Origin of the sequence: Desertimonas flava, assembly GCF_003426815.1 — a bacterium.
Classification (GTDB): domain Bacteria; phylum Actinomycetota; class Acidimicrobiia; order Acidimicrobiales; family Ilumatobacteraceae; genus Desertimonas; species Desertimonas flava.
Map to the genome: position 1 here is coordinate 229,302 of NZ_QKYK01000004.1, position 45,782 is coordinate 275,083.

Below are 45,782 nucleotides of genomic sequence, written 5' to 3' on the forward strand. Positions count from 1 at the left end.
CAGGACGAAGATGACGATGAACCCTTCGCGGGCGAGGAACTCGACAATGCGGTCACGGACGCTGGCGACACCGTCGAGTGCGCCGGTCGGACCGACGGGTGGCAGCGCCGTGTCCGTCACGACGCCACCACCTCGACCGTGCCGCCGGCCTCCGACACGCTGGCGACCACGCATCGCTCCGCCGGGACGTCGAAGCGAAGGGTGATCTCGTCGATGCGCACGGCTGCGGACCGTGGGGTCCGCGAGTCGCCGAGCCAGCCGGTCTCCAGGTTGCCGAGCAGCAGCGTGCGGCCGCCCGCCGATTCCCACCACTGCACGGTCAGCGGCTCGTGGATCGCCCGATCCTCCACGGCGACCGGCGCCGGTTGCCGCGACCACCACCGGGCGACGGCCCGTGCGGCGGCGACGCTCCCGTACTGCGAGCGAGGCAGCAGCGGGTTGGACGGATCGGCGAGCTCGGGCGGTTGCCACCACGCCGTCGCCGACGGCGTCGAGCCCTCGCCGTCGCGATCGCTGGCGACCAGTGTCGGCCACTCGTCGGCCTCCGCCAGGACCTCGACGTCATCGCCGGAGATCTCCACGCACGCATCTCCGGCCAGGTGGATCCATCCGTTCGACGCCTCGCCGTCGAACGCGATCCGCTCACGGTGGTAGCCGGACCGCCGGGTCTCGCCGCTGCACGTGGCGCCGGCCGCGGCGAGCAGCTCGGGCGACACGGCATCGGCCCGGCCGACCACGACGAGTGGCGCCGCGGGCCGGCCGGTGACGGTCGTGCCGAGCTGCACCACCGCCCCGCCGTCGGTCCGGACGCGATCGAGCCACTCGCCAGCCGTCGCCGCCAGCACGGGGAGCCCCCACTTCATGGCGAGGGCCACGGCGTCTTCGATGTGCTCACCGCTGTTGCGTCGCGGCGTCCACGCGTGCACCGCAGCCACCGCGTCGTGATCGAACACCAGCAGTGGTCCACCGACGGCGTGCATGCCGGCGGCATCGTCCTCCGCGGCGTCGAGCTCTCGCGACACGAACGAGACCGCGTCGGCGTCGAGCAGATGGTGCTGTCGGTCGTTCATCCACGACACATAGGTCCCGTCGGGAACCTCGAGCCCCTCGGGCGTCACGACCGCGGCGTGCGACCATGCCCACATCGCCCAGCGCAGCTTGCCCGGCACGTCGTGGACCGTGTCGAAGGGCTCCCAACCGTCCCATGTTTCGATCAGCTTGTAGTGCCGGACCGGCCGGCCGCTGCGGCGCACGGCGACGCCGTGGGAGAGCAGGTTGGTGTGCTGGTTCGTCCAGCCCTTCCACCAGTCGTCCCACCAGTCCTGCCAGGCACCGCCCCACGTCTGGTCGATGAGGACGTCGACACCGCCGCCCCGCAGGACCTCGGCGGTGTCGATGCATCCCGAGCGCCACTCCGCCGTCGCGCCGATTCCCGACGTGTAGGCCATCACCATGGCCGTCGGCCGCGCCCGCTTGACGGCGGCGAAGAGATCGCGCACGGCGATCGTCCACGACTCGTTCTCGGCGGGGTCCGTCGATGGCGTCACGCCGTAGGGGCCGCGCCGCGTGTAGAGCATCGGTCCCCAGAAGCCGTCGCGGAGATGGATGACGTCGAGGCCGCATGCCTCGGCGACCGCGGCCCACTGCGCCGCGAGGACGTCGGCGAAGCGGGTGCCCTCGTCGATCCCCTCCGGGAAGGCGGCGTAGCGGTGGCCGTCGGCGCGCAGCGGAACGCGCGGGTCCAGGTCCGGTCCCGGCAGCGGCGACAGGTCGAAGGGATAGAGCTCGGGATGTCGATCGCACCAGTCGCTCTCCAGGTCGTAGATGTCCGATCCGGTGATCACCCGGCCGACGCCGGCGACGAACAAGCCGACCCGCAGGCCGGGCACGCCCGCTCGCGTGGCCTCGGCACGGAGGTCCGCGGCCAGCCGTCCGAGGTCTGCGTAGGTCGCATCACGCCAGCGCACGTATCGGGCCGTGCGCATCGGGAGCCGCTGGTCGAGCTCACCGCCGAACTCGGTCACGACGTCGACGAGGAACGCCGGATTGAGGATCACGCCGCACTCGCCGCGCCGGCCTCGCCACAGGGGCGCGGTGCGTTCGACGAACTCCGCCACCGTGGCCTGTTGCGCCGACCCGTGCGGCTCGAACCAGTCCAGGTCGATCTCGACGTAGCGGTCGGGCCGCAGCCCGTCGGTCCTCGGTACCCGCATCGCGGACGGTGTCGGCGCGCCCTCTCGGTCGCTCAGCCCTCGGTGCCCTCGGGAGCAGCGGTGCCGGCCTCGGTCCCAGCGGACGCCTCGGTTCCAGCTGACGCCTCAGTAGCACTGGCCGCCTCGGTGCCCGCTCCGTCGGGACCGCTGCCCGGGCCGGTGTAGACGAACACAGGGACCTCGATGATGCCCGGAACCGTGCCGCCGCTGAGCCACGAGGCGAACGCGTCGAGGGCCAGCTGGCCGGTACCGACGGGGTTGGTGTTCACGCAACCCTTGTACATCGTGCCCTCGTCGATCAGCTCGACGGCCTGCGGTTCGCAGTCGATGCCGAAGATGAAGACGTCGTCGGCGGTCTTCCCGGCGTTCACCAGCGCCTGGTAGGCGCCGAGGTTGCCGGCGTCGTTGATGCCGAGCACGCCCGTGATGTCGGGGTTGGCCTGCAGCGCGGTCTCCATCGACGTCACGCCGTTCTCCGCCGTGCCGCCAAGGATCCTCGCCAGGAAGTTGCCGTTCGGGTACTCGGCGAGGAACGACGCCTCGATCATGTCGGCCCGGGCGACGAGCGACTCGATCGACGGGTAGTCGGTGATGACCATGTCGATCTCCTCGTCGCCGTAGACCTCGGCGGCGTACAGCCCGGCGGCCGTTCCGGCGGCCGTGGCGATGTCCTCCTCCTCGACGCTCACGGTCACGGCACCGACCTCGTTGAGGTCGCGGCCGGCGACCTGCACGACGAAGATGCCGGCGTCGGCCGCCTCCTGGGCCGCCGGGCCGATCGACTCACCGCCGAGTCCGGTGACGATGATGGCGGCCGCTCCCTTGGACACGAAGCCTTCGATCCCCTGGAGCTGTTGGCTCGGGTCCTCACGCGAGTCGAAGATCTCGGCGTCGAAGCCGAGCTCCTCGGCCCGAGCCTGGATCGACTCGTTCAACGACTTGTGGTAGTCGGTGGCCATCGTGGCCGCGACGATGCCGACGAGCTGGCCCGGCGCGAGGTCGGCCAGCGCAGCGAGTTGATCGTCGCTGAGCTCGATGGCGTCAGCCCGCTCGTCGGCGGCGATCGTGCCGGTGTCCCCGCTGACGGGCGCGGAGCCGGCATCGGCACCGGATGCGATGCCGACAAGGCTGCTGGCGAACGCGGCGCCGACCGCGACAACAGAACGAAGTCTCACAGTTCCCCCCGGATGTGTTCCCCCAAGCGTGACCGTACGCACGGTCACACGCCCTTTCGTTTCGCATCTAAATGGTTTCGTTTGGTTTCGTCAAGCTCGCTCCCGCTCGCGGGCTCGAGGGGTTGGGGAGTCCGTCGCTGGGGTAGTTGGGCGGGACCGACGGCCACCGGTGACCGGACGTCGACGTCGGTGAGCTCGCAAAGAGGAGAGACGAATGACGACTGTGGTGACCAAGGTCCTGGGTGGAACCGCCAAGCCCGTTGGGATTCTGTACATCGAGCCCGACCTACAGGTCGAGGACGCCGGAACCGGGACGGGTCTCGACGGCGGGCTGAATGCGCCGTTCGTCGCCGACCTGCTCAGCGCGTGCCTCGCCCACGAACGCTGCGGCGTTCATCTGTATCGGTCCATCGCCGGGCGTTCGACGATGCCCGACCTGCGCGAACGGTACGAGGCACTCCGCACCGAGACGGAGACGCACGTCGCTCTCCTCGAAGCGCTCATCTCCGACACCGGCGGCAACCCGATGTACGTCAGCCCGGCCGCTCGGGCGACGGAAGGAGCGGCTGCCAGGCTCGTCGAGACCACCTGGGTGCTCGACGGCTCACTCGACACCGTGACCGCCGAGCTGGCGATGCTCGAAGCCGTGCTGCTGGCCGAGACGAAGAACCACGACAACTGGGAGCTGCTCGGCGAACTGGCCGACGCCATGACTGCCGGCAGCTGGCGTGACTCGCTGCAGGCGGCCGTCGACCAGGTCCTGAATCAGGAGGACGATCCGTTGGGGTGGGCCCGCGAGACCCGACGACGGATGCTGTACGTGGCCGCGACCGGAAGCGAGCCGCCGGCGGCAACGCCGGCCCACCGGGACGAGGCGGCCGACGACGCTGCGGTCACCCCCGACAGCGCCACGGTCACCAAAGAGGAGCTCTACCACGAGGCCAAGGACCTCGACGTCCCTGGCCGGGGCGCGATGACCAAGGACGAACTGGCCGCAGCGGTCGCCGCGGCCAAGGAAGGAGACCAGTCGTGAATCCGCTGGAACAGCCGGGCATCCCGGTCGAGGAGCAGCTGCGCAGCTGGTCCGAATTGAACGTCGAACCGTTCGACAAGCTCGACGTCGACCCCTACACCCGCACCCGCGTCATCCTGATGAACGGGAGCGAAGTCGAGTCGATCCTCTTCTCGCACCAGTTCGCGCGGAACACCGACAACCTCGAGATCCGCCAGGCTCTCGCGCTGTCACGCCGTGTCGAGGCGCAACAGCAGAAGGCCGTCAACGGCCTCAACCCCGGCGATCAGACGCCGCTGGAGACCACCATCGGCTACGAGCAGGTCGCCGTCGACCTGACCGCGTGGCTGGCCCGGCACGAGCCCGACCCCATGCTCAAGCAAGCGCTCGACTTCGCCCTGCTCGAGGACTTCGACCATCTCTACCGCTACGCCAACCTCTACGAGCTCATCGATGGCAAGGACGCCACTGCGCTCACCGACCACCTCACCGAGATCACGCCAGGCCGCCCGACCGCTGTCGAACATCGTCATCCCCATGACGACGTCCGCGGCCACTTCGAGACCCACACCGTCGACCCCTTGTCCCGCCTGCACGTCATGACGATCGTCGGCGCCGAGCAACAGACGATGAACTTCTACATGAACCACGGCACCGACTGGATCGAGCCGATCGCTCGCGGCCTGTACTCGGAGATCGCCCTCATCGAGGAACAGCACGTCACGCACTACGAATCGCTCCTCGATCCACTCGACTCGTGGCTCAAGCAGCTCGTGTTCCACGAGTACAACGAGGTGTACCTCTACTGGTCGATGCTGCAGAACGAGAGCGACCGCCGCATCGCCGCACTCTGGGAGCTCCACCTCGACATGGAGCTCGGCCAGCTCGCTGCGGCGGGCGAGCTCCTCCGCAAGTTCGAGGGCATCGATCCCGCCGAACTGCTCCCGCCGGAGCTGCCCGACACGCCACTCACGTTCGAACCGAACAAGGACTACGTGCGAGCCGTCCTGGCCGAGCAGATCGATCTCCGGACCGACGGCCTCGACTACGTCGACGTCTCGGAACTGACGGCAGATCACCGGTCGATCGAGTACCGCGAACGCGTCAACGCCGGCGGTGTCCCGAGCGAGATGGTCATCGACATGAACCGGGAGCACTCCGGTCGCGAGTACCGCGACGAGACCGAGGGCGACCATCCCGTCGCCGACCTCGTCGCCACCGACGCCGGGAGTGGTTCCTCATGACGACCGAGAGCCGCTCGATCGTCGAGATGATCACCGAGCAGCACGCGACCATCCGCCAGCTCTTCGCCGACCTCGAGGCGGCGGCACCGGACGAGCGAGGCGAGGCGTTCGAGCCGCTGGTGCGACTCCTCGCCGTGCATGAGACCGCCGAGGAAGAGATCGTCTACCCGATCGTGAACCAGCTCGGTGACGACGCCAAGGCGATCGTCGACGCTCGCAAACATGAAGAGGACGCCGCCAAGAAGGCGTTGGCCGACCTCGAGGACATGGACACCGCCAGTGCGGAGTTCGCGGCGGCGTTGGCGCTGTTCCGCGGCGACGTGCAGGCCCACGCAAGCAGCGAGGAAGCCGAGATCCTGCCGCTGCTCGCGACGATGGATGCGGAGCGACTCGAGATCATCGGCAAGTGGTTCGCGGCCGCCGAGGCGATGGCTCCCACGCATGCTCACCGCATGGCGCCCGAGAGCGCCATCGGCAACCTGATCGTCGGGCCGTTCGTCTCCATGGTCGACCGGGTCCGCGACGCCATACGCGACGCAGGACGACGGTAAGGGCCGCTGGGGTCGACGGGGCACCTCGGGCCTCGTCGACCCCCTCAGTCAGCGGCCGCTTCGCCGAACAGAGCGTGCACGACGTCGATCGCGGCCGGCGGTGCGATGACCTCGAGGGCGACCCCTCGGGCGTCGACGGTGATCGCGAACGACAGGAACTGGCAACAGGCCTGCTCCGCTGCGGTGAGTCGCATCACCTCGTCGAGCGGCACGGTCGAGCCGAACACGGCTCGGACCCCGCGGTCGAGGGGCTGCCGCGCGACCACGTGCGTGAGCAGGGCCTGCCAGTCGTCGACGCGGCCACGCAGCGAGCTGCCGGCGAGCGTGCAGGCGATCGGGTGATCGCCTGGCTCGCTCGCCCGCCTCGCACCGCGGGCGACCGCCCGCTCGAGAACGGCCATCCCGGCGGTACTGGTGTCGGACACACAGCCGCAGGTGTCGTCGCACGGCCCGTCGGGTCGGGGCCGCTCCAACGCAGTCGCCGCCCGGCGCAGGTCCTCTGCGAGCACCGTCAATTCGACGATCCGGCGCTGCGCGTCCGTGAGCTTCTCGGCGACCTTCGCGCGGAGCCGGTCCTGGACCGGACCGCACCGTCCACTGTCCCATGCCGCAGCGAGATCGTTGATCTCACCCAGCGCACAGCCGAGCTGCTTGGCGCGACCGATGAACGCCAACCGTTCCAACGTCGAGTCGTCGTACAGCCGGTAGCCGGCCGCCGAACGCTCGGCAGCGGGAAGCAGGCCGATGTCCTCGTAGTAGCGCAACGTCGCCGTGCTGAATCCGCTGCGGTCGGCCACGTCCTTGATCTTGTACATCGTCGACCTCACAGCATCGACGATAAACGTTCATGTCGACTTGAAGGTCAAGAGAGATCGGTGGACGACGGCCAGTCGGTCCGGCTGCCCAGCGCCGTTGCTGGGCAGCCGGGCCGAGATCTCGCTCAGCCGGCGGGCAGCGTCACCGGAAGATCGGGGACGGTCGCGTCGGGCAGCTGGTCGACGACGGAGTCGACCGGAACCTGCTCGGTGATCGAGTCGACGGGCAGTTGATCGACGACGGAGTCGGTCGGCAGCTCGGGCAATGCGCCTTCGGGGGTGATCGCGTCGGCCGCCGCCGCGGCATCGCAGGGCGACGCGCCGTCGGCCAGCCGGGACACGAGGACGGCGACGGTCACGTCGCACACGTTGGCGGCGATGGCGATCGGCGCCTGGACGACCACGTCGGTGACATTGACGTTCACGAGGCCTTCTTGAGCGACCGGGCCGCCGTCCTGCGTGGCCACGACCGCCTCGGAGTTCGAGCTGGCGTCGCACGGCGCGGACCCGTCGTCGAGCTCGTTCACCAACACGTCCACCGTGACATCGCACAGGTCGGCGGCGAGGGCGATCGGCAACTGCACCGTCACGCCGGTCAGATTGAGATTGACGAGGCCCTCCTGCTCGACTGGTGTCTCCCCGGGCGCACCGGATTCGGTCGCTGTGATCGCCTCCGCTGTGCCGGTGGCATCGCAGGGCGACGCGCCGTCGGCGAGACGCGACACGAGGACGGCGACGGTGACGTCGCACACGTTCGCCACCACGGAGATCGGCGCCCGGACCGCGACGTCGGTGACGTTGACGTTGACGAGGCCGGCCTGCGACACGGGCCCACCATCCTCGGTGGCGACCACGGCGTCGGCGTTGGAGCTCGCGGTGCACGGCGCCGAGCCGTCGTCGAGCTCACTCACCAGCGCTCCCACCGTGACGTCGCACAGATTGGCCGCGAGGTCGATGGGCAGCTGCGCGGTGACACCGGTGAGGTTCAGGTTGACGAGACCCTCCTGGACCACTCCCGGTGGAGTGCTGGCGTGGACGCCGGCTCCGGTCGTCGCTACCACTCCCGCCACGGCGGCGAGACCGCCGATGACGGCCTTCATGATCGGCTTCATGTGCATCTCCTGATTGATCGTTGAGTCCACCGGTGCCACGCCGTACCCGCCGCGACCGCACCCACAAACACCGAATCGAGGAAGATTCTGGAGCTACACTCGCACCTCGCGACCCGCCGGCTCGAACGGTGCATCTCCGACGAGACACGGCTCACGGCTGCGTGCCTGACGGCGGCGGGAGGCTCGTGGTCTGGCCTGCGGCGGTCGTTCCCGGCGGCGCAGTGGTGGCGGTGGTCGAACTGGCCGACGTCGGCGGCGACGACGTCGGGGCCGCCGTCGTCGAGGGTGTCGGGACCGCCACGGTCGTCGATGTCGGGCTCGACGTGGTGGGGACCGCCGGGGAGGTCGTGGACGCAGCGGCGCTCGACGTGGCGGCGATCGGCGCCGTCGGCGGCGTCGGCGATGGGGCCACCGGCCTCGCCGTCGAAGTCAGGGACACGAGCGGCTCGGCCGTCGGCGTCGACGGCGGGGACGTGGTCGACGTGGCCGTCGCTGCGGCCTCCGGTGTCGACGACGTCGACGTCGTCGACGTGGAACTGGACGATGGCGTCGAGGTCGTCCGGGGCGCCGTCCAGACACCCGGCGCGTCCGGCCTCCACTCGGGCGCCAGCACGGTCGGCGGCGCGCCGGACCAGACGACAGACACCGGAGTGATGGTCGATGTGGTCGCCCGTGCCGTTGGCGGCGTCGTCATCCTCGGTGCGGTGGTGGACGCCGACACCCCGTCAGCGTCCGGCGTCCGGCTGCGGCCCGCACTGCGTCCGGCGAACACGCTGAAGATGACGGCGACACAGACGAGCGCGACGAGTAGACCCGTCGCGACGCTCACGATCCTCGCGGGCTGCAGCCACCCCCTCTCGGGGAGTTCTTCGTACTCGAGGGGAACGGTGGCGTCCCAGTCCTCGTCGGGGGGAATGAAGTCGTCCGGCAGCGGTGCAGACGATGGCTCAGGCGGGGGCCACATTCGGGCTCGGCCCGATCAGACATCTGTCCACGTCAGCCTCCGTACCCACCGGTGCGATGTTCAGACGGAAGTCGATCGACAGGCTCATCTCGACAGGTGATGCTGCGCACATGCGCGACATCATCAACACGCCAGACGCTCCTCGGTCTGCCCTGTACAGCCAGGGAGTGAAGGCTGGTGGCCACATCTACATCTCGGGCCTCGTCGGAGTCGATGTCGCCACCGGACAGGTGGAAGGCCCGACCATTCAGCTGCAGACCCGCCGCGCGCTCGCCAACTGCGAGGCCGTCCTGAAGGCCGCCGGTGCGTCCCTCGCGGACGTCGTCGAGGTCGGGGTCCTGCTCCATGACCCGGACGACTTCGCGGGAATGAACGAGGAGTGGGCGGCGTGGTTCCCGGAGAACCCGCCGGCGCGCTATGCGGCAAAGCTGGGTGCCACGATTCCCGGCATCCTCGTGTCGATCCGGATGACGGCGTTCCACCCGTAGGTCGCCGGACTTGCCCGGACCTCCACTCACCCGGTCGTCGTCGAGGACTGCGCCTCGTGCACCCGATCCTCGGACTGCAGAGAAGTCTCCGGCAACTTCCACTCCTCTCCCGGCTCGTCCGGGGCGTCGTCGGGCAGGATGCCGAGGTGCTCCTCGATGCGCCGCAGCGAGGCCTCGAGCTTCTCGGTCCCGTCCTTGGACTCCGCGCTGCCCTTGTGGATGTACAACGCCGACAGGCTGATGAACGCGAACAGCTGCAGGAACTCTGACTGCCAGTTCTCCAGCGTCGCCTGCCCGAACTGCGCCACGAAGTCACCCAGCTTGGTGGAGGCCCCTTGCGCCGACTGCTCGTCGGTGTACTCCTGCCACTGGGTGATGAGGTGGCCGATCCACGAGGCGAAGAAGAGCGTGATGAGCGCGAAGCTCAGCCCGAACTCCCGGAACGCGCTGCGACCGGCGGTTCGTTCGTTACGGATGCTGCGGACGGTTGCCGACAACAACCACCCCAGCGAGGCCACCACGATCAGCCACGACACCACCATCATCACTGCGCCCATCACAACCTCCTGGCGGACACCCCTCCGTACCCGCATAGAAGCTGCGCGAGTCAGCCCCGAACGTGGGAGATCGCCTGCCACGTCGACCACGCGGACGGCCAGACCCACGTCGGACACACCCCGATCCGGATCGCCGGCGGGGCGAACTCGGGTTCGGATGACAGGGCCCGGCGAGCGCAGTACCTTGGGGATCGCTCGGGCTCGCGGCGGGAACATCACCCACAGGAGGAACCGATGCATCAGGACTGGGGGAGGCCGGTCGTCGATTGGACGGCGCGGTTGAACGACTGCCTGGAACTGCGCTGCGTCCGGTTCGCCCACAACGCACCAGGCACGCTGCTGCTGACCGGCGAACTCGACACCTCTGCCGAATCCCTGCTCGAATCGCTGCTCTTGACGCTGGCCCGGTGCCGGCCCGTGCTGTGTCTCGACCTGAGTGAGGTGACCTTCGTCGACATGGGAGGTCTGCGGGCGCTCCGACGCGTCGCGGCCGCTCTACGGCATCGGGGAGGCCGGCTGGTGATCGAGCATCCGAGCGACGCCGTCTGCCAACTCACCCGGCTCGTCGGCGCGCTCGAACATCGCCACGATCCTGCGATGGCGGCCGGCGCTCATTCCGTCGAGCGCATCGTCGCCACGGCCTGACCCCTGACGAGCGCACAACAAACGGTGGACGCGACATTGGCCGGGTCCGACGTCCCCTGAGATCAGCAGTGATTGGAGAGGCGCGTCCGAGGGTAGGCAATGCGACCACTCAGGAGGTCAGTCATGGAAACTCGCCGCGCACGACCAGTCCAGGATTCCCCAGGTGATCGGGAGCGCATGCTGTCGCTCGCCGGAGGCGTACTCGGCCTCGTGATGTTCCTGCTCGGGTTCCTCCGTTGGCTCAACGTCGGCGACGGATCGGACCAGCTCGAGTACTCGGGCTACGCGTTCCAGATGCCCACGACGGCCGTCATCGGGTTCTCGATCGCGGCAGGCCTCGCCGCCGTGCTCGGCGCCACGGAACGCCGGCCCGGCCGCGGCGTTGCGAGCGCCGTCCCTGCGGCGCTGGCCGGTACGAGCCTGCTCCTCGCTCTCGGCATCCTGCTCGGCAAGGGCTCGATCGCACCCGACATCGGCTCTGACGTCGGCGTGGAGATCGGCCTCGTCCTCGGCCTGCTCACTGCGCTCCTGCAGACGGCGGTACTGGGCATGGTCCTCGCCAGCCGCAACGTCGATCTCGACCGAGAGCGCGACGACGAACTGCGCTGAGTCGCGCGCCGTCTCGCGAGGACCCCACGTCGCTCCTCCACGGGATGCGCGCGCTGGCGTGGCGATACCGACCCGATGAGAATGATCGTCACCGACCATCTCTGCCCGGTCCGGACCATCACGCCACCCTGGGGATCAACCACGCATGAGACCGCTTCGGTACTCGATCAACATCACACTCGATGGCTGCTGCCATCACGAAGCGGGGATCCCGCCCGACGAGGAGTCGATGCGCTACTGGGCCGCCGAGATGGAGCGAGCCGATGCGCTGCTCCTCGGCCGCGTGACCTACGAGATGATGGAGTCGGCGTGGCGGCGGCCCGGCGACGGCACGTGGCCCGGCTGGATGGGCGAGTGGGAGATCCCGTTTGCCGAGGCCATCGACGGGGCGAAGAAGTACGTCGTGTCGAGCACGCTGAGCGACCCCGATTGGAATGCCGAGCTGGTGCGTGGCGACCTGGGGCAGGCCGTGCTGCAGCTCAAGCAGATGCCCGGCGGGACCCTCTGGGTGGGCGGCGTGACGCTGCCGTCGGCCCTGGCCGATCTGGGCCTGATCGACGAGTACGAGTTCGTGGTCCAGCCGGTACTCGCCGGATACGGGCCGACGTTGCTGGCCGGCCTGCATGAGCGGATTCAGCTCGAGCTCGTCGATCGCCACGAGTTCCGATCGGGGGCGGTGGCCGTTCGCTACCGACCCACATACTCAACGGCGTGAGCGGGAGCGAACTTGGACCGGGAGCGACCAGGTCGTCGGCTGGGAGCACACGCTCGACGCTCTCGCGACCGAGGCTCTCTTCACGAGGGCGCACTACCTCGACAGCTCGTCGCATCCCGCGACGAAGAGGCACCCATGCCCAAGTCCACAACTACTTCCCCGCGATGCACGAGTACTAAGAAAGGCTCAGCCCGGTTCCCGAGCCCTGACACACGGCATCCACGTCGTCGCCACGCGGAGCGGCTGACGAGCGATGCTCCTCACGGGGAGGTGCGTCGAACGATCAGGGCGACATCGATCGGTTCGGCCGATCGGGGCGCCCGCTCCGAGGGCGCCCGATCCTCAACGGTCCCATCGGCAGCATGCAGAACGTGGTCCGCCGCAGCCTGTCGCGCCCGCTCCCGTCCGGCGCGAACGGCCTCGTCACGGGTGGAATGCGGGTCGCGAGCACGGGGCCACGTGTCGCACTCGTTCGTCCACCCGTCGGGGCGGCGAACCGTGTGGATCGGACTCACGCGCACCACTCAGCGCCTCAGCAGCATCAGGATGACGATGACCACCAAGATGAGGAGAAGGACACCGCCGCCGATGTAGATGCCGTCGGCGATGATCGCTGCGAGGGTAGGGCTCATACGCCGGTCTCTACCCGTCCTCTCGGCCTCAGATACCTCGGTCGAGTAGCGACCCTACCGACCAGCGCGAACGCCAGATCGATACCGGCCGACACACGCACAGCCGTCTGCCACGGAGTGGGCCTGAGGCCCCCGGCCTGAGCTGTTGTGAGGGCTCGTAGACTGCGGTGTCGCGGGGGCGTCATCTCACCAGCGATCGGAGCAGCATGACTGACGAGCCCGAACCAACGGTCGACCCGAGGTACAGCGTGCACGAAGCGCCGCCCGTCTCGTGGAGCGACGCGGAGCAGACGCTCGGCTCGGCGGGGACGTACTGGATCTCGACGGTACGCAGCGACGGACGTCCTCACGTCACTCCGCTGATCGCCATGTGGCAGAACGGCGCGTTGTACTTCAGCACAGGGCGCTCCGAGCAGAAGTACAAGAACCTCGACACGAATCCGCAGTGCGTGCTCACGACGGGAAGCAATCAGCTGGACCAAGGTCTCGACGTCGTCGTCGAAGGTGAGGCGGTTCGGATCACCGACCCCGCCAGGCTGCAGCAGCTTGCGCAGGCGTGGCGTCGCAAGTACGGCGATGACTGGCCCCTCGGAGGCGGCGCTGACAGTGACGACGTCGTCTTCGAAGTCACACCGACGAAAGTGTTCGGATTCCGGAAGGAGTTCGGTGACGGGGGGCGGGGCAGCCAGACGCGTTGGCGCTGGGTCCCCTCCTGACCGCGACTCCATCCGAGCGCAACACCGGTTCGCCTCCTCGCTCGACGGCAGGAGGCGCGCATCCCATTCAATACCTGTAGAAGACAACACTTGTAGTGTGCACAGGTGTGACGCCACGTGACGAGGAACTGGAGCAGGTCACCGACGCGGTGCTGATGGCGTCTCGCGTGCTCGTCGCCGTCGCGTCTCGTTCGATCGCCGCGGTCGATGACTCCGTCACGCTCCCCCAGTTCCGGGCGCTCGTCGTTCTCGAGCAGGCGCCGCGGACCGCGGGCGACCTGGCCCATGAGTTGCGTGTCCAGCCCTCCACGGCGACACGGCTCTGTGACCGGCTGGTGAGCAAGCGCCTCGTCGTCCGGACGACCGACCCGTCGAATCGCCGCGAAGTGACGGTTCGCCTCTCCGCTTCCGGGAGACGGCTGGTGAACGCCGCCACCGCCCGGCGCCGCACAGAGATCGCCCGCATCATGGAGCGGGTCCCGGCACGGCACCGCGCCGCCATCGTCAAGGCCCTCGACGCCTTCCGAGCCGCGGCCGGCGAAGAGCCGGCCGCGTCACCGGTGCCGTGGTGATCGGGCGACGGCCGCGGCTCGTCTACGTCGACTCGATCGAGGCCCGTCGCCGAGCCGGCGCGCTGGCCCGTCGCTTCCACATCACGCTGCTACTCGCTGCGGTCATCGGGGTGCTCACGGGTCTCGCCGTCGCCGGCTTCGACGTCGCCGTCTCGGAAACCCTCGAGTTCGTGCTCGACCAACCGCTGATCGTGGTCGCGCTGGTACCGCCACTCGGGCTGATCGGCGTCAATGTGCTCAACCGCGTCTGTCGCGACGACGATGCCGCGACGACCGACGCCTACATGCGCGCCTACCACGAGCGCGGCGGGCGGCTGTCGCTGCGGCAGCTGTGGCGCAAGCTGATCGGCTCGGCGCTGACGCTCGGCTCGGGCAACGCGTTCGGCTTCGAGGGTCCGTCGATCCTCCTCGGCAGCACGATCGGTACGAACGTGGAGGAGCGCTTCGGCTCACGCGAGGGACGCGACGACGCCAAGGTGTTGATGGTCGCCGGGGCCGCGGCCGGGGTCGCTGCCGTCTTCAAGGCGCCCCTCACCGGCGTCGTGTTCGCCCTCGAGGTGCCCTATCGCGCCGACGTCGCGCGCCGCGCCCTACTGCCCAGCCTCGTCGCGGCCGGGACGTCGTACGTGACGTTCGCCGCGCTGCTCGGCACCGAGCCGCTGTTGGCCACCGGCGGATCGGCCCCCTTCGATCTCCGCGACCTCGGCGGCGGCCTGCTCCTCGGCATCGTCTGCGGGGTGCTCGCCCGCCTCGGCGCCGCGGCCATCGGCCGAGCGAAGCGTCTCCAGCTCTCTCGAACCCTCCGTGTCGCCCTCGCGGCCGGCGCCCTCGCCGCCCTCGCACCCGTCGGCCAGTGGTGGTTCGACGGCCCGTTCCATCTCGGGCCGAGCTACGAGACGATCGAGTGGGCCAGTCACCCCGACCGCACCGTCGCCGTCCTCGCCGGCGTGTTCGCGTTGCGGGCGATCGCCACCTGGTTGGGCGTCGCCGCCGGCGGGATCGGCGGCCTGTTCATCCCGCTCGTCACGCAGGGCGCGATCGTCGGCGCGCTCTGCCAGCACATCCTCGATGCGCCGAACCCGCTGCTCTTCCCGACCGTGGGGATCGCCGCCTTCCTCGGGGCCGGCTACCGCACTCCGCTCGCCGGCGTCGCGTTCGTGGCCGAGGCGACGGGCCAGCCGGGATTCCTGGTGCCCGCGCTGCTCGCCGCCGCGGCGTCGCAGCTGACGATGGGCCGGCAGAGCTTCAGTCCGTATCAGCGCCACGAGCGAGCCGCCGACATCGGGCCGCTGACGACATTGGCGGTGGCGGACATCATGAATCCCAACGCCGACACGGTCGACGTCTCCCTGGCGCTCGGCGACGCCCTCACGGTGATGCTGTCGCAGAACCGGCGCTGGGCACCCGCCGTCGACGGCGGCGCCTACGCCGGCCTGCTCGCCGTCACCGACATCGTCGGCGTGCCGCGCGACGAGTGGTCGTCCCGCACGGTCGGCGACGTGATCCGGTCCGACGTCCTGCCGGCATCGGCCCGCGAAACGGTGGCGTCGGTGAGCGAACGACTTCGTGCTGCCGGCGTCCGGGCCGTCGCGGTCACCGACGGTGATCGTGTGGTCGGCGTCGTGACGCAGCGAGATCTCGACAACGTCGAGGTCCTGCTCGACCACCTCGCCAACACGGCGGAAGGCTGACCACCGTTCCCCAGTGCTTCTGGGCGCGTTCCGTGACGGTGGGCGTCACAGAACGCACCCGGAAGCGGAATTGGCACGATTCGCGCCCAGAAGCGGGGTCAGCCGGTGGTGTCGGCCGGCATCATCGCCTCGTCCATCTCGGTCGTCATCGAGTCGGTCGCCATCGCCCCCATGGCGTCGGTGCCCGACGACATCTCGGTGGACATCGACTCGGTGGCCATGGCGTCGGTGGACATCGACTCGGTGGACATCGCCTCGGTCATCATCGACGTGGAGTCGGCCGGGGCCGGGTCGTCGTCATCGTCGTCGCCGCACGCGGCGAGCGTCACCGGGACGGCGGCGGCCAGGACGATGGCGGCGGCTCGGCGAAGCGGGTGCCGATGGCGCGGGCTCGGTGGACGGGTCATGGATCCTCCTGATGGGGGTTGGGGTGGGAACGGGAGTCGGGGGTCAGGCCACGGTGACGTCGCGGAAGTGCCAGCCGGTGGCACCGTCGGGGGCCGGGTCCGCCCTCACCGCGGTCTGCGTGTATCCGGTCGCGTCAGTGGCTCGGACCTGGATCCGGTGACGACCCGGCGTGGCGTCCCAGGCGAGGTGCCACTGCACCCAGGTGTCGTCGCTGGCGGTCCGGCCGAGCTCGGCCTCGATCCAACCACCGTCGTCGACCTGGACCTCGATGCGCTCGATCCCGATGTTCGGCGCCCACGCGACGCCGGCGATCGGCTGCGGCCCGGCGACGAGCTCGGCGTCGTTCGACGGCACGTCGATGCGCGACATCGTCTTGATCGGCCCCTCCTTCGACCAGCCGCGCGGCACCCAGTAGCCGTCGAAGTCCTCCCACGTGGTGAGCTCGATGGACTCCAGCCACTTCGTCGCCGACACGTAGCCGTAGAGCCCCGACACGACGAGCCGGGCGGGGAAGCCGTGATCGGCCGGGAGCGGCTCGCCGTTCATCGCGTAGGCGACGAGAGCGGTCCGGCCGTCGAGGGCGGCGGCAGTGGGGAAGCCGGCGGTGAAGCCGTCGACGGACCGCCCGACGATCTGGGTGGCCCCGTCACGGACGCCAGCACGATCGAGCAGCGCGGACAGCGGCACGCCCTGCCAGACGGCGTTGCCCACGAGGTGCCCGCCGACCTCGTTGGACACGCACTGGATCGTCACCGTCTCCTCGACGCTCTCCATCGCCAGCAGTTCGTCGTAGGTGATCGAGAACGGCGAGTCGACCATCCCCTTCAGCGAGAGGATCCAGCCGGCCGGGTCCACCTGGGGTGTGAGCAGTGCGGTGTCGATCCGGTAGAAGTCATCGGTGGCGGTCACGTACGGCGTGAGTCCCGGCGCGTCGAAGGGCTGCGACGCGGGCGGGAGGGTCGAGCGACGCGGCCGCGGCAGCACCGTGCTGCGTCGCACGGCGGCGACGGTGTCAGCCGAGCGAACCCGGCGCGACCAAGCCGTCGCCGAGCCGGCCACCACCGCCAGACCGGCGGTCCCGGCGAGGAAGGCGCGACGGTCGACGATGGTCTGGCGGATGCGCGCCGGCGTGCCGACGGGTGTGGCTGAGGGAGAGGGATCCTGTGGCGGCCGGATGCTGATTGCCGATGGGCGGGCCAGCCGCCACAGGAGACCGAAGGCGGCGACCCCGGACAACACCGCGGCGGCGGCACAGATCACGGCGTCGCTCGTGGTGCCCTGAGGATCGGTGCTCATCGCCCAGGCGCCGACGGCACCGAACGCGGCGAACCCGAGCGGCGCGGCGATCCAACGGCGCCGCGCCGCCAGACCGAGAACGATGCCGAGGATCAACGAGACGACCACGATGCCCGTGACGAGCGCCTTCTTGTCGTTGGTGCCGAAGAGCCGCACGGCGAGTTCCTTGAGGCGAGCGGCGAAGCGGTCGATGAACTCGGATCCGACCGCTGTCACCGGCGACTGCGCCGAGTCGACGGCGGCGGCCGCCAGCTCACCGGCCGCGAGCGCCACGCCCGCGGCGACGAAGCCGGACATCGCCGCCGCGCGGCGGCTGATCGTGGGCGAGGGAACTTCGGTGGGGCGCCCCGTCGTGGGCGGCTGCATGACGAGCACGGGGCCAGGCTCGCGACCCGGTCGAACAGGGCGCGAACACCGATCTCAACAATCGCGAAACTCTCGATCCCGTCGCGCCCCGGTCGGGTGGCCCGGCCTACGCTCGCCGTCGTGGCCACCACCACACCCCAGGTCCTCGTCGTCGACGACGAGCCGATGGTGCGCGAGGTGGTGGCGCGGTATCTGCAGCGTGACGGCGTCCGCGTCCACGAGCTCGACGACGGCGCGGCCGCCCTGGCCTGGCTCGAGGGCAACCGACCCGATCTCGTGGTGCTCGACATCATGCTGCCGGGCGTCGACGGCCTGGCGATCCTCCGCAGCATCCGGGCGAGCGGCGACGTCCCCGTCGTGCTGCTCACGGCCCGCACCGACGAGGTCGACCGCGTCGTGGGGCTCGAGCTGGGTGCCGACGATTACGTCGTCAAGCCGTTCTCGCCGCGCGAGCTGGCCGCCCGGGTGCGCAACATGCTGCGCCGGGCCAGCACCTCGCCGGTGCAGCCCGGCTCGGGCGTCCTCGACTTCGGAACGCTGCGGATCGACCCGGCGGCCCGGGAGGCGACAGTCGGCGGGGTGCCGGTCACCCTCACGCCGAAGGAGTTCGACCTCCTCCACGTCCTCGCCCGATCGCCGCGGCAGGTGTTCAGCCGCAGCCAGCTGCTCGAGCTCGTCTGGGAGTCGTCGGCCGACTTCCAGGACCCGGCGACCGTGACGGTGCACGTCGGCCGCCTGCGCCAGAAGATCGAACCCGACCCCGACCGGCCGCGCTGGATCGTCACCGCCTGGGGCGTCGGCTACCGGTTCGAGCCGTGATGCTCGCCTCCTCCTGGTCCGACACGGTCCGCGACCGGCCGGCGGCGTCCGTGGTCGCTGCGCTGGCCGTGCTCGCCGCGGCGGGTCTGGCGGGGCTCGGGCTGCGGGTCGTCACCGGACGGACGCGCCAGCTGCGCACGCTCGTCCTGGCCATCGCCATCGCGTCCCTGGGTGTCGGGGCGATCGCCGCCGTGGCCCTCGGCCGGCTGATGGTGCTCGACGCCGGCGAGGCCCGCTCGGCCCTCGGCGTCCTCGCCGTGACTGCGGTGGTGGCCGGCGTGCTCACCGTCATCGCCTCGTCGCCGCTCGGTCGCGATGCCGCCCGGCTCGAAGAGGCGGTGCGGCGCCTCGAGGCCGGCGACCGCACGGCCCGAACGGGCGTCGACCGCCGCGACGAACTGGGCCACGTGGCCCGGGCGCTCGACGAGCTCACCGAACGCCTCGACTCCCTGGAGCGGGAACGAGCGGCGATCGAGGACGAGCGACGGCGGACGTTCACGAGTGTCGGCCACGATCTGCGCACGCCACTCAGCGCGCTGCGCGCCGCCGTCGAGGCGCTCGCCGACGGGGTCGCTCCCGACCCGGAGCGCTACCTGCGCTCGATGGCCCGCGACGTCGAGGCCCTCGGCGCGCTCATCGACGACGTGTTCCTCCTCGCCACCATCGAGTCGGGGCGACTCGACCTCGCACGTGAACCCGTCGACCTCGGTGAGCTGGCCGACGAAGCGGTCGAGGCGTTGACGCCCGCAGCCAACGTCAAGCACGTCACGCTCGGGCTGCGTTCGCCGGGATCGGTCCGCGTCGACGGCAACGCCAAGGCGATCTCACGCGTGCTGCGCAACCTCGTCGACAACGCGATCCGCCACTCGCCGCCGGGCGGTGCCGTCGACGTGGTCGTGACCGTCGACCCCACGCCCACGGTGTCGGTGGTCGACACCGGCGCGGGGTTCTCCACCGAGTTCGCCAGCCACGCCTTCGAGCCGTTCGCACGCGCCGACGCCAGCCGGACGAGAGCGACCGGTGGGGCCGGCCTCGGGCTCGTGATCGCCCGCGGTCTCATCGAGGCGCACGGCGGGCGGATCTGGATCGAGCCCTCCGAACCCGACGTTTGCGGCGGCCGGGTCACCTTCGCTCTGCCGGCACTGGCGACCGACGGCCCCGCCGTCTCCTGACGCCGTCAGCGGCTCGCGGCCGGGCGGACCGCCACGCAGCGACGCTCGTGGACGTGCACGTCTTCCATCCGATTCGAGCTGATTCCGTCCGAATCGCATGAAACAAGATGGAAACAGTGCGTATAACTCCAGGAAATGCTGCTCCTCTAAGGTCCGCATGCGGCAGGCGAGTCAGCGCGGACGGTTCTGCTTCTGTGACCAAGATCGAGGAGGACCTCATGCGCCAACGTGCGCTTCGAATTATTTCTGGGCTGGGCGGTACTGCCGCCCTGATCTATGCCTTGCCATCAGTGGCGGGGGCGCAGACTGATGGCCCCGACTCCGCTGCAGTACAGGCGGTGCTCGACAACATATGGGTGTTCATCGCCGGCTGCCTGGTGTTCTTCATGCAAGCCGGATTCGCACTGGTCGAGGCCGGATTGACCCGTTCGAAGAACGTGGTCAACATCTTCGCCAAGAACCTCTCGGACGCACTCATCGGCATCATCGCCTTCTTCGCCGTGGGCTTCGCCTTTGCCTTCGGCCCCGGCGGCGGCGATTTCATCGGCAGCGACATGTTCTTCCTGTCGGGCGCCGATCTCACGATCCCGGCCGAGGGCGGGCTGAGTGTCGCCACGACGTTCTTCTTCCAGGCGGTGTTCGCCGCCACGGCCGTCACGATCGCCTCCGGCGCGATGGCGGAACGGACGAAGTTCGTCTCCTACCTCATCATCAGCGCGGTGATGACCGCCTTCATCTACCCGGTCGTGGTCCACTGGACGTGGGGCGGCGGGATGATCGCCGGGTGGAACATCGGCGACGCCGTGTACTCCGACTTCGCCGGATCCGGCATCGTGCACATGTCCGGCGGTCTGCTCGGGCTCGTCGGCACGCTGTTCCTCGGCCCCCGCATCGGCAAGTACGACAGCAACGGCAAGCCCCGTGCCATCCCCGGCCACAACATCCCGTTCGTGGTGCTCGGCACGTTCATCCTCTGGCTCGGCTGGTTCGGCTTCAACCCCGGCTCCGAGCTGGCGGCGGACTCGTACGTGATCACCGTGGCCGTCAACACGATGCTCGCCGCTGCCGCCGGCGGCGTGGCGACGACGATCACGATCTGGGTGTGGAAGGGCAAGCCTGACCTCGGGATGATCTGCAACGGCGTGCTCGCCGGCCTCGTCGCCATCACCGCTCCGTGCGGCGCGGTCAACGGCGGCATGTCGCTCATCATCGGCGCCGTCGGTGGCGTCCTGGTCGTGGCGGCGGTCCTCTTCCTCGATCGGATCAAGGTCGACGATCCCGTCGGCGCGGTCAGCGTCCACGGCGTCTGTGGCCTCTGGGGTCTGTTGTCGATCGGCTTGTTCGCCCAGTACGACGATGCCTTCCTCGGGCGGGAGGATGCCGGCCTGTTCTACGGCGGCGGCTTCGAGCAGCTCGCCATGCAAGCGGTCATGGCCGCGATGATCATCCTCTGGGTCGGTGGCACCGCGTCGATCCTGATGTTCATCCTCAAGAAGACCATCGGACTGCGTGTCACGGCCGAGGAGGAGACCGAAGGCCTCGACGAGCTCGAGCACGGAATTCCGGGGTACCCGGCCGACGTGAGCTTCAGTTGAGTCGGGACAATCAGGAAAGCGAGATCTCATGAAGCTGATCACTGCCATCGTCAAGCCGTTCAAAGTCGACGACATCAAAGCCGCCCTCAAGGCGGAAGGTATTACGGGAATGACCGTTGCCGAGGTGCGCGGGTTCGGCCGTCAAGGCGGCCACACCGAGGTGTATCGAGGTGCTGAGTACTCGGTCGACTTCCTGCCCAAGGCGAGCGTGTCCGTCGCCGTCGACGACGAGCTCGCCGATCGCGTCGTCGATGCCATCGTCGAGGCCGCCCGCACCGGTGAGATCGGTGACGGCAAGGTCTGGGTCACGGCCGTCGACCGTCTGGTTCGGATCCGCACCGGCGAGGAGGGTGTGGAGGCCCTCTGAGGATCGGACGGGTCCGAGCCGCACGGTGCGGACCCGTCACGGCCGGATCGCCGGAGGCCGCAAAGGAGCTCGCCCGTGACCCTCAGGCATTCCACGCAGAGCCCTGAGCTCACCGATGCCGTGGTGGCCGTCGCCAGATCGCGTCGCTCGCCCGACACCGCCGTGGCCGACGCACTGGCGGCCGCCGGCGCCGACGTGAGGCTGTTCCGGGTGAGTCGTACGATCGCCGATCAGCTCACGACCGACCCACCCGACGTGGTCGTGATCGACCATTCGAACGACGATTTCAACGTGACGCGGCTCTGCGCTTCGGTCCACGACGCCGTTCCGGCGCCGATCCTCGTGTACACCGCGGCCAACAACTCCAGCGACGAGGAGATGGTGGAGCTGCTCGACTGCGGAGCCAACGCCGTCGTCACCAGCGAGGTGTCGCCGGCGCGGTTGCTCGCCCAGGTCGGCGCCATCCTCCGCCTCGCCGAACCGAGGGAGCGGCGGATCGAGCCGCTCTCCATCGGCGACGTGACGCTGGACGAGGAGAACCACCGGTTGATGATCGGCGAGTCGGTCGTGCCCTGCTCGCCGTTGCTCCGGCGACTGTTCGCCGTGCTCGCCGAGTCGCCCGACCGGGCGGTCTCGCAGAGCACCCTGTTGAGCCGGGTGTGGGGTCTCGACGCCTCGACCCGCACACACCGTGTCCGCTTCGCGATCGGGTCTCTGCGCAAGGTGCTCGGTTCGGGACCGCAGCGGCCACGCATCGAGACGGTGCCGATGGGCTATCGGCTGGCGACCCCCAAGTAGACACTCCCCAACCGTGTACCCTGACCACCTGGTGTGCCGGGAAGTCTGGTCGGCGTGATCACGCCCCGACCCCCGAGGACCACCGTGCCGACCATCCACATCCGATGACCGTGGCGATGCTGTTCGTCCTGCTCGCCTTCCATGCCCTCGCCGGCCTCGGCGTCCTGTCCTTCGGGGCGCGCCTCGGGCGCTGGGCACTCGCCATCGGGGTGTTGCCGCTGCTCGCCGTGTGGGTCTGGGTGGGCGCACGCACCTCGACGTTGCTCGACGGTGCGGTCTCCGACCGGCTCGAATGGGTCCCGCAGCTCGGGCTCGCCCTCGACATCCGCGTCGACGCCTTCAGCGTGCTGATGATCGTGCTCGTCTGCGGGATCGGCGCCCTCGTCTACGCCTACGCCTGGCAGTACTTCGGCCGCTCACCCAAGCTGCCTCGCGTCGCCGGGCTGCTCACGCTGTTCGCGGGAGCGATGCTCGGCGTCGTCGTCGCCGACAACGTGCTCTTCCTGTACGTCTGCTGGGAGCTCACGTCGGTGACGTCGTACCTGCTGATCGGCGTCGACGACGATAATCCGCAGGTCCGGGCCAGCGCCCTGCACGCGTTGCTCGTCACGGGTCTCGGCGGTCTCGTGATGCTCGCCGGCCTCGTCATGCTCGCCCAGCAGGCAGGTACCTGGTCGATCTCCGCGTTGGTCGCCGACCCCCCGTCGGGGACGATGACGGCGGTCGCCGTGGTGCTCGTGCTGGTCGGTGCGTTCACCAAGTCGGCGCAGTATCCGTTCCACAGCTGGCTGCCGGATGCCATGGCCGCGCCGACGCCGATCAGCGCCTACCTGCACTCCGCGGCGATGGTGAAGGCCGGCGTGTATCTCGTGGCCCGGCTCGCCCCGGCGTTCGCCGACACCGGCATCTGGCGGCCACTCGTCGTGACCGTCGGCCTGACGACGATGATCGCCGGCGGCCTCCGGGCCATGCGCCCGTTCGACCTGAAGCGACTGCTCGCCTTTGGCACGATCAGTCAGCTCGGGTTCCTGATGGTGCTCTTCGGCATCGGTCGTCCGGAGGCGACGGCGGCCGGATGCGCACTGCTCCTCGCCCACGCCCTGTTCAAGGCGGCACTTTTCATGGTCGTGGGCATCGTCGATCACCAGACCCACACCCGTGACCTCCGGGAGCTCCCGACGCTCGGCGCCGGATGGACGGCGACCAAGACCGTGGCCGTCGCCAGCGCAGCCTCGATGGCGGCCATACCCCCGCTGGCGGGGTTCGTCGCCAAGGAGCAGGCCTACGCTGCCCTCGTCGACGGGTCGTCCGGTGATCGGTTGGTATTGGTCGGCATCGTGGCCGGCTCCGTGTTCACGGTCGCCTACAGCACGCGTCTGCTCGTCGGCCTGCTGCGACCGACGGCGGGCGGGGCCGACTCGGACCGGATCGATGCCACGGTCCGCCCGCCGGCGTGGCCGTTCGTCGCCCCGGCGGCGCTCCTGGCCGTCGCCACGGCCGCGTTCGGAGTGGCGCCGACGATCTGGTCGGGCTTGATCGATGACGCCGCCCAGGCCCTCGACGACGACGCGCATGCCCACCTCACCCTTTGGCACGGTTTCAACACGCCGCTCGTCCTGTCGCTGTGCACGATCGCCGCCGGGCTCGGCATCTTCCTCGCTCGTCGCCCCTTCGACAAGCTGCAGGCCGCCATCGCGCCGGTCACCACCGGGGCGGCGGTCTACGACTCGATCGTCCGGGCGGTCCTGCGTTTCGCCGCGTGGGTCACTCGCGTCGTCCAGTCCGGCTCGCTGCGGATCTACGCCACGGTGATCATGACGACCGCCGCCGTCGCCCCGCTCGTGGCCCTGACCACCGGGAACTGGTGGCCGGGCTGGCCCGACGCCGTCGGTAGGGCCGGACACCTACCGATCGCCGCCCTGCTCGGCGGGGCCGGGCTCGCCGCCACACTCGCCCGGCGGCGCTTCGCCGCTGCCCTGCTCCTCGGTGTCGTCGGCTACGGGATGGCCATCCTCTTCGTCGCCCAGGGCGCGCCCGACCTGGCCCTCACCCAGTTCTCGATCGAGACGCTGTCGACGGTCGTCTTCCTCCTCGTCCTGCGTCAGCTTCCCGACCGCTTCGACCGTCCCGCTCCGCTCCTGAGCCGGGCCCTCCGTCTGACGGTCGCCGGTGCGGTCGGCGTCTTCGTCAGCCTGATGGCGATCGCCGCGGCCGGCTCACGGACCGCCCGCCCGGTGTCGCTCGAGATGTCCGAGCAGGCACTCCCCGAGGGTTACGGCCGAAACATCGTCAATGTGATCCTCGTCGACATCCGTGGCATGGACACGATGGGCGAGATCACCGTGCTCGTCGCCGCGGGCCTCGGCATCGTGTCGATCGCCCGCCTCGGCCGACGCCCCCGACGGTGGACGACGGGCCGCCCCGGCGGTCGGCGGCGAACCTTCATCGGGCGGCGCCGCCCGACGGTGCGGGAGTCGTGATGCGCCGATCGCTCATCTTCGACACCGTGGTACGCCTGGTGTTCGACGTCGCCATGGTGTTGTCGGTGTACCTGCTGTTCGTCGGCCACAACCAGCCCGGCGGTGGTTTCGTGGGCGGCCTCGTCGCTGCCGCGGCGATCGCCCTGCGCTACATCGCCGGCGGAATCGACGACGTCCTGTCGTCGTTGCGGATCCGACCCTGGACGTTTCCGGCCGTCGGGCTGGGCCTCGCCGCCGGTACCGCTCTCTGGTCGGTGCTGTCGGGAGGACCACCGCTCGACCACTCGGCTTACGAGTGGCACCTCTGGGTGCTCGGTGAGGTGCACTTCGCGACCGCCACGTTGTTCGACACCGGCGTGTACCTGATCGTCGTCGGCCTGATCCTCATGATCTTCGAGGGGCTCGGCGACGACGCCGACGAGCCCCGGGGCGAGGGCCCCGACGAGGTGGCGCAGTGACCGTTCTGCTCATCGTCGTCGCCGGCTGGCTCTGTGCGTGCGGGACCTACCTGCTGCTCGGGCGCCAGCTCAGCCGTGTCGTCATCGGCATCGGCCTGCTCGGCCACGGGGTCAACATCCTCCTCGTGCTCTCGGGCGGCGACGGTGGAGACCCGGCCTTCGCCGGCGGCGACGCCAGCGGCTTCGCCGACCCGCTCCCGCAGGCATTCGTGCTCACGGCGATCGTGATCACGTTCGGGGTGATCGCGTTCCTCCTCGCGCTGGCCTACCGGAGCTGGCGACTCACCGCCGACGACGAGGTGGAAGACGACGTCGAGGACCGACGGATCGCCCGGCTCGAGACGACTGCCAACAGCGAACGGGGCGAGCCGTGAGCTTCCTCGTGACGGGCCCGATTCTGCTGCCCCTCCTCGCCGCCGCGGCGTCGATCGGTCTCGGCCGGTGGCGCAACGTCCAGCGACTCATCGGCGTGCTGACCCTCTCGGCGGTGACGGCGATGTCGATCGTCCTGCTCGCCAGGGTGGACACGGATGGCATCACCGCGGTCGACGCCGGACGCTGGGCAGCTCCGGTGGGGATCACGTTCGTCGCCGACCGTCTCGCCGCGATCATGCTCCTCATCGCCGCGGCGATGCTGCTCGCCGTGCTGGTCTACGCGATCGGCCAACCAGGAGCCGAGGACCACCACGTCGCGTTCCATCCGTTGTACCTCATCCTCGCGGCCGGTGTGTCCGCGGCGTTCCTCACGGGCGACCTGTTCAACCTCTTCGTGGCGTTCGAAGTGATGCTCATGGCCAGCTATGTGCTGATCACCCTCGGCGGCCGGGCCGACCAGGTCCGATCGGGCATGACCTACGTCGTGATCAGCCTCATCGCCTCGACCCTCTTTCTCGTCAGCCTGGCCTTCGTCTACGCGGCGACCGGGACGGTCAACATGGCCGACCTCAGCGGCAAGATCGCCGAGTTGCCCGACGGCGTTCGCAGCGCCCTCGCCGTGCTGCTGATCGTCGTGTTCGGCATCAAGGCGGCGATCTTCCCGCTGTTCTTCTGGCTTCCCGACAGCTACCCGACCGCGCCGACACCGGTCACCGCCGTGTTCGCCGGGTTGCTCACGAAGGTCGGGGTCTATGCGTTGATGCGGACCCAGACCCTGCTCTTCCCGTCCGACACCAGGCCGGGCACGCTGCTGCTGGTCGTCGCCGGATTGACGATGACCGTCGGGGTCCTCGGGGCGATCACGCAGGACGACATCAAGCGCATCTTGTCGTTCCACATCGTCAGCCAGATCGGCTACATGATCATGGGCCTCGGGCTCTTCGATCTGGCGGGCCTCGCCGCCGCCACGCTGTACATCGTCCACCACATCGTCGTGAAGACCACGCTGTTCCTCGTCGCCGGGCTGGTGGAGCACCGTGCCCACACCAGCCAACTGGCCAAGCTCACCGGCCTGGCCCGCCTCGAGCCGGTGCTCGCCGTGCTCTTCCTGCTCCCGGCGCTGAGCCTCGCCGGAATTCCTCCCTTCTCCGGGTTCGTGGCCAAGTTGGCCCTCGTCGAGGCAGGACTCGACGCCGGGCAGTACGTGATCGTCGCTGTCAGCTTGGCCGTGAGCCTCCTCACCCTGTTCTCGATGACCAAGATCTGGGCCAACGCCTTCTGGGGATCCGCCCCGGAACCGGAGGAGACACCTGCTCGGGTCGGAGGAGGCCGGACGCTGCTGATGGCCGGATCGACCACGATCCTCGTCGTCCTCAGCCTCGTCATCACCGTCGCCGCCGGACCGCTGTACCGGCTCGCCGAGCGCGCCGCCGTCGACCTGGTCGATCCGGCCGGCTACATCCGGGCGGTGCTCGGGTCATGATCCGCCTGACCCGCATCGTGTGCCTGACTGCCGTGTGGCTGGCGCTGTGGTCGGACGTCTCCGTCGCCAACGTCGTGACGGGCCTTCTCGTGGCGGCGGCGATCGTCGGAGCCTTCGACACGTGGCGCCGGGGCCGGTTCGTGATCCGGCCCCTGCCGCTGGTCCGCCTCGCGTGCTACTTCCTGGGCGCCCTCGTGAAATCCAGCATCGCCGTCGCCCGCGCGACGTTGTCGCCCCACTACCGCGTCCACACCGGCATCATCGCCCTTCCGCTCACCGGTTGCTCGGACTCCGTCGTCACGGTGATCGCCAACGCGATCTCCCTCACGCCCGGCACCCTGACGCTGGAAGTCCGCCAGGACCCACTCACGCTCTACGTCCACGCCTTCGACGTCCGCGACCTCGAGCAGGTCCGGCAGGACCTGCGCCGCTTCGAGGTCCTCGCCGTGCACGCCTTCGGGGACACCGATGCCATCGCCGGTCTCGCCGTCGACGACTCGTCCGTCTGGAGGGAACGATGACCGTCGCCGCCCTGGTGCTGCTGGTCGCCGCCGGCGCCTGCTTCCTCACCCGCGTCGTACGGGGGCCGTCGCTCGCCGACCGCGTGATCGCCGTCGACGGCCTGATCGTCACCATCGTCGCGGCGATCATCGTCAACTCGATCCGGATCGATGCGCCGTGGTACCTCGACGCCGCCGTCGTCGTGGCCGTCGTGGGCTTCGTCGGAACGAGCGCCGGGGCCCGTTTCATCGAACGACGGGGCGGATGAGACGGATGAGCCACAGGTGGTCACCAGCGTGAACGACACCATCGTCGGCGTGATCGCCGTGGTCGGCGCGGCGTTCATCTTCGTCGCCGGGATCGGCGTCGTCCGCTTCCCCGACCTCTACACCCGCATGCACGCGGCGACGAAGGCGAGCACCGTCGGCATCGGGCTGATCTGTGCTGCCGGCGCGATGGCGATCGACCACGGCACGGCCAAGATCGTCCTGGCTGCAGTGGCCATCTTCGTCACCGCGCCCACGGCGGCTCACCTCATCGGCCGCGCCGCCTATCACGACGAGCACGTCGACATGCGCCTCGACGGCGTCGACGACCTCGCCGCGCTGCTCGCCGACGACCACGACGGGGCGGAGCCCGACCCACGAGAGGGATGACGCCGGACCGGACCGCGCCGATGCCCGCTCCTATACTTTTCCGGTGTCGCCGCTCCCCCTCACGCACCGCCGTGACGCGGATGCCGGCGATGACCGGGCACGCCTCGTCGTGTGCATCGAGGACGAGCCCCATCACCTCCGGACGTTGGCCGGCGCCCTCTGCGGGGACGGCTACCGGGTCGAGGCGGCGGTCTCGGCATCGGACGCCCGGGACCTCCTGGAGCACACCACTCCGGACCTCGTCGTCCTAGACCTCGGCCTCCCCGACATGGACGGCGTCGAGCTCTGCCGGCGGCTCGTCGTGTGGCCGGCAGCTCCGGTCATCGTCGTCAGCGCCGATCACGACGACCGGACCATCGTCGCCGCGCTCGACGCCGGGGCCAGTGACTACATCACCAAGCCGTTCGCGTCGTCGGTGTTGCTGGCCCGGGTTCGGGTGGCCCTCCGCCCGACGGCGATCACGCCGGGTGGCCGCGACGACGTCGTCAGCGTCGGTGATCTCACCCTCGACCCCGCGGCACACCGGGTCGTCGCGGACGGTCGCGAGGTCGAGCTGCGGCCCAGCGAGTTCGACCTGCTCGAGCGGCTGATGCGCCACTGCGGAGCCCTGGTCACGCACGGGTCGCTGGTCGGCCGTTCGCGCGGTGACGATCCGTCCGCGACCGAGCTCAACTCCCTGCGGATCGCCGTCAGCCGCTTGCGGCGCCAGCTGGGCGTCGGGCCTCGGCGTCCGACGATCGTGACGGAGGCCGGCTACGGATACCGACTCGTCCCGCCCGAGGCCTGAGATGGTCACCGGCCGGCCGGCCGGCAACCGCTCGGCGACTCTCGATGCCCTGGCGATCGGACTCCTGGGCACGACCGTCATCCTCGTGTGCTTCCTCGCCATCGATGCCGACGTCACGGTCGCCGCCCTCGTGCTGCTCGTCCCGATCGCCGTCTCCAGCGCCCGGGGCGGGTACGGCGTGGCGACCATCGTGGCGATCTATGCGGCAGTCGGCTATGCCCTCTGGTTCCTCCCGCCGATCGGACACGTGCGGATCGGCCCGACGCGCGACGTCGCCACGCTGCTGACGTTCCTCGCCGTCGGGCTCCTCGTCGGGCTGCTGTCGGGACGGCGCCCGGCGGGCGCTGACCCGGCGGTGCTCGACGAACGCCGCGCCTCGCTCCTGCGCACCGTGTCCCACGATCTGCGGTCCCCGCTGCACACCATCCAGACCGTCACGACGGAACTCCTGAGCACCGGTGACCTCGACGAACAGACGCTGGTGTCGCTGCGCGACGTCGCCGACGAGGCCACCCGCCTCGACCGGATCGTCGCCAATCTGCTCAGCGCCGGGCGAATCCAGGCCGGTGCCCTGCTCCCGTCCCGGTCGCCCGAGTACCTGCCGGCGCTGGTCCGCACCACCGCCGCCCGGTTCCAGCGAGCGCACGTCCATCCCGTCGACCTCGATGTCCCCGATGTCCCCGACGTCCTGGTCGATCCCGTGCAGATCGACCAGGTGCTGTACAACCTGCTGGACAACGCCACGCGCCACTCGCCCGCCGGCGTCCCGGTCACCGTGCGTGCACGACTCGCCGGGGACCGGGTCGAGGTGACCGTCACCGACCGGGGACCCGGGTTCGACACCGAGTTGCTGCAGCAGGGTCCACGGCTCTACGGATCCGGTGCCGCCTCGGGAATCGGTCTCGGCCTGATCGTCTGCGACGGCATCGTCGCCGCCCATGGCGGCAGCTTGCGCCTCCGCAACGGACGCGATGGTGGAGCGAGGGCGACGTTCGATCTACCGCTCGCGGCGCCCGCGCCGCCCCGCCCCGTCCAGGGCCAGGCCAGCTCCGGCACCTCCTGACACCCGCCCGCCGTGCATCGACCTCGATGCCGCGCGGCCGCACGCGGTGGGTGACGGCGGCGTCCCACCACTCCGTTGCGGTGGGCCTGACGAGCCGGGTCTCCATTCCGTCCAGGAGAGGAACTGCCGTCGGGCGGCGAGGCGCGCCCGGGCCCCGTGACTTCCCCAGGCCCGGGTGGGTCGCTGGCGTTGGCGGGCGTCGTGGTCCATGACGCGGCTACACCAGGATGCTCGGCACCACGGTGCCGAGGTCGGCCTTGGCGTTGTGCTCGGTGCTCATCCCGTTCACCGACACGTGGCCGTGCAGGGCCAGGGCGTCTCGCCGGCAGCGGCCGAGGACGGCGCCGGGGCTGATCCACGCGGTCCCGCTCAGCTCGCACGCCAGCTCGACGGCGCGGGTCGCCAACCGGTCGGCGGTGACGTTGGCCCGATGCAGGGCGACGCGGGTCTCGGGCGACAGCTCCTCGAGAAGCGTCGCCTCGGCCCACATCGAGTCCAGCTCTCGTTCGACGACGGCAACGGCGGCCTGCCAGAGGCCCTCGGCCTCCACCAGTTGCCGCTGTACGGCGCCGGAGTCGGCGAGCCGCACGAAGTCGGGCGGCGGCGCCTTGGTGGCGACGACCGTGCGTGCCTCGTCGAGCGCCCGGCGGGCGTTGCCGATCTGGACGGCGGCGATCGACGTGGCGATCGGCCAGTTGCCGTTACCGACGAGGCAGCGATGGGCACCACGATCGTTGTCGGTCGGCGCGTACGGGTTGAACGTCCAGGCCATCGGGATCTCCTGATCGTCCACGACGGTGCTGTGGCTGCCCGTCCCGCGCATGCCGATCGGGTCCCAGTCCTCGGCGATCGTCGCCCGGTCAGCGGGGACCCAGCCCCAGCGGACGACCGGGGAACCGCCCTCGCGTCGCTCGCCGTCGACGAGGGCGATGCCCCCGATCCACGTCGCGTTCGGGCTGCCCGTGTTGAAGGCCCAGCGCCCGCTGAAGCGAGCGTGATCGCCGTCCACGGCGAGCCGGCCGAGACCGGCGACCGTCGATGCCGACGTGCCGAGGGGGTCGGCCAACACCTCGGCAGCCCACTCCGGGTCGGCACCGGCGGAGATCCAGCCGAGCTCGGCGGCACCCTGCGTCACGACCCACGCCAGCGATGCCTCGTGCCGGGCGAGGGCCATCCCGGTTCGGAACCACTCGACGGGTGGTCGGCCGGTACCGCCGAGGGCGGGGGCCACCAGTTGGCGGAACAACCCGGCGGACGCTGCGGCGTCGTGCAAATCTTGGGGTATCCGCCGGGCGCGGTCGAGCTCGTGCCAGCGGGCATCGGCCGCGGCGCCGAGCTCGTCGATCGTCAGCGGGGCGTGGGGTGCGATGTTCGTCGTTGTCACGAGCGCCGATCTTGAGGGCCCGGCGACACCGCCACTAGTCCGCGAACTGAACCGCCCGGTCGGCCGAGCGATCCGACGCTCACCCCTCCGGCGAGAGCACGACGACGGGAATCTCCCGGTCGGTCTGAAGGGCGTAGTCCGCGTACAACGGGAAGTTGTCCACCATCTGGGCCCACAGCGTCGGACGCTCCGACGGGGTCGCGCGGCGGGCCCTGCAGGTGACACGCCGGCTGCCGACCTGCACGCCGACGCGAGGATCGGCTGCGAGGTTCTTGAACCAATCGGGATCGTCGTCGGAGCCACCCTTGGACGCCACGACCACGAAGTCGTTGCCCGAGGTGCCGTAGATCAGGCAGGTACGCCGCGGCCGGCCGCTGCTGCGCCCCGTGGTGACGAGCACGAGCTTCCGCACCCCGTCGTTCTCATGTCCGTCTGTGCCACCCGAGGCGAGGTAGGCGCGGGTCTGCTCGGCGACCCAGTCCCACTGCGAGTCGGACGCCCGGTCGAGATCGTCGGCGACGGCCATGTCAGCTGTCCCCCTCGGGCTCGGATGGGACGTGAGCGTTGGAGCGGGATGTTGCGGGCATGACCAGCAGCTTGCTGCTCCTCGATCCATGCGTCCAATGTCGAATGTCGAACCGAACCATAGATATGGTTGATGAATGCTCGACGTGACCCGACTGCGGGTCCTCGAGGCCGTCGCCCGCCTCGGATCGGTCACGGCGGCCGCTCGTGAACTGGCGTACTCCCAGCCGTCGGTGAGCCATCACCTGTCGCGGCTCGAGGCCGAGACCGGGGCCCGGCTCGTGCAGAAGGCAGGCCGCGGCATCCGGTTGACGCAGGCAGGCCGACTCCTCGCCGACCGGGCCGCCGAGATCATCGGACGCCTCGACGCGGCCGACGCCGAGCTGGCTGCGCATGTCGGTCTCACCGCAGGGCGGGTCCGCGTCGCCGGGTTCGGGTCGGCCATCGCCTCACTGGTGCCGCGAGCGGCCGCGACCTTGGCCCGCCTGCACCCCGGCCTGCAGGTCGGCTCGATCGACACCCACCCGCCCGAGGCTCTGGAACTACTTCGCACAGGACGCGTCGAGGTGGCGATCGTCTTTCACCACGACGAGGCCGGCGAGGTCCCGAGCGGCGTCCGCCTTCGACCCCTGCTCGACGATCCGATGTACCTCCTGTCCAGCCGACCGACACGCGGACTGGGGAGCCTGAAGGAGGCCACCTGGATCGCCGGGTGCGAGCGTTGCCGCAGCCACCTCATCGCCCTCTGTGGCGAGGCCGGCTTCGAGCCGCGTATCGGCTACGAATCCGACGACATGGTGCTCATCCAGACACTCGTGGCCTCGGGGCTGTGCGTGGCGACGCTCCCCGGCCTCGCCCTGCGCGCCCATCACGCCGACGGCGTCGTTGCCCGCAAGCTGCCCGATCTGCCACGGCGCGTCTACGTCGCGACGTACGGCGACGGGCCCGACCCGCCGGCGGTCTCCGCACTGGTGTCGGCGCTCGAGGCTGCGGCGACCGCTGAAGCCGGTCGGTGACGAGCGACGCGAGCACTCGGCGAGCCAGGCGACGGCCCGCTCACGAACCGCCGAGCGGTTGGGCGAGGCCGAGGAGGATGCCTTCGGGGCCGCGGACGTAACAGAGGCGATACACGCCCTCGTAGTTCACGATCTCGCTGCTGACGAGCTGCGCACCGTGGCGGGCCAGGCGCTCGAGGGTGTCGTCGAGGTCGTCCACCGAGAACATCACGCGGAGGTAGCCGAGGGCGTTCACCGGCGCCGTCCGGTGATCGGCGACCACCTGCGGTTCGAGGAAGCGCGAGAGCTCGAGCCTGCCCTGCCCGTCCGGAGTGCGCATCATCGCCACCTCGACGCGCTGATCTCCGAGGCCGGTGACGGCCCCCGCCCACTCGCCCTCGATGACGCCCTGCCCCTCGAGCTCGAGGCCGAGCTCACGGAAGAAGTCGATCACCGTACCGAGGTCCTCGACGACGATCCCCATGTTGTCCATCTTGAGCGCCATGCGACGACATTAGAGACGCCCACGGCGCGTCGAGCGTCGCCCGCTCCACCGACCGTCAGCGACCGACCGATTCGTTTCGGCCGGTCGCGGGGTCGACAAGACATGACCTCTGTGTCCCATCCCCCGCTGCGCACCTCCGATGCCTTCGAGGCGGTGTTCGAGCGTCACCGTTCCGCTCTCCTGCGCTACTGCTACCGGATGCTCGGCTCGTCGGCCGACGCCGACGACGCCGTCCAGGAGACGATGGTGCGGGCGTGGCGTGGCCTGGACGCGTTCGAGGGCCGGGCGCCGGTGGAGGCCTGGCTGTACCGCATCGCCACGAACGTGTGTCTCAACCTGCTGCGGGGGCGGCGTCGCCGTGCCCTGCCGATGGACCTGGCGTCTCCGTCGGCGCCGTCGGCGGTGCTCGGGCCCGAGCTCTCGTCCGAGGTGTGGGTCGACCCGTTCGCCGACACCGGCGAGGACCACGGTGCGGACCCCGCCGACGCGGCGGCACGCCGGGAGTCCGTCCGGCTGGCATTCGTCGCCGCTCTCCAACACCTGCCACCTCGTCAGCGAGCCGTGTTGATCCTGCGGGACGTACTGCGATGGAGGACCGGCGAGGTGGCCGAGCTCACGGGGATGACCCAGGTGAGCGTGAAGAGCGCCCTGCAGCGGGCCAGGGCGACCCTGTCGTCCCATCCTCCGGCGGCCGGCGGACCGGTGGACCAGGAACTGCTCGATCGCTACGTCGACGCGTTCGGTCGCTACGACATGGACGCGCTCGTCCGCCTGCTGCGCGACGACGCGGTCTTGACGATGCCACCGCTGGAGTTCTGGGTCGCCGGCGCCGCCGCGATCGGAACGCTGTGGACGCGACTCGCCGAGGAGTGTCACGGCGGCTCGCAGTTCCGGACGATCGCAGTGAGCGGAACAATGGGCTTCGTGCAGTTCCTGCCACCATCGCCTGGAGCCATCCCCGAGCCGTTCGCCGTGCACGTGCTCGAGGCGATCGACGGGGCCATCTCGGCGATCCACGTGTTCCGCGATCCGGTCATCGCGGCACGCCTGGCCGGCTGAGGATCCGCCCGGCTCGTTCGCGGAGGTCGGCGAGCGCCTGACGCTGGAACCGTGGTCCGAACGACACCCGGCTGACCCCGGCCGCGGTCATGTCGGCGATCGTGCCGGTGCCGGCGACGTTGCCGTTGATGGGCGCTCCGAGTGCCTCGACGAGCTGACCCGCCCTCACAGGGTCGGTCAGGCCGATCGGGTACAGGCAGTCGGCGCCGGCCTCCAGATAGGCATGGCCGCGGCGGATGATCTCGGCGGTCGCCGCGTCGCGCGCGGCACCTGCATGCAGGTAGGCGTCGATGCGCGCGTTGATCACGATCGGCACCCCGTACTCGTCGGCGGCGCGTCGCACGGCCGCCAGCCGGCCCGCCGCCACGTCGACATCGAGCAGCGTCCCCGGACGGTCGTGGTCACTGTCTTCGAGGTTGCAGCCGACCGCGCCCGCCGCGAGGAGGGCCCCGACGAGCTCGCTCCCGTCGAGGCCGTAGCCGCCTTCGACATCGGCCGTCACCGGCACGGGGACCGATCCGGCGATGCGCTTGATCGCCCCGAACGCCAGGCAGATCGGCATCGAATTGGTGTCCGGCTCGCCGAAGACAGCGGCGATCGCCGCACTCGACGTGCCGATCGCTGCGGCACCGGCGGCATGCACCTCGACGGCACTGGCCACGTCCCAGACGTTGACGAGCACGAGGGGATCACCAGCGACGTGGAGCGAGCGGAGGTGATCGGCGGCGGCGACCAGCGGCTCGTCACCGAGCGGGCAGGTGTTCGGGAGGGCGGTCGGATCGTTCATGCCACCCACGACCCCGTGAGACCGCCAAACCGATCGGTCCTCCGGTGAATCCGGCGCCGGCTTCTCCGATCCGGTCCATTTCCGTCGCCGGCGGGGTCGAGAGAGCGAACACCCATCACCCCGGCCATACCGTCCGGGCCACGACGAACGGAGCCTCCGATGCCCACCACCCCGACCGCCCTTCGCCGATCCGCCGGGCCGGGCGCCGTCCTCGCCCTCGCGTGCGCGGCCCAGTTCGTCGTCATCCTCGATCTGGCGATCGTCAACGTCGCCTTGCCGTCGATCCAGGCCGACCTCGGAGCCAGCGAGTCCTCGCTGCAGTGGGTCGTCATCACCTACGGCCTCACGCTCGGCGGATGCCTCCTCCTCGGCGGCCGGCTCGCCGACCTGTTCGGCCGGCGGCTCGTGCTGGCGACAGGGCTCGTCGTGTTCGCCCTCGCCTCACTTGCCGGCGGGCTCGCCGGCTCGCTGGGTGTGCTGATCGCCGCCCGCGCCGTGCAGGGAGTGGGGGGCGCGCTGGCGCTTCCGGCGGCGTTGGCGATCGTCAGTGCGACGTTTCCCGAGGGTCCGGCCCGCAACAAGGCCCTCGGGATCTTCGGCGCCGTGGGTGGGAGCGCGGGATCGATCGGCGTCATCGCCGGCGGCGTGCTCACCAGCGGTCCCGGCTGGCAGTGGGTGTTCCTGATCAACGTTCCCATCGGCCTGGTCTTCGCCCTGCTGGCGGGGACGGTGATCCCCCGGACTCCGCCCGACACGGACGGGGCGCTGGACGTCGCCGGGGCCGCCTCGGTCACGGGCGGCCTGATGGCGATCGTCTTCGGGATCAACAAGAGCGTGGAGTACGGCTGGTCGTCGCCGGTCGTCGTCGGGTTCCTCATCGGCGGTGCTGCGCTGCTGGGGATCTTCGTGCTGGTCGAGTCGCGGGTCGACTCGCCGCTGGTGCCCCTCGACGTGTTCCGTCATCGTCGCCTGACGGCGGCGGTCGCCGTCTCACTCCTGCTGTCGGGATCCTTCTTCGCGGTCATCTTCAACGGCACGCTGTTCATGCAGCAAGGTCTCGGGTTCTCGGCCATCCGGACGGGCGGCGCCTGGCTGGCGGCCACGGTGAGTTCGGTGCTCGCTGCCGGAGTGGTCGCACCACGTCTCGTCGGCCGGATCGCGCCGGCGCGGACGCTTGTGCTCGGACAGATCGTGATGGGCGTGGCCATGCTGCGCCTGGGCTGGACACCGTCTGACGCGAGCTACTGGAGCGACCTGTTCCCGTCGTACCTGGGCATGGGCGTCGGGATGGGGATCTCGTTGGTCTCGCTGCAGATCGCCGCGTTCAGCGGCATCGACACGTCGATCGGTGGTCTGGCCGGCGGCTTGGTCGAGACGTCTCGCGAAGTCGGCGGGGCCATCGGCGTGGCCGCCGTCGCGACGTTCGCCGCCGGTCGCGTCCAGTCCGTGCTCGACCGCGGCGGCGACCAACTGGACGCCATCACCGCCGGCTACCGGCGGGCGTCGATCGCCTCGGCCGTGCTCAGCCTGGCCAGCGCATTGGTGTCGGCGCTGCTCCTGCGCCGGGCCGAACAGACCCGGCCTCCGGCGGCGTCGACGAGCATGCCGAGCGAATTGGTCACGGTCGACGCTCCGTGAGCTGTCCGCAACGCAGTGGTCAGACCGTGCGCCAGGCGTCGGAACGAAGATGGGACCCCGCCTGCGGGCCCATCTGCAGGATGCCCCCATCGACCGCCCAGGACGCGCCGGTGACGTAGCTCGCCTCACCCGACGCGAGGAATCCGACCACGGCGGCCACCTCGCGGGCGTCTCCGGGACGCCGCAGCGGGACGCCGGGTCGCACCGTTCCCGACGGCTCCTGGTCCTCCTGACCGGTCATCGGCGTGGCGATCTCGCCGGGAGCCACCGAGTTGGCCGTGATGCCATGGGCGCCGAGCTCGAGCGCCACCGTCTTCACCAGCCCGCCGAGACCGTGCTTGGCCGCATCGTACGCCGCCGACCCGACGCGCGGCTGGTGCTCGTGCACGCTGGTGATGGCGATGATCCGGCCGCCGCGGCCTGTGGCGACCATGCGACGGGCGGCCCGCTGGATGCACACGAACGCACCGTCGAGGTCGACGGCGACGACGTGGCGCCAGCCGTCGAGCGTCTCGTCGAGAAACGGGGTGGAACTGCCGGTTCCGGCATTGTTGACGAAGACGTCGACGCCGCCGAGCTCGTCGGCGAGGGTGTCGATCACCGATCCACAGTGCTCCAGGTCGCCGGTGTCGAGGCGAGCCACCACCGCGCGGCGTCCGAGCGTCCGCACCTCGTCGGCGGTCTCGGTGGCCCCGGCCTCGTCGCTGTGCCAGGTGATCCCGACGTCGCAGCCGCGCTCCGCCAGCTCGACGGCGCACGCGCGCCCGATTCCTGAATCGGCGGCGGTCACGATCGCCGTCGTCGGCGTGAATCTCGATTGAACCTCGGAGCGTGGCATCGGGTCGATCCCTTCGGTGGCCGGTCGGGGTGAACCGTCCGTCCGTACCCACGCGCCGCCGGAGCCAACGTGGTGAGCCCCTGAACCGGCCCGGAGAGCGTGAGACGCCGCCTACCGATGAACGGGTTTCCGGTGAGCGATCGGTGGGTACGTAGCCGGCATGATCAAGACAGCCATCTTCGCCGCCGGCGTCGCGTGCGGCTGCATGCTCGGCTCGAGCATGACCCCCGAGCAGCGCCGCAAGCTCGCCGAGCCGATGCGCCGCCTCGCCGGATCGGGCCCCTCCCAGCGACTCGGCGGTTCGGTGCGCCATGTCGCCGACACCGCCGCCGAACTCGCCGCGTCCAAGGTGGACGACCTCGCCTCGGCCATCCAGCCGAACGGCGACGGGCACGAGCAGGCATCCTCGATCCCGTCCGGCACCAGTCCCTGACAGCGCCCTGCCAGGACGACCGGGGGAGAGTGCCTGGCGCTCTCCCCCGGTCCGGCCGCGCTTGGGTGCGTGACCGCCCATTTGCCAGGCTTGATGGTGTGTTCGACACCTCACGGCCCGGTCCGTTCTACGAAGACTTCGTCGTCGGCGCCACGCTGCCGCCGCTGCCTCCCGTCACCCTCTCGGAGGCCGACAACGTCGTGTACCGAGCGGTCACCGGCGACCAGCACCTGTTGACGGCCGACGCCTCGGCCTACGGTGCAGCGTCCGGCAGCAGCGGGTGCCTCGCCAACCCGGGTCTGGTGATGCAGTACTCGATCGGCCAGACGACGATGGCGACCCGGCAGGCAATCGCCAACCTCTACTACCGGTCGGTGCGGATCCTGCGGCCGGTCGAGCTGGGCGAGACCCTCCGCACGACCACCACGGTGCTCGGCCTCAAGGACTCGGCGGCCAAGGGCGGGCAGTATCGCGGCAAGGTGTGGCTGGGTATCCAGACCGTGGGCGACAACGGTCCCATCGTCGAATACGAGCGGTGCGCCCTGGTGCGCGGCCAGGCACCGAGCCCGGGCCACGACGACGACATCCCCGGGCCGAGCGAGCAGACACCGCTCGATGCCCTCGCCGACACGCTGCCGTCGTGGGACCTGTCCGGGCTACCGGCCGGGCCGTGGGAGATCGGTGAGTCGCTCGTCGATCCGCTCCGCGACCACGTCGACCTGGCGGCTCCGCTCGCCCGGATGACGTTCAACCAGGCCGCCGTGCACCGCGACCACACGGTCACCGCCGACGGCCGCCGCCTCGTCTACGGCGGCCACGTCCAGGGTCTGGCCCAGGCCTCGCTCACGCGGATGCTGCCCGGACTCGCCATGATCGTGGCCTGGGACGGTTGCGACCACCTCGGGCCGGCCCACGAGGGCGACCTGCTCGAGTTCACGCACACGCTGATGGAGCGGGCCGCGGCCGGTGGCGGAGAGTTGCTGCGCTTCGAGGTGACGGGCACGACGCCGGACGACGACAACACGACCGTGTTGCGCTGGACGCCGATCGTGTGGGCTCCCGCGGCGAGCTGACCGCGACGAGGTGACCGCGACGAGGTGACCGCGATGAGCGATGAGGCCGCCACGTGGCCTCATCGCTCATCGCGACGGGCGGGTCACCCGGCGCGAGTCGGGCCAGTGACGACACCGCCGTCGAACAGCTCTGCGATCTCCTTGGTCCCGAGGCCGAGATCGTCGGCGAGGATCTGCTCGGTGTGCTCGCCGAGGACGGGCGCCGGCGTCGGCGCCCCGCGCGGGATCGAACTCGACGTCACCGGTGAACCCGGCATGCGGACGGTCCCGACCCCGGGCTGTTCGACGTCGGCGAACATCGGGTTGGCAGGAGCGCAGCGCTCGTCCTCGTCGACGAGCTGGGCGAACGTCTGGTAGGGACCCCAACACACACCCAGGGCGTTGAACGTCTCGGCGATCTGAGCGAGCGGCCGGGCCTCGATCCAGGGGCGGATCAGCGCTGCGAGGGCGTCGCGGCCACGGAAGCGATCTCCCTCCTTGGCGAAGTCGAGGCCGAGGGCGAGCTCCATGGCCGGCAGGTGCGGCTCGATCTCGGTGGCCCTGGCCAGCGACTGCCACTGCTTGCGGCTGATCGCCACGACCATCACGCGGCGACCGTCGGCCGTCTCGAAATCACGGCCGAACGCCCCGTACATGTCGTTGCCGATCGGCGGGCGGGCCTCGCCGAGCACCTGCGCCTGGGCGATGTAGCCGAGGTTGGCGACCATGGCGAACGCCACGTCGGCCAACGAGATGGTGATCAAGGTGCCCTCCCCGCGCCGCGTCCGGTAGCGCTCGGCGCCGAGCAGGCTGGTCGCCGCCGTGAGGCCGGTGGCGATGTCCCACGCCGGCAGCACGTGATTCGTCGGCATCACCGAGCCCGCCGGCCCGGTGGCGTAAGCGAACCCCGACGAGGGGTTCACCGTGTAGTCCACGGCCGTGGAACCGTCGGGATTGCCGATGATGTTGACGTAGATCAGATCGTCACGACGCGCCCGCAGGCGATCGTCCGCCAACCAGCCGGACGCCGGGAAGTTGGACAGGAAGATCCCCCGGTGGTCGCCCTCCTGGCAGATCAGCGCGGTGAGCAGCTCCTGGGCACGAGGGTCGCGGACGTTGGCGGCGATCGACCGCTTGCCCTTGTTCATACCGGCCCAGAACAGGCTCGTCCCGTCGGGCGTGACCGGCCAGCGCTGGAAGTCGATCCCGCCGCCGATCGCGTCGAACCGAATCACGTCGGCGCCGAGTTGGGCCAGCGTCATCCCGCCGAGCGGAGCGGCGACGAACGCCGATCCCTCGACGATCCGCAATCCTTCGAGCAAGTTGGTCGTCATCGTTCCTCTTTCCTGCGGCTCCCTCGACGCCGGCGTGTCGAGGCAGGCACGCTCCCTTCCCCGCAGTGTTGATACAGCTCGGCCGGTGGTCCAAGTTGACGAGCACAAGTCACACGAGTGTGAATTCGTGGCGGTCACGCGGCCCATTTGCAGCCATGTTGCAGCCCGCATGGTGAATACTGGCGGCGGGTGGAAATCGTCAGCACCCAGGGTGAGGAGTGTTGTCATGCAGAACTGTCCACTGGCCGCCACCGGAGCGTCATCGACCGGGCTCGCCGTGGTGGCGCTGCTCTTGATCGTCACCGGTGTGCTCGCCGCCTGGCTCGGCCGGCACCGGGCATTGCCCGCCGTTCTCGTCGTCTGCACAGGGGTCGGCGTCGCGGCGATCTCGTGGCACTCGCCGGCCGGTGCGGCAACGAGCTGCCCGACCACCACGCCGTCACCGGCCATCACCGTGGCAACCACGGACGTGCTCCCAATCGACGGAGCGTCCAGCGTTCCGGCGGACGGATCGGAGTCCGTCTCGACGACCGTCCCGGACCAGGCGCCGTCCGACACGTCCGCCACCTCCGTGCCGGCGGCGGGATCACCCGCGGCGCCGACCACCGAGGCGCAGTCCGGGGACAGCGGAGGATCGACGGGTAGTGGTGGTGTCGTCGGGGGTGAGGGCGGCACCGGAGGTACCGGTGCACCCGGCGGCAGCGGCGGCCTCATCCCAGTCGACGGTGGCAACGGTGGCAACGGTGGCAACGGTGGCAACGGAGGTGTCGGAGGCGACGGAGGCAGCGGCGGCATTCCCATCGGCAGCGGCGGGACCGGCGGTACCGGCGGCGTCGGCGGTACCGGCGGCGTCGGTGGGACCGGCGGCGACGGAGGCAGCGGCGGCACCGGCGGCAACGGAGGCAGCGGCGGCATTCTCATCGGCAGCGGCGGGACCGGCGGGACCGGCGGCGTCGGTGGGACCGGCGGCGACGGAGGCAGCGGAGGTACCGGCGGCAACGGAGGCAACGGAGGCAGCGGCGGCATTCTCATCGGCAGCGGCGGGACCGGCGGTACCGGCGGCGTCGGTGGGACCGGCGGCGACGGAGGCAGCGGAGGTACGGGCGGCGACGGAGGCAGCGGCGGCAACGGAGGCAGCGGAGGTACCGGCGGCGACGGAGGCAGCGGCGGCATTCTCATCGGCAGCGGCGGCGCGGGCGGCCGGGGCGGTATGGCCGGTTCGGAGTAGCGCGCGGCGCTGATCTCATCGGCACGCTGCGCCGTTGCCTGCCGAACAGGGCCTGCTGCCCAACTCACGCGACGTGTGCTCGCGGCTGCAGCACTCACCCCGCCGATCACTTTCGGTCGGTCGAGGGGTCTGCACGTTCCTGACGACAAGGAGCGAGCATGACCGCCACGAACCGCCCGGACTGGGCCCCCGAGCTCATCGTGACCGTCGACGATGTCGACCTGTGCGTGCAGACGGTCGGCGAATCCGACGACCCCGCCCTGCTCCTGATCGGTGCGTCGATGCTCACGTGGGACGACGAGTTCTGCGAGCACCTCGCCGCGGGGCATCGCTTCGTGATCCGCTACGACCTGCGCGACACGGGCCGATCAACGACGGTCGACCCGGAAGCACCGCAGTACTCGCTACGCGACCTCGTCGCCGATGCCGCCGGGCTGCTCGACGCGATGGGCGTCCACCGGGCACACGTGGTGGGATTCGCCACCGGAGGATGGATCGGCCAGTTGCTCGCCCTCGACCACGCCGAGCATGTCGATTCGCTGACGTTGATCAGCACCCGGCCGACGGCACCCGGGCCCAACGATCCTGATCTCCCTGAACATGCGCCGGCGGTGATGACGCACCTGTCGGCCGCCACCGACCCCGACTGGACCGACCTCGAGGCCGTGATGGATGCCGTGGTCGATTGGGCCCGGTGCCTCGCCGGCGACGGCGGCTTCGACGAGGTCGAGGTCCGTGATCGTGCGCGACGGATCGCCGATCGCACGGTGGCCACGCGAGGTCCCGACGTCGACGAGGGCGCCAGCCACCGGGCGAACCAGATGGCGATCATGTTCGCCCATCTCGACTCCGGGCCGAGGTGGCGCGAGCGACTCGGCACGATCACGGCGCCGACGCTCGTCGTTCACGGCAGCGACGACCCGTTCTTCCCCATCGGCAACGCCGAGGCGCTCGTCCGAGAGATCCCCCATGCCCGGTTGCTCAGCCTGCCCGGGGTCGGCCACGACCTGCCCCGGCGCGTCTGGAACACCGTCGTCCCGGCGATCCTTCGGCACACCGAGCCGACCTGAGCGCCGCCGACTCAGGCCGCTCCGATACCCGCTGCGCGATCGAGTCTCTGGAGGAGATCGTGCGCGGCCAGCTCGATCGCTTTGTGACGCCACTCGGAGGCTCGGTAGACGCAGGCGATCAACCCGCTGCGATGGACGCGCCGGAAGTCTCCGAACACGAAGGCATAGCGCCCTTTCGTCTCATCGGCAGCACCCTCGGTGAGACCGAGGTGCCACGCCGCGTAGTCGTCCCACGAATGACGCTCGAGGTACGCGTTCTGCGCCTCGGCGTTCGGCTGAACGGCGCCCCAGTCGCTGTCGAGGACATACTGCCGGGCCTCGATCAGTTCACGGGCGCGGCGGACACCGCGCTCGTTGACGGCATAGGAGGCCACGCGTCAGCGACCGGGGCGCCGCATCGTCACCAGCCGAAGGGCCCGTAGTAGTCGTTGAAGGACTGCCTGGTCGGCTCTTCCGTCCACCACAGGTCGCGCCAATCGGGGGCGTCCTTCACCTGGTCCTTCGTCATCGAGATGTACACCGTCTCGTTCTCGGCGTCGATCCGCTCGATCACCCCGACCGGGATGACCCGCTTCTTGCCGAAGATCCAGAACCCGGTGTCCACCACCAGGCTGGCGGCGTCAGATTCGGCGGTCAGGTCGTCGACCTTGCCGATGTGGCCGTCGGTGGCTTCGACGTCGAAGCCGATCAGTGCGACGTCGGACATGACGTCGGCTCGGTAGTTCCAGATGTTCGTCATCGTCTTCTCCTTGTGTGTGCCTGCAGCGGGCGGATGATCAGGCCGTCTGTCGGCGAGTCACGTGGTCAGTGGTGTCGACCTCGGGCGTTTCGGTTGCTTCCTCGTGGTGTCGAGTTCGCCACAACACCAACGCGACAAGGCCCACCGCGAGCCCTCCAATCGCGATCAGCAGCGCCAGCTTCAAGTCCACGCGGCGCCTGCGCCGTCGAGACCGTGGGTCGTGCCGGCTCACGAAGTCGGCCACGTCGTGGGCGACGTCCTGCAGCGTCGGCAGGTCGGGCAGCGACGGCAGGTCGTGGATGGACGGCAGATCGTGCTTGAGGTCCTCGATCGAGCGCATGTCAGCTCCGTACCCACTTCTCGCTGCGAGCTTGCCCGGGAAATCTGTAGTGGCGTCGGAGGACTCCTCAGACGATGCAGAGAGCGGCATTTCAAGATTTGAGGTGTCCGTCATTTGGTGGTTGATCGTGCCGGTTTCTGCGGTCAGATCGTCGAGAATCTCTTTTGTGTCAGAACATCTGTTGCATTGTCTGCGGATCTCGACTAGCGTTTCGTCATGGCCCCCGGCAACCGCCCCGACCTCGAGCAGCTCCACGCTGCCGTCGACGCCCTCGGCACCGCGTTCGCCGACCTCGCCGTCGAAACGTTCACCACCGACACCCTCAAACACGCCAGCATCGAAGTGACACGAGCGGCCAACATGATCGACGGCATCCGCGCCGACCTCGCCCGCAAAGAACGCGACCTCCGCCCACCCGCCGGCACCATCCCACCCCCACCCAGCCGCTCCCTCGACCCCCGAGGACAACGCCCCCACCGCCAACCCGAACGCGATTCAGCACGCTCCGACCTGTTCGACCAGCTACCCCCACTCGGCGACGCCACCCGCCGCGGTGACCTCTCCGGCGCCTACGCCGACACCGTCAGCAACGCCACCAACCGCCTCTCACCCGACGAACGAACCGCGTTCTACCAGCAGTACCGCAACGACCTCACCACCCACGCGTTGACCAACGATCTGCACAGCTTCCGGGTCCACGTCCGCGGCCTCGTCGACGACTTCGACCGGGCCCGCGACCTCGAACGCTTCCAACAACAACGCGCCAACCGCACCGCCAACACCTGGATCGATCACGCCACCGGCATGACCAACCTGTACGCCCGCTTCGATCCCGAAACCGGCGCCCGCGTCCGCGCCGCCATCGACCAAGAGATCGACCGGCTCTACCGAGCCAAGCGCGACGACCCCACCGACACCCGCACCCACCCCCAAGTCGTCGCCGACGCCATCGCCAACCTCATCACCGGCACCCGCACCAACGACCAACACGCCACCGACCTCGTCGTCCTCATCGACCTCCACACTCTCATCACCCACGACCCCGCAAAGCCGGCCACCGAGACGACCCCAGACACCACGCCCACCACGGCCACCGGAGCCAACACAGCGGCCACCACGACAGCGGCCACCACGACAGCGGCGCCAACCGCGGCCGCCGCGACGACGGCTACGACGGCAGCGAACCCGGGACGTTGCTGCGAAACCTCCGACGGCACACCCCTGCCCGTCGAAACGATCCGCCGGCTCGCCTGCAACGCCGGCATCATCCCCGCCGTCTTCAACAGCCACGGCGTCATCCTCGACCTCGGCCGAACCCGACGGCTCGCCACCAACGACCAACGCCAAGCACTCCGCACGATGTACCCGACCTGTGCGTTCAACGACTGCACCACCCCGTTCGACCGCTGCGAAATCCACCACGTCGACCCGTTCGGACCACCCACCAACGGCACCACCAACCTCGACAAACTCATCCCCACCTGTCAACACCACCACCACCGCATCCACGACCACCACCT

At 69.9% G+C, this 45,782-nt stretch carries 51 protein-coding genes (1 of these 51 only partly in view); 33 read left to right on the plus strand and 18 right to left on the minus strand.

Annotation, left to right across the window (positions count from 1 at the left end; genetic code table 11):
• The 3 genes in view from DN771_RS07715 to DN771_RS07725 are tightly spaced (at most 32 nt apart) and all read right to left on the minus strand, a layout consistent with a single transcriptional unit that may run on beyond the window.
• A protein-coding gene (locus tag DN771_RS07715; protein WP_162941677.1) for an ABC transporter permease crosses the window boundary here: on the minus strand, positions 1-120 show its 5' portion. The gene continues 873 nt to the left of window position 1, outside the view; only the first 120 of its 993 coding nucleotides appear in the window; the start codon lies at positions 118-120; its stop codon lies beyond the left edge, outside the window.
• Positions 117-2,213, minus strand: coding sequence for a hypothetical protein (locus tag DN771_RS07720; RefSeq protein WP_116996765.1), 2,097 nt, complete (start codon positions 2,211-2,213; stop codon positions 117-119). The genes DN771_RS07715 and DN771_RS07720 overlap by 4 nt, the downstream gene beginning before the upstream one ends.
• Positions 2,214-2,245: 32 nt before the next feature.
• On the minus strand, positions 2,246-3,388 hold the full coding sequence (locus tag DN771_RS07725) for a sugar ABC transporter substrate-binding protein (protein WP_116996766.1): 1,143 nt from the start codon (positions 3,386-3,388) through the stop codon (positions 2,246-2,248).
• A 214-nt stretch (positions 3,389-3,602) separates the two neighbouring features.
• On the opposite strand from DN771_RS07725, the gene DN771_RS07730 reads away from it, so the two are divergent.
• From DN771_RS07730 to DN771_RS07740, 3 genes are read left to right on the plus strand one after another with little or no spacing between them, the layout of a single operon-like run.
• Positions 3,603-4,421: a hypothetical protein gene (locus DN771_RS07730; RefSeq protein WP_116996767.1), complete on the plus strand. Its 819-nt coding sequence runs from the start codon at positions 3,603-3,605 to the stop codon at positions 4,419-4,421.
• The gene (locus tag DN771_RS07735; RefSeq protein ID WP_116996768.1) at positions 4,418-5,644 is read left to right on the plus strand and encodes a hypothetical protein; all 1,227 of its coding nucleotides are present in this window, start codon (positions 4,418-4,420) and stop codon (positions 5,642-5,644) included. Before DN771_RS07730 ends, DN771_RS07735 begins: the two co-directional genes overlap by 4 nt.
• Positions 5,641-6,195, plus strand: coding sequence for a hemerythrin domain-containing protein (locus tag DN771_RS07740; protein WP_116996769.1), 555 nt, complete (start codon positions 5,641-5,643; stop codon positions 6,193-6,195). The genes DN771_RS07735 and DN771_RS07740 overlap by 4 nt, the downstream gene beginning before the upstream one ends.
• Before the next feature lie 44 nt (positions 6,196-6,239).
• Here the strand turns inward: DN771_RS07740 and DN771_RS07745 are convergent, their stop codons facing one another.
• Both DN771_RS07745 and DN771_RS07750 read right to left on the minus strand, forming a co-directional pair.
• Positions 6,240-7,022 carry a MerR family transcriptional regulator gene (locus DN771_RS07745; protein WP_162941678.1) on the minus strand — a complete coding sequence of 261 codons (783 nt, stop codon included), beginning with the start codon at positions 7,020-7,022 and terminating at the stop codon, positions 6,240-6,242.
• Between the two features lie 113 nt (positions 7,023-7,135).
• A complete protein-coding gene (locus DN771_RS07750) occupies positions 7,136-8,122 on the minus strand; it encodes a hypothetical protein (protein ID WP_116996771.1) in 987 nt (328 codons plus the stop codon).
• 185 nt (positions 8,123-8,307) lie between these two features.
• Between DN771_RS07750 and DN771_RS07755 the strand changes: the two genes are divergently transcribed.
• Together DN771_RS07755 and DN771_RS07760 are read left to right on the plus strand one after the other, a co-directional pair.
• Entirely contained in the window at positions 8,308-9,186 is an 879-nt protein-coding gene (locus tag DN771_RS07755; RefSeq protein WP_162941679.1) for a hypothetical protein, read from the plus strand.
• A gap of 10 nt (positions 9,187-9,196) precedes the next feature.
• Entirely contained in the window at positions 9,197-9,574 is a 378-nt protein-coding gene (locus DN771_RS07760) for a RidA family protein (RefSeq protein ID WP_116996773.1), read from the plus strand.
• Between the two features lie 26 nt (positions 9,575-9,600).
• Here DN771_RS07760 and DN771_RS07765 read toward each other — a convergent pair whose 3' ends face one another.
• Positions 9,601-10,131 (minus strand): DUF6766 family protein, encoded by a 531-nt coding sequence (locus DN771_RS07765; RefSeq protein ID WP_162941680.1) that lies wholly within the window; start codon positions 10,129-10,131, stop codon positions 9,601-9,603.
• A 234-nt stretch (positions 10,132-10,365) separates the two neighbouring features.
• Between DN771_RS07765 and DN771_RS07770 the strand changes: the two genes are divergently transcribed.
• The 3 genes from DN771_RS07770 to DN771_RS07780 all read left to right on the plus strand — a co-directional run bounded on the left by DN771_RS07770 (position 10,366) and on the right by DN771_RS07780 (position 12,100).
• On the plus strand, positions 10,366-10,776 hold the full coding sequence (locus DN771_RS07770; RefSeq protein ID WP_116996775.1) for an STAS domain-containing protein: 411 nt from the start codon (positions 10,366-10,368) through the stop codon (positions 10,774-10,776).
• Positions 10,777-10,953: 177 nt separating this feature from the next.
• Positions 10,954-11,385: a DUF5336 domain-containing protein gene (locus DN771_RS07775; RefSeq protein ID WP_116996776.1), complete on the plus strand. Its 432-nt coding sequence runs from the start codon at positions 10,954-10,956 to the stop codon at positions 11,383-11,385.
• 145 nt (positions 11,386-11,530) lie between these two features.
• A complete protein-coding gene (locus tag DN771_RS07780; protein ID WP_116996777.1) occupies positions 11,531-12,100 on the plus strand; it encodes a dihydrofolate reductase family protein in 570 nt (189 codons plus the stop codon).
• A 260-nt stretch (positions 12,101-12,360) separates the two neighbouring features.
• Here DN771_RS07780 and DN771_RS30850 read toward each other — a convergent pair whose 3' ends face one another.
• A complete protein-coding gene (locus DN771_RS30850; RefSeq protein WP_116996778.1) occupies positions 12,361-12,624 on the minus strand; it encodes a DUF2188 domain-containing protein in 264 nt (87 codons plus the stop codon).
• A gap of 314 nt (positions 12,625-12,938) precedes the next feature.
• Between DN771_RS30850 and DN771_RS07790 the strand changes: the two genes are divergently transcribed.
• From DN771_RS07790 to DN771_RS07800, 3 genes are all read left to right on the plus strand, one after another.
• Complete coding sequence (locus DN771_RS07790) at positions 12,939-13,448, plus strand: pyridoxamine 5'-phosphate oxidase family protein (RefSeq protein ID WP_116996779.1); 510 nt, start codon at positions 12,939-12,941, stop codon at positions 13,446-13,448.
• Between the two features lie 107 nt (positions 13,449-13,555).
• Complete coding sequence (locus tag DN771_RS07795) at positions 13,556-14,020, plus strand: MarR family winged helix-turn-helix transcriptional regulator (RefSeq protein ID WP_205528477.1); 465 nt, start codon at positions 13,556-13,558, stop codon at positions 14,018-14,020.
• Positions 14,017-15,711, plus strand: coding sequence for a chloride channel protein (locus DN771_RS07800; protein ID WP_162941682.1), 1,695 nt, complete (start codon positions 14,017-14,019; stop codon positions 15,709-15,711). Before DN771_RS07795 ends, DN771_RS07800 begins: the two co-directional genes overlap by 4 nt.
• Before the next feature lie 98 nt (positions 15,712-15,809).
• On the opposite strand, the gene DN771_RS07805 is transcribed toward DN771_RS07800, so the two are convergent.
• Both DN771_RS07805 and DN771_RS07810 read right to left on the minus strand, forming a co-directional pair.
• Entirely contained in the window at positions 15,810-16,118 is a 309-nt protein-coding gene (locus DN771_RS07805; protein ID WP_116996781.1) for a hypothetical protein, read from the minus strand.
• Positions 16,119-16,161: 43 nt separating this feature from the next.
• Complete coding sequence (locus DN771_RS07810; RefSeq protein WP_116996831.1) at positions 16,162-17,781, minus strand: molybdopterin-dependent oxidoreductase; 1,620 nt, start codon at positions 17,779-17,781, stop codon at positions 16,162-16,164.
• 120 nt (positions 17,782-17,901) lie between these two features.
• Here DN771_RS07810 and DN771_RS07815 point away from each other — a divergent pair, with 120 nt between their 5' ends.
• From DN771_RS07815 to DN771_RS07880, 14 genes are all read left to right on the plus strand, one after another.
• Positions 17,902-18,600 (plus strand): response regulator transcription factor, encoded by a 699-nt coding sequence (locus tag DN771_RS07815; RefSeq protein ID WP_227462287.1) that lies wholly within the window; start codon positions 17,902-17,904, stop codon positions 18,598-18,600.
• The gene (locus DN771_RS07820) at positions 18,600-19,772 is read left to right on the plus strand and encodes a sensor histidine kinase (protein ID WP_162941683.1); all 1,173 of its coding nucleotides are present in this window, start codon (positions 18,600-18,602) and stop codon (positions 19,770-19,772) included. Before DN771_RS07815 ends, DN771_RS07820 begins: the two co-directional genes overlap by 1 nt.
• A 218-nt stretch (positions 19,773-19,990) precedes the next feature.
• On the plus strand, positions 19,991-21,367 hold the full coding sequence (locus tag DN771_RS07825; RefSeq protein WP_116996833.1) for an ammonium transporter: 1,377 nt from the start codon (positions 19,991-19,993) through the stop codon (positions 21,365-21,367).
• A 28-nt stretch (positions 21,368-21,395) separates the two neighbouring features.
• Positions 21,396-21,734, plus strand: coding sequence for a P-II family nitrogen regulator (locus DN771_RS07830; RefSeq protein WP_116996783.1), 339 nt, complete (start codon positions 21,396-21,398; stop codon positions 21,732-21,734).
• 75 nt (positions 21,735-21,809) lie between these two features.
• Entirely contained in the window at positions 21,810-22,532 is a 723-nt protein-coding gene (locus tag DN771_RS07835; protein WP_162941684.1) for a response regulator transcription factor, read from the plus strand.
• A gap of 104 nt (positions 22,533-22,636) precedes the next feature.
• Positions 22,637-25,012 (plus strand): hydrogen gas-evolving membrane-bound hydrogenase subunit E, encoded by a 2,376-nt coding sequence (mbhE, locus tag DN771_RS07840; RefSeq protein ID WP_116996785.1) that lies wholly within the window; start codon positions 22,637-22,639, stop codon positions 25,010-25,012.
• The gene (locus tag DN771_RS07845; RefSeq protein ID WP_162941685.1) at positions 25,012-25,470 is read left to right on the plus strand and encodes an MnhB domain-containing protein; all 459 of its coding nucleotides are present in this window, start codon (positions 25,012-25,014) and stop codon (positions 25,468-25,470) included. Before mbhE ends, DN771_RS07845 begins: the two co-directional genes overlap by 1 nt.
• Positions 25,467-25,844, plus strand: a complete 378-nt coding sequence (locus DN771_RS07850) for a sodium:proton antiporter (RefSeq protein WP_116996787.1) — start codon at positions 25,467-25,469, stop codon at positions 25,842-25,844. Before DN771_RS07845 ends, DN771_RS07850 begins: the two co-directional genes overlap by 4 nt.
• Positions 25,841-27,328 carry a Na+/H+ antiporter subunit D gene (locus DN771_RS07855; protein ID WP_116996788.1) on the plus strand — a complete coding sequence of 496 codons (1,488 nt, stop codon included), beginning with the start codon at positions 25,841-25,843 and terminating at the stop codon, positions 27,326-27,328. The genes DN771_RS07850 and DN771_RS07855 overlap by 4 nt, the downstream gene beginning before the upstream one ends.
• Positions 27,325-27,849: a Na+/H+ antiporter subunit E gene (locus DN771_RS07860; protein WP_116996789.1), complete on the plus strand. Its 525-nt coding sequence runs from the start codon at positions 27,325-27,327 to the stop codon at positions 27,847-27,849. Before DN771_RS07855 ends, DN771_RS07860 begins: the two co-directional genes overlap by 4 nt.
• Positions 27,846-28,097 (plus strand): monovalent cation/H+ antiporter complex subunit F, encoded by a 252-nt coding sequence (locus DN771_RS07865; RefSeq protein ID WP_116996790.1) that lies wholly within the window; start codon positions 27,846-27,848, stop codon positions 28,095-28,097. Before DN771_RS07860 ends, DN771_RS07865 begins: the two co-directional genes overlap by 4 nt.
• A gap of 28 nt (positions 28,098-28,125) precedes the next feature.
• A complete protein-coding gene (mnhG, locus tag DN771_RS07870) occupies positions 28,126-28,485 on the plus strand; it encodes a monovalent cation/H(+) antiporter subunit G (RefSeq protein WP_205528479.1) in 360 nt (119 codons plus the stop codon).
• 43 nt (positions 28,486-28,528) lie between these two features.
• On the plus strand, positions 28,529-29,272 hold the full coding sequence (locus DN771_RS07875) for a response regulator transcription factor (RefSeq protein WP_116996792.1): 744 nt from the start codon (positions 28,529-28,531) through the stop codon (positions 29,270-29,272).
• Between the two features lies 1 nt (position 29,273).
• Positions 29,274-30,335: a sensor histidine kinase gene (locus DN771_RS07880; RefSeq protein ID WP_116996793.1), complete on the plus strand. Its 1,062-nt coding sequence runs from the start codon at positions 29,274-29,276 to the stop codon at positions 30,333-30,335.
• 217 nt (positions 30,336-30,552) lie between these two features.
• Here the strand turns inward: DN771_RS07880 and DN771_RS07885 are convergent, their stop codons facing one another.
• On the minus strand, positions 30,553-31,719 hold the full coding sequence (locus tag DN771_RS07885; RefSeq protein ID WP_116996794.1) for an acyl-CoA dehydrogenase family protein: 1,167 nt from the start codon (positions 31,717-31,719) through the stop codon (positions 30,553-30,555).
• A 79-nt stretch (positions 31,720-31,798) separates the two neighbouring features.
• Entirely contained in the window at positions 31,799-32,245 is a 447-nt protein-coding gene (locus DN771_RS07890; protein WP_116996795.1) for a nitroreductase family deazaflavin-dependent oxidoreductase, read from the minus strand.
• Positions 32,246-32,381: 136 nt separating this feature from the next.
• On the opposite strand from DN771_RS07890, the gene DN771_RS07895 reads away from it, so the two are divergent.
• Positions 32,382-33,260, plus strand: a complete 879-nt coding sequence (locus DN771_RS07895) for a LysR family transcriptional regulator (RefSeq protein WP_116996796.1) — start codon at positions 32,382-32,384, stop codon at positions 33,258-33,260.
• A gap of 40 nt (positions 33,261-33,300) precedes the next feature.
• Here the strand turns inward: DN771_RS07895 and DN771_RS07900 are convergent, their stop codons facing one another.
• Entirely contained in the window at positions 33,301-33,744 is a 444-nt protein-coding gene (locus DN771_RS07900) for a VOC family protein (protein ID WP_116996797.1), read from the minus strand.
• 102 nt (positions 33,745-33,846) lie between these two features.
• Between DN771_RS07900 and DN771_RS07905 the strand changes: the two genes are divergently transcribed.
• Positions 33,847-34,803 carry an RNA polymerase subunit sigma-70 gene (locus tag DN771_RS07905; RefSeq protein WP_116996798.1) on the plus strand — a complete coding sequence of 319 codons (957 nt, stop codon included), beginning with the start codon at positions 33,847-33,849 and terminating at the stop codon, positions 34,801-34,803.
• Here DN771_RS07905 and DN771_RS07910 read toward each other — a convergent pair.
• Entirely contained in the window at positions 34,778-35,590 is an 813-nt protein-coding gene (locus tag DN771_RS07910) for an isocitrate lyase/PEP mutase family protein (RefSeq protein ID WP_116996799.1), read from the minus strand. The two genes, DN771_RS07905 and DN771_RS07910, sit on opposite strands and share 26 nt — an antisense overlap.
• A 159-nt stretch (positions 35,591-35,749) precedes the next feature.
• Here DN771_RS07910 and DN771_RS07915 point away from each other — a divergent pair, with 159 nt between their 5' ends.
• Positions 35,750-37,228, plus strand: a complete 1,479-nt coding sequence (locus DN771_RS07915; RefSeq protein ID WP_116996800.1) for an MFS transporter — start codon at positions 35,750-35,752, stop codon at positions 37,226-37,228.
• A gap of 19 nt (positions 37,229-37,247) precedes the next feature.
• Here DN771_RS07915 and DN771_RS07920 read toward each other — a convergent pair whose 3' ends face one another.
• Positions 37,248-38,066, minus strand: a complete 819-nt coding sequence (locus DN771_RS07920) for an SDR family oxidoreductase (RefSeq protein ID WP_116996801.1) — start codon at positions 38,064-38,066, stop codon at positions 37,248-37,250.
• A gap of 160 nt (positions 38,067-38,226) precedes the next feature.
• Here DN771_RS07920 and DN771_RS29375 point away from each other — a divergent pair, with 160 nt between their 5' ends.
• Together DN771_RS29375 and DN771_RS07925 are read left to right on the plus strand one after the other, a co-directional pair.
• Positions 38,227-38,499, plus strand: a complete 273-nt coding sequence (locus DN771_RS29375) for a hypothetical protein (protein WP_162941686.1) — start codon at positions 38,227-38,229, stop codon at positions 38,497-38,499.
• Positions 38,500-38,597: 98 nt separating this feature from the next.
• Positions 38,598-39,572: a hotdog family protein gene (locus tag DN771_RS07925; RefSeq protein ID WP_162941687.1), complete on the plus strand. Its 975-nt coding sequence runs from the start codon at positions 38,598-38,600 to the stop codon at positions 39,570-39,572.
• An 83-nt stretch (positions 39,573-39,655) separates the two neighbouring features.
• On the opposite strand, the gene DN771_RS07930 is transcribed toward DN771_RS07925, so the two are convergent.
• On the minus strand, positions 39,656-40,885 hold the full coding sequence (locus DN771_RS07930; protein ID WP_116996803.1) for a CoA transferase: 1,230 nt from the start codon (positions 40,883-40,885) through the stop codon (positions 39,656-39,658).
• Between the two features lie 226 nt (positions 40,886-41,111).
• On the opposite strand from DN771_RS07930, the gene DN771_RS30015 reads away from it, so the two are divergent.
• Together DN771_RS30015 and DN771_RS07940 are read left to right on the plus strand one after the other, a co-directional pair.
• A complete protein-coding gene (locus DN771_RS30015) occupies positions 41,112-42,113 on the plus strand; it encodes a hypothetical protein (protein WP_193615356.1) in 1,002 nt (333 codons plus the stop codon).
• Between the two features lie 158 nt (positions 42,114-42,271).
• Positions 42,272-43,183, plus strand: a complete 912-nt coding sequence (locus DN771_RS07940; protein WP_116996804.1) for an alpha/beta fold hydrolase — start codon at positions 42,272-42,274, stop codon at positions 43,181-43,183.
• An 11-nt stretch (positions 43,184-43,194) separates the two neighbouring features.
• Here the strand turns inward: DN771_RS07940 and DN771_RS07945 are convergent, their stop codons facing one another.
• The 3 genes from DN771_RS07945 to DN771_RS29380 are packed head-to-tail and all read right to left on the minus strand — an operon-like array spanning position 43,195 to position 44,517.
• Entirely contained in the window at positions 43,195-43,557 is a 363-nt protein-coding gene (locus DN771_RS07945) for a hypothetical protein (RefSeq protein WP_116996805.1), read from the minus strand.
• Positions 43,558-43,583: 26 nt separating this feature from the next.
• Complete coding sequence (locus tag DN771_RS07950; RefSeq protein WP_116996806.1) at positions 43,584-43,922, minus strand: PRC-barrel domain-containing protein; 339 nt, start codon at positions 43,920-43,922, stop codon at positions 43,584-43,586.
• A gap of 37 nt (positions 43,923-43,959) precedes the next feature.
• Complete coding sequence (locus DN771_RS29380) at positions 43,960-44,517, minus strand: hypothetical protein (protein ID WP_162941688.1); 558 nt, start codon at positions 44,515-44,517, stop codon at positions 43,960-43,962.
• On the opposite strand from DN771_RS29380, the gene DN771_RS07960 reads away from it, so the two are divergent.
• A partial coding sequence (locus DN771_RS07960) for an HNH endonuclease signature motif containing protein (protein ID WP_162941689.1) occupies positions 44,479-45,782 on the plus strand: 1,304 nt, incomplete at its 3' end. The two genes, DN771_RS29380 and DN771_RS07960, sit on opposite strands and share 39 nt — an antisense overlap.

What these genes read in the sequence shown, in the direction of transcription:
- DN771_RS07720 (WP_116996765.1), bottom strand. Translation starts at nt 2,213, where the DNA reads ATGCGGGTACCGAGGACCGACGGGCTGCGGCCCGACCGCTACGTCGAG.
- DN771_RS07730 (WP_116996767.1), top strand. Translation starts at nt 3,603, where the DNA reads ATGACGACTGTGGTGACCAAGGTCCTGGGTGGAACCGCCAAGCCCGTT.
- DN771_RS07740 (WP_116996769.1), top strand. Translation starts at nt 5,641, where the DNA reads ATGACGACCGAGAGCCGCTCGATCGTCGAGATGATCACCGAGCAGCAC.
- DN771_RS07750 (WP_116996771.1), bottom strand. Translation starts at nt 8,122, where the DNA reads ATGAAGCCGATCATGAAGGCCGTCATCGGCGGTCTCGCCGCCGTGGCG.
- DN771_RS07760 (WP_116996773.1), top strand. Translation starts at nt 9,197, where the DNA reads ATGCGCGACATCATCAACACGCCAGACGCTCCTCGGTCTGCCCTGTAC.
- DN771_RS07765 (WP_162941680.1), bottom strand. Translation starts at nt 10,131, where the DNA reads ATGGGCGCAGTGATGATGGTGGTGTCGTGGCTGATCGTGGTGGCCTCG.
- DN771_RS07770 (WP_116996775.1), top strand. Translation starts at nt 10,366, where the DNA reads ATGCATCAGGACTGGGGGAGGCCGGTCGTCGATTGGACGGCGCGGTTG.
- DN771_RS07775 (WP_116996776.1), top strand. Translation starts at nt 10,954, where the DNA reads ATGCTGTCGCTCGCCGGAGGCGTACTCGGCCTCGTGATGTTCCTGCTC.
- DN771_RS07780 (WP_116996777.1), top strand. Translation starts at nt 11,531, where the DNA reads ATGAGACCGCTTCGGTACTCGATCAACATCACACTCGATGGCTGCTGC.
- DN771_RS07790 (WP_116996779.1), top strand. Translation starts at nt 12,939, where the DNA reads ATGACTGACGAGCCCGAACCAACGGTCGACCCGAGGTACAGCGTGCAC.
- DN771_RS07805 (WP_116996781.1), bottom strand. Translation starts at nt 16,118, where the DNA reads ATGACCCGTCCACCGAGCCCGCGCCATCGGCACCCGCTTCGCCGAGCC.
- DN771_RS07810 (WP_116996831.1), bottom strand. Translation starts at nt 17,781, where the DNA reads ATGCAGCCGCCCACGACGGGGCGCCCCACCGAAGTTCCCTCGCCCACG.
- DN771_RS07820 (WP_162941683.1), top strand. Translation starts at nt 18,600, where the DNA reads ATGCTCGCCTCCTCCTGGTCCGACACGGTCCGCGACCGGCCGGCGGCG.
- DN771_RS07825 (WP_116996833.1), top strand. Translation starts at nt 19,991, where the DNA reads ATGCGCCAACGTGCGCTTCGAATTATTTCTGGGCTGGGCGGTACTGCC.
- DN771_RS07830 (WP_116996783.1), top strand. Translation starts at nt 21,396, where the DNA reads ATGAAGCTGATCACTGCCATCGTCAAGCCGTTCAAAGTCGACGACATC.
- mbhE (WP_116996785.1), top strand. Translation starts at nt 22,637, where the DNA reads ATGACCGTGGCGATGCTGTTCGTCCTGCTCGCCTTCCATGCCCTCGCC.
- DN771_RS07845 (WP_162941685.1), top strand. Translation starts at nt 25,012, where the DNA reads ATGCGCCGATCGCTCATCTTCGACACCGTGGTACGCCTGGTGTTCGAC.
- DN771_RS07860 (WP_116996789.1), top strand. Translation starts at nt 27,325, where the DNA reads ATGATCCGCCTGACCCGCATCGTGTGCCTGACTGCCGTGTGGCTGGCG.
- DN771_RS07865 (WP_116996790.1), top strand. Translation starts at nt 27,846, where the DNA reads ATGACCGTCGCCGCCCTGGTGCTGCTGGTCGCCGCCGGCGCCTGCTTC.
- DN771_RS07880 (WP_116996793.1), top strand. Translation starts at nt 29,274, where the DNA reads ATGGTCACCGGCCGGCCGGCCGGCAACCGCTCGGCGACTCTCGATGCC.
- DN771_RS07890 (WP_116996795.1), bottom strand. Translation starts at nt 32,245, where the DNA reads ATGGCCGTCGCCGACGATCTCGACCGGGCGTCCGACTCGCAGTGGGAC.
- DN771_RS07895 (WP_116996796.1), top strand. Translation starts at nt 32,382, where the DNA reads ATGCTCGACGTGACCCGACTGCGGGTCCTCGAGGCCGTCGCCCGCCTC.
- DN771_RS07900 (WP_116996797.1), bottom strand. Translation starts at nt 33,744, where the DNA reads ATGGCGCTCAAGATGGACAACATGGGGATCGTCGTCGAGGACCTCGGT.
- DN771_RS07905 (WP_116996798.1), top strand. Translation starts at nt 33,847, where the DNA reads ATGACCTCTGTGTCCCATCCCCCGCTGCGCACCTCCGATGCCTTCGAG.
- DN771_RS07910 (WP_116996799.1), bottom strand. Translation starts at nt 35,590, where the DNA reads ATGAACGATCCGACCGCCCTCCCGAACACCTGCCCGCTCGGTGACGAG.
- DN771_RS07915 (WP_116996800.1), top strand. Translation starts at nt 35,750, where the DNA reads ATGCCCACCACCCCGACCGCCCTTCGCCGATCCGCCGGGCCGGGCGCC.
- DN771_RS07920 (WP_116996801.1), bottom strand. Translation starts at nt 38,066, where the DNA reads ATGCCACGCTCCGAGGTTCAATCGAGATTCACGCCGACGACGGCGATC.
- DN771_RS29375 (WP_162941686.1), top strand. Translation starts at nt 38,227, where the DNA reads ATGATCAAGACAGCCATCTTCGCCGCCGGCGTCGCGTGCGGCTGCATG.
- DN771_RS07930 (WP_116996803.1), bottom strand. Translation starts at nt 40,885, where the DNA reads ATGACGACCAACTTGCTCGAAGGATTGCGGATCGTCGAGGGATCGGCG.
- DN771_RS30015 (WP_193615356.1), top strand. Translation starts at nt 41,112, where the DNA reads ATGCAGAACTGTCCACTGGCCGCCACCGGAGCGTCATCGACCGGGCTC.
- DN771_RS07940 (WP_116996804.1), top strand. Translation starts at nt 42,272, where the DNA reads ATGACCGCCACGAACCGCCCGGACTGGGCCCCCGAGCTCATCGTGACC.
- DN771_RS07950 (WP_116996806.1), bottom strand. Translation starts at nt 43,922, where the DNA reads ATGACGAACATCTGGAACTACCGAGCCGACGTCATGTCCGACGTCGCA.